This is a genomic window from Bradyrhizobium sp. PUT101, assembly GCF_052043945.1.
Lineage (GTDB): Bacteria > Pseudomonadota > Alphaproteobacteria > Rhizobiales > Xanthobacteraceae > Bradyrhizobium.
This window is the reverse complement of sequence record NZ_CP197207.1, coordinates 225,755-281,231: the sequence shown is the minus strand read 5'-3', so window position 1 is coordinate 281,231 and position 55,477 is coordinate 225,755. Positions and strand designations below refer to the sequence as shown.

The 55,477-nt window shown below is 64.6% G+C and carries 56 protein-coding genes (1 of these 56 only partly in view); 29 read left to right on the top strand and 27 right to left on the bottom strand.

The genetic code is table 11. The features are described 5' to 3' along the window. Positions 1-392: 392 nt before the first annotated feature. A complete protein-coding gene (locus ACSHT2_RS01300) occupies positions 393-1,124 on the top strand; it encodes a DUF3750 domain-containing protein (RefSeq protein WP_440640040.1) in 732 nt (243 codons plus the stop codon). 182 nt (positions 1,125-1,306) lie between these two features. Here the strand turns inward: ACSHT2_RS01300 and ACSHT2_RS01295 are convergent, their stop codons facing one another. Then, positions 1,307-2,620: an ATP-binding protein gene (locus ACSHT2_RS01295; RefSeq protein WP_440640039.1), complete on the bottom strand. Its 1,314-nt coding sequence runs from the start codon at positions 2,618-2,620 to the stop codon at positions 1,307-1,309. Then, complete coding sequence (locus ACSHT2_RS01290) at positions 2,617-3,279, bottom strand: response regulator (RefSeq protein ID WP_319329466.1); 663 nt, start codon at positions 3,277-3,279, stop codon at positions 2,617-2,619. The genes ACSHT2_RS01295 and ACSHT2_RS01290 overlap by 4 nt, the downstream gene beginning before the upstream one ends. Positions 3,280-3,382: 103 nt before the next feature. Between ACSHT2_RS01290 and dsbD the strand changes: the two genes are divergently transcribed. The 3 genes from dsbD to ACSHT2_RS01275 all read left to right on the top strand — a co-directional run bounded on the left by dsbD (position 3,383) and on the right by ACSHT2_RS01275 (position 6,836). After that, on the top strand, positions 3,383-5,212 hold the full coding sequence (gene dsbD / locus ACSHT2_RS01285; protein WP_440640038.1) for a protein-disulfide reductase DsbD: 1,830 nt from the start codon (positions 3,383-3,385) through the stop codon (positions 5,210-5,212). Between the two features lie 41 nt (positions 5,213-5,253). Next, positions 5,254-5,889 carry a DsbA family protein gene (locus tag ACSHT2_RS01280; protein WP_440643019.1) on the top strand — a complete coding sequence of 212 codons (636 nt, stop codon included), beginning with the start codon at positions 5,254-5,256 and terminating at the stop codon, positions 5,887-5,889. Positions 5,890-6,143: 254 nt separating this feature from the next. Further along, positions 6,144-6,836 (top strand): L,D-transpeptidase, encoded by a 693-nt coding sequence (locus tag ACSHT2_RS01275; protein WP_440640037.1) that lies wholly within the window; start codon positions 6,144-6,146, stop codon positions 6,834-6,836. A gap of 74 nt (positions 6,837-6,910) precedes the next feature. On the opposite strand, the gene ACSHT2_RS01270 is transcribed toward ACSHT2_RS01275, so the two are convergent. From ACSHT2_RS01270 to ACSHT2_RS01235, 8 genes are all read right to left on the bottom strand, one after another. Further along, a complete protein-coding gene (locus ACSHT2_RS01270; protein WP_440640036.1) occupies positions 6,911-7,294 on the bottom strand; it encodes a DUF302 domain-containing protein in 384 nt (127 codons plus the stop codon). A 31-nt stretch (positions 7,295-7,325) separates the two neighbouring features. Then, positions 7,326-7,784, bottom strand: a complete 459-nt coding sequence (locus tag ACSHT2_RS01265; RefSeq protein WP_440640035.1) for a hypothetical protein — start codon at positions 7,782-7,784, stop codon at positions 7,326-7,328. Between the two features lie 246 nt (positions 7,785-8,030). Beyond that, positions 8,031-8,735, bottom strand: a complete 705-nt coding sequence (locus ACSHT2_RS01260) for a GrlR family regulatory protein (protein WP_440640034.1) — start codon at positions 8,733-8,735, stop codon at positions 8,031-8,033. 256 nt (positions 8,736-8,991) lie between these two features. Next, a complete protein-coding gene (locus ACSHT2_RS01255; protein ID WP_007609497.1) occupies positions 8,992-9,141 on the bottom strand; it encodes a hypothetical protein in 150 nt (49 codons plus the stop codon). 71 nt (positions 9,142-9,212) lie between these two features. Beyond that, the gene (locus tag ACSHT2_RS01250) at positions 9,213-10,034 is read right to left on the bottom strand and encodes a tetratricopeptide repeat protein (protein ID WP_440640033.1); all 822 of its coding nucleotides are present in this window, start codon (positions 10,032-10,034) and stop codon (positions 9,213-9,215) included. Between the two features lie 32 nt (positions 10,035-10,066). Continuing rightward, positions 10,067-10,750, bottom strand: a complete 684-nt coding sequence (locus ACSHT2_RS01245) for a substrate-binding domain-containing protein (protein ID WP_440640032.1) — start codon at positions 10,748-10,750, stop codon at positions 10,067-10,069. Positions 10,751-10,768: 18 nt separating this feature from the next. Next, positions 10,769-11,470 carry a GrlR family regulatory protein gene (locus ACSHT2_RS01240; protein ID WP_319329616.1) on the bottom strand — a complete coding sequence of 234 codons (702 nt, stop codon included), beginning with the start codon at positions 11,468-11,470 and terminating at the stop codon, positions 10,769-10,771. A 195-nt stretch (positions 11,471-11,665) separates the two neighbouring features. After that, positions 11,666-12,700, bottom strand: a complete 1,035-nt coding sequence (locus ACSHT2_RS01235) for a glutamine synthetase beta-grasp domain-containing protein (protein ID WP_124158961.1) — start codon at positions 12,698-12,700, stop codon at positions 11,666-11,668. A 539-nt stretch (positions 12,701-13,239) separates the two neighbouring features. Between ACSHT2_RS01235 and ACSHT2_RS01230 the strand changes: the two genes are divergently transcribed. Continuing rightward, entirely contained in the window at positions 13,240-13,443 is a 204-nt protein-coding gene (locus tag ACSHT2_RS01230; RefSeq protein WP_440640031.1) for a DUF2735 domain-containing protein, read from the top strand. A 113-nt stretch (positions 13,444-13,556) separates the two neighbouring features. Here the strand turns inward: ACSHT2_RS01230 and ACSHT2_RS01225 are convergent, their stop codons facing one another. Further along, positions 13,557-13,868: an MliC family protein gene (locus ACSHT2_RS01225; protein WP_440640030.1), complete on the bottom strand. Its 312-nt coding sequence runs from the start codon at positions 13,866-13,868 to the stop codon at positions 13,557-13,559. A 70-nt stretch (positions 13,869-13,938) separates the two neighbouring features. Here ACSHT2_RS01225 and ACSHT2_RS01220 point away from each other — a divergent pair, with 70 nt between their 5' ends. From ACSHT2_RS01220 to ACSHT2_RS01205, 4 genes are all read left to right on the top strand, one after another. Beyond that, on the top strand, positions 13,939-14,682 hold the full coding sequence (locus ACSHT2_RS01220; protein WP_440640029.1) for a tyrosine-protein phosphatase: 744 nt from the start codon (positions 13,939-13,941) through the stop codon (positions 14,680-14,682). 23 nt (positions 14,683-14,705) lie between these two features. Further along, entirely contained in the window at positions 14,706-15,386 is a 681-nt protein-coding gene (locus ACSHT2_RS01215) for an SDR family oxidoreductase (RefSeq protein ID WP_440640028.1), read from the top strand. A 99-nt stretch (positions 15,387-15,485) separates the two neighbouring features. After that, positions 15,486-16,172, top strand: coding sequence for a DUF2161 domain-containing phosphodiesterase (locus tag ACSHT2_RS01210; RefSeq protein ID WP_440640027.1), 687 nt, complete (start codon positions 15,486-15,488; stop codon positions 16,170-16,172). Positions 16,173-16,265: 93 nt separating this feature from the next. Then, positions 16,266-16,571 (top strand): hypothetical protein, encoded by a 306-nt coding sequence (locus ACSHT2_RS01205; RefSeq protein WP_028182079.1) that lies wholly within the window; start codon positions 16,266-16,268, stop codon positions 16,569-16,571. Positions 16,572-16,651: 80 nt separating this feature from the next. Here ACSHT2_RS01205 and ACSHT2_RS01200 read toward each other — a convergent pair whose 3' ends face one another. Beyond that, entirely contained in the window at positions 16,652-17,257 is a 606-nt protein-coding gene (locus ACSHT2_RS01200) for an N-acetyltransferase family protein (protein ID WP_440640026.1), read from the bottom strand. Between the two features lie 152 nt (positions 17,258-17,409). After that, positions 17,410-17,808 carry a PaaI family thioesterase gene (locus ACSHT2_RS01195; RefSeq protein ID WP_319329453.1) on the bottom strand — a complete coding sequence of 133 codons (399 nt, stop codon included), beginning with the start codon at positions 17,806-17,808 and terminating at the stop codon, positions 17,410-17,412. 119 nt (positions 17,809-17,927) lie between these two features. Between ACSHT2_RS01195 and ACSHT2_RS01190 the strand changes: the two genes are divergently transcribed. From ACSHT2_RS01190 to ACSHT2_RS01180, 3 genes are all read left to right on the top strand, one after another. Further along, positions 17,928-18,737 carry a cobalamin-binding protein gene (locus ACSHT2_RS01190; protein ID WP_440640025.1) on the top strand — a complete coding sequence of 270 codons (810 nt, stop codon included), beginning with the start codon at positions 17,928-17,930 and terminating at the stop codon, positions 18,735-18,737. A gap of 304 nt (positions 18,738-19,041) precedes the next feature. Continuing rightward, a complete protein-coding gene (locus tag ACSHT2_RS01185) occupies positions 19,042-20,460 on the top strand; it encodes an LLM class flavin-dependent oxidoreductase (protein WP_440640024.1) in 1,419 nt (472 codons plus the stop codon). Further along, positions 20,457-20,993 carry a flavin reductase family protein gene (locus tag ACSHT2_RS01180; RefSeq protein WP_440640023.1) on the top strand — a complete coding sequence of 179 codons (537 nt, stop codon included), beginning with the start codon at positions 20,457-20,459 and terminating at the stop codon, positions 20,991-20,993. The genes ACSHT2_RS01185 and ACSHT2_RS01180 overlap by 4 nt, the downstream gene beginning before the upstream one ends. A gap of 16 nt (positions 20,994-21,009) precedes the next feature. On the opposite strand, the gene ACSHT2_RS01175 is transcribed toward ACSHT2_RS01180, so the two are convergent. Continuing rightward, positions 21,010-21,960 carry a helix-turn-helix domain-containing protein gene (locus tag ACSHT2_RS01175; RefSeq protein WP_028180725.1) on the bottom strand — a complete coding sequence of 317 codons (951 nt, stop codon included), beginning with the start codon at positions 21,958-21,960 and terminating at the stop codon, positions 21,010-21,012. A gap of 255 nt (positions 21,961-22,215) precedes the next feature. Here ACSHT2_RS01175 and ACSHT2_RS01170 point away from each other — a divergent pair, with 255 nt between their 5' ends. Then, a complete protein-coding gene (locus ACSHT2_RS01170) occupies positions 22,216-23,469 on the top strand; it encodes an acyl-CoA dehydrogenase family protein (protein WP_440640022.1) in 1,254 nt (417 codons plus the stop codon). Positions 23,470-23,508: 39 nt separating this feature from the next. On the opposite strand, the gene kynU is transcribed toward ACSHT2_RS01170, so the two are convergent. The 5 genes from kynU to ACSHT2_RS01145 all read right to left on the bottom strand — a co-directional run bounded on the left by kynU (position 23,509) and on the right by ACSHT2_RS01145 (position 28,734). Continuing rightward, on the bottom strand, positions 23,509-24,711 hold the full coding sequence (gene kynU, locus ACSHT2_RS01165; RefSeq protein WP_440640021.1) for a kynureninase: 1,203 nt from the start codon (positions 24,709-24,711) through the stop codon (positions 23,509-23,511). An 8-nt stretch (positions 24,712-24,719) separates the two neighbouring features. Continuing rightward, positions 24,720-25,559, bottom strand: a complete 840-nt coding sequence (gene kynA / locus ACSHT2_RS01160; protein ID WP_440640020.1) for a tryptophan 2,3-dioxygenase — start codon at positions 25,557-25,559, stop codon at positions 24,720-24,722. A gap of 33 nt (positions 25,560-25,592) precedes the next feature. Further along, a complete protein-coding gene (locus tag ACSHT2_RS01155) occupies positions 25,593-26,402 on the bottom strand; it encodes an alpha/beta hydrolase (RefSeq protein ID WP_440640019.1) in 810 nt (269 codons plus the stop codon). Between the two features lie 273 nt (positions 26,403-26,675). Next, a complete protein-coding gene (locus tag ACSHT2_RS01150; RefSeq protein ID WP_440640018.1) occupies positions 26,676-27,953 on the bottom strand; it encodes an ArgE/DapE family deacylase in 1,278 nt (425 codons plus the stop codon). Between the two features lie 55 nt (positions 27,954-28,008). Then, positions 28,009-28,734, bottom strand: a complete 726-nt coding sequence (locus tag ACSHT2_RS01145; RefSeq protein ID WP_440640017.1) for a pyridoxamine 5'-phosphate oxidase family protein — start codon at positions 28,732-28,734, stop codon at positions 28,009-28,011. Between the two features lie 75 nt (positions 28,735-28,809). On the opposite strand from ACSHT2_RS01145, the gene pdxR reads away from it, so the two are divergent. Further along, positions 28,810-30,279 (top strand): MocR-like pyridoxine biosynthesis transcription factor PdxR, encoded by a 1,470-nt coding sequence (pdxR, locus tag ACSHT2_RS01140; protein ID WP_440640016.1) that lies wholly within the window; start codon positions 28,810-28,812, stop codon positions 30,277-30,279. 67 nt (positions 30,280-30,346) lie between these two features. Continuing rightward, on the top strand, positions 30,347-30,592 hold the full coding sequence (locus tag ACSHT2_RS01135; protein ID WP_440640015.1) for a DUF6719 family protein: 246 nt from the start codon (positions 30,347-30,349) through the stop codon (positions 30,590-30,592). A 12-nt stretch (positions 30,593-30,604) separates the two neighbouring features. On the opposite strand, the gene ACSHT2_RS01130 is transcribed toward ACSHT2_RS01135, so the two are convergent. Both ACSHT2_RS01130 and ACSHT2_RS01125 read right to left on the bottom strand, forming a co-directional pair. After that, positions 30,605-30,967, bottom strand: a complete 363-nt coding sequence (locus tag ACSHT2_RS01130) for a hypothetical protein (RefSeq protein WP_440640014.1) — start codon at positions 30,965-30,967, stop codon at positions 30,605-30,607. Positions 30,968-30,999: 32 nt separating this feature from the next. Continuing rightward, positions 31,000-31,164: a hypothetical protein gene (locus ACSHT2_RS01125; protein ID WP_440640013.1), complete on the bottom strand. Its 165-nt coding sequence runs from the start codon at positions 31,162-31,164 to the stop codon at positions 31,000-31,002. Between the two features lie 413 nt (positions 31,165-31,577). Between ACSHT2_RS01125 and ACSHT2_RS01120 the strand changes: the two genes are divergently transcribed. Beyond that, positions 31,578-31,763 carry a hypothetical protein gene (locus tag ACSHT2_RS01120; RefSeq protein WP_440640012.1) on the top strand — a complete coding sequence of 62 codons (186 nt, stop codon included), beginning with the start codon at positions 31,578-31,580 and terminating at the stop codon, positions 31,761-31,763. 15 nt (positions 31,764-31,778) lie between these two features. On the opposite strand, the gene ACSHT2_RS01115 is transcribed toward ACSHT2_RS01120, so the two are convergent. Further along, positions 31,779-32,327, bottom strand: coding sequence for a CreA family protein (locus ACSHT2_RS01115; protein WP_440640011.1), 549 nt, complete (start codon positions 32,325-32,327; stop codon positions 31,779-31,781). A 209-nt stretch (positions 32,328-32,536) separates the two neighbouring features. On the opposite strand from ACSHT2_RS01115, the gene ACSHT2_RS01110 reads away from it, so the two are divergent. From ACSHT2_RS01110 to ACSHT2_RS01090, 5 genes are all read left to right on the top strand, one after another. Beyond that, on the top strand, positions 32,537-34,084 hold the full coding sequence (locus ACSHT2_RS01110) for a L,D-transpeptidase family protein (RefSeq protein WP_440640010.1): 1,548 nt from the start codon (positions 32,537-32,539) through the stop codon (positions 34,082-34,084). An 86-nt stretch (positions 34,085-34,170) separates the two neighbouring features. Continuing rightward, the gene (locus ACSHT2_RS01105) at positions 34,171-34,740 is read left to right on the top strand and encodes a glutathione peroxidase (RefSeq protein ID WP_440640009.1); all 570 of its coding nucleotides are present in this window, start codon (positions 34,171-34,173) and stop codon (positions 34,738-34,740) included. 163 nt (positions 34,741-34,903) lie between these two features. Beyond that, entirely contained in the window at positions 34,904-35,929 is a 1,026-nt protein-coding gene (locus ACSHT2_RS01100; protein WP_440640008.1) for a polysaccharide deacetylase family protein, read from the top strand. Positions 35,930-35,936: 7 nt separating this feature from the next. After that, a complete protein-coding gene (locus ACSHT2_RS01095; RefSeq protein WP_440640007.1) occupies positions 35,937-36,488 on the top strand; it encodes a dihydrofolate reductase in 552 nt (183 codons plus the stop codon). Between the two features lie 515 nt (positions 36,489-37,003). After that, positions 37,004-38,119, top strand: coding sequence for a helix-turn-helix domain-containing protein (locus ACSHT2_RS01090; protein ID WP_440640006.1), 1,116 nt, complete (start codon positions 37,004-37,006; stop codon positions 38,117-38,119). A gap of 3 nt (positions 38,120-38,122) precedes the next feature. Here the strand turns inward: ACSHT2_RS01090 and ACSHT2_RS01085 are convergent, their stop codons facing one another. Both ACSHT2_RS01085 and ACSHT2_RS01080 read right to left on the bottom strand, forming a co-directional pair. Continuing rightward, complete coding sequence (locus ACSHT2_RS01085; RefSeq protein ID WP_440640005.1) at positions 38,123-38,575, bottom strand: DoxX family membrane protein; 453 nt, start codon at positions 38,573-38,575, stop codon at positions 38,123-38,125. A 310-nt stretch (positions 38,576-38,885) separates the two neighbouring features. Continuing rightward, complete coding sequence (locus ACSHT2_RS01080) at positions 38,886-41,195, bottom strand: NADP-dependent malic enzyme (RefSeq protein WP_440640004.1); 2,310 nt, start codon at positions 41,193-41,195, stop codon at positions 38,886-38,888. A gap of 247 nt (positions 41,196-41,442) precedes the next feature. On the opposite strand from ACSHT2_RS01080, the gene ACSHT2_RS01075 reads away from it, so the two are divergent. Further along, a complete protein-coding gene (locus tag ACSHT2_RS01075; protein ID WP_440640003.1) occupies positions 41,443-43,410 on the top strand; it encodes a hypothetical protein in 1,968 nt (655 codons plus the stop codon). Between the two features lie 165 nt (positions 43,411-43,575). Here ACSHT2_RS01075 and aspS read toward each other — a convergent pair whose 3' ends face one another. After that, positions 43,576-45,348, bottom strand: coding sequence for an aspartate--tRNA ligase (aspS, locus tag ACSHT2_RS01070; RefSeq protein WP_440640002.1), 1,773 nt, complete (start codon positions 45,346-45,348; stop codon positions 43,576-43,578). Positions 45,349-45,536: 188 nt separating this feature from the next. Between aspS and ACSHT2_RS01065 the strand changes: the two genes are divergently transcribed. The 5 genes from ACSHT2_RS01065 (at position 45,537) to ACSHT2_RS01045 (ending at position 51,225) form a co-directional block, all read left to right on the top strand. Continuing rightward, the gene (locus ACSHT2_RS01065; protein WP_440640001.1) at positions 45,537-47,009 is read left to right on the top strand and encodes a protein adenylyltransferase SelO; all 1,473 of its coding nucleotides are present in this window, start codon (positions 45,537-45,539) and stop codon (positions 47,007-47,009) included. 206 nt (positions 47,010-47,215) lie between these two features. After that, positions 47,216-48,064, top strand: coding sequence for a phosphodiesterase (locus ACSHT2_RS01060; RefSeq protein WP_440640000.1), 849 nt, complete (start codon positions 47,216-47,218; stop codon positions 48,062-48,064). Position 48,065: 1 nt separating this feature from the next. Next, the gene (locus ACSHT2_RS01055; RefSeq protein WP_440639999.1) at positions 48,066-49,016 is read left to right on the top strand and encodes a carbohydrate ABC transporter permease; all 951 of its coding nucleotides are present in this window, start codon (positions 48,066-48,068) and stop codon (positions 49,014-49,016) included. After that, positions 49,013-49,882, top strand: a complete 870-nt coding sequence (locus ACSHT2_RS01050; RefSeq protein WP_440639998.1) for a carbohydrate ABC transporter permease — start codon at positions 49,013-49,015, stop codon at positions 49,880-49,882. The genes ACSHT2_RS01055 and ACSHT2_RS01050 overlap by 4 nt, the downstream gene beginning before the upstream one ends. Positions 49,883-49,893: 11 nt before the next feature. Further along, positions 49,894-51,225, top strand: coding sequence for an ABC transporter substrate-binding protein (locus ACSHT2_RS01045; RefSeq protein WP_440639997.1), 1,332 nt, complete (start codon positions 49,894-49,896; stop codon positions 51,223-51,225). A 77-nt stretch (positions 51,226-51,302) separates the two neighbouring features. Here ACSHT2_RS01045 and ACSHT2_RS01040 read toward each other — a convergent pair whose 3' ends face one another. After that, a complete protein-coding gene (locus tag ACSHT2_RS01040; RefSeq protein WP_440639996.1) occupies positions 51,303-52,292 on the bottom strand; it encodes a zinc-dependent alcohol dehydrogenase family protein in 990 nt (329 codons plus the stop codon). A 103-nt stretch (positions 52,293-52,395) separates the two neighbouring features. On the opposite strand from ACSHT2_RS01040, the gene ACSHT2_RS01035 reads away from it, so the two are divergent. Together ACSHT2_RS01035 and rnd are read left to right on the top strand one after the other, a co-directional pair. Continuing rightward, complete coding sequence (locus ACSHT2_RS01035; protein ID WP_440639995.1) at positions 52,396-53,295, top strand: LysR family transcriptional regulator; 900 nt, start codon at positions 52,396-52,398, stop codon at positions 53,293-53,295. A gap of 353 nt (positions 53,296-53,648) precedes the next feature. Further along, positions 53,649-54,797, top strand: a complete 1,149-nt coding sequence (rnd, locus tag ACSHT2_RS01030; RefSeq protein WP_440639994.1) for a ribonuclease D — start codon at positions 53,649-53,651, stop codon at positions 54,795-54,797. A 232-nt stretch (positions 54,798-55,029) separates the two neighbouring features. Here rnd and ACSHT2_RS01025 read toward each other — a convergent pair whose 3' ends face one another. After that, a protein-coding gene (locus tag ACSHT2_RS01025; RefSeq protein ID WP_440639993.1) for an aspartate aminotransferase family protein crosses the window boundary here: on the bottom strand, positions 55,030-55,477 show its 3' portion. It continues 935 nt past the right edge of the window; the window shows 448 of its 1,383 coding nt (coding positions 936-1,383); the start codon falls outside the window, past its right edge; it ends in the stop codon at positions 55,030-55,032.

Below are 55,477 nucleotides of genomic sequence, written 5' to 3'. Positions count from 1 at the left end.
AAAGCAACAAGCAACGACCTCAAAGGCGCCTTCATTGTCACCTCGCGCAACCGGTCGGCCCACCGCTTCGCGGTGTCCGACGAGGGCGAACGGAGTTGCGGGCTGAAAGCCCCTCTTTGCTCTCCGGGACCCGACCGCGAGCTCGAAGTCTGCTGCATGCCGCCCTGATCGTCCGTCAGCCCGGAGGCTTCCGTCATTGCCGCGGCGTCCTTCATGTCCATGTGCGCGCTCCAGTCCTGGTGCGGGTTGCGGAACAACGACTTGATCTCAGGTGCCCGTCCGGCTCTGGTGACAAGCGCGTTGGGAACCACGGGAGCAGCTATGGCGGCGGCATTCATGCGAACTATATGGTTTGTCGAACGCCTCGCCGTACCACTCCATTGAAGAAGCCCTTGCTCATCTTTCTGTTCCTCGTCTTCGCACCGCTTGCCGCATCGGCGGCGAGATATTTCTGGCTGGGCGATGACCGCCAGAATTGGCAAACGGCCGATCGGTCGAGTGCGGGTCTTCTGGTCGCCGCTGCCGATCATCGCGAAGCCGTAATACGGGTGTTCGGGGCGAGAACGGTGAGATGGCGCAGCATCTTCGCAATTCACACCTGGATCGTCGTAAAAGAGAAAGATGCGGCGACCTACACCCGGTACGACTACACGGCGTGGGGCCAGCCGATCCGCACCAACGGCTTCGCGCCGGACGGGCGGTGGTTCGGCGCTGCGCCGGAAACCATTGTCGCCGTAGATGGAGAGCGCGCGGAGGCGCTGATACCGAAAATCCGGTATGTGATCGAAAACTACAAGTTTCGATCCCATGGAGACTACAGCGTCTGGCCTGGTCCCAATTCGAACACCTTCGTGCAGGCCGCACTCGACTCCATCCCTGAGCTCGGAGCCATCCTGCCGCCGACCGCGATCGGCAAGGACTTCCCGTACACCGGCAGATGGTTCGGCCTAACGGCGTCCGGCACAGGCATCTATGCTTCGCTTGCCGGATACGTTGGCTTCTCGATCGGCTGGATCGAAGGCCTGGAGATCAACTTCTTCGGTGCCGTGCTCGGCTTCGACATCCGACGCCCCGCGCTCAAACTCCCTGGCCTCGGCCGTTTTGGGGTACCACCGGGCCTGTGAGGGGCACTCCTGTTGTTGCGGCTGTCAACGAAGCTGACCCCGGCTGCTGCCCTGGAACCGCACCAACTCGTCGGCGGGAATGCCGATTTGCCGAGCCGCACGAATAGACGCGACGAGCAGATCGATAAGACCGGGCATCACGATCTTGCCTGGGCGCGGTATGCTGCGACACTGATCGTTGCTCAAATATCGAACGTCAGCTCCGATCTGGTGCCGCTGCGACCTTCGCGATTCGATATGCTGAGTTTCGCTCCGACCTTCGCAAGCGCGAGCTTCACGATCGCAAGGCCCAGCCCGCTTCCGATCGGGCTCCTTAGTCTTCCCCGGAAGAAGCGCTTGCCGATTTGGTCGAGCTCGTCGGGGGGGATTCCCGGCCCCTCGTCCTCGATCGCGATGGCGTTTTTCCCAGCGGTCCAGACCACACGTCCCTCTCGAGTATGCTGTACGGCGTTCTCATGCAAGTTCCGAAGCGCGAGTTGGAGGCATTCGGCGTTCGTGTTGAGCACCATCGCTCGGACGCCGGCATCGATCGTCACGATCGTCCGTTCGTGCCTTGGCGTAGCGGCGACGATTTCCTCCAGAATCGGCCCGACCGCGACGGGCGCCAGCGGCGCGTCGACAGTGTCGGAGTCCAGCCTTGCGATCGTCAGCAGTTGGCGCACCAGGCGCGTGCTGCGATCAACGGCGGTTACGATTTGCTCGAGCGCACCACGGACGACCTGCGGATCGTCGGCAGCCAGAGCCACCTGAGCCTGCGTCTTCAGGCCCGCGAGCGGCGTGCGCAGTTCGTGCGCGGCGAAGGCGGTTACCTCGCGTTCGTGCCGGCGCGCGGCCTCAACCCTGCTGAGAAGGCCGTTCAGGGCCACCGCCAGCGGCCTAACCTCGGCCGGGGCCCGCTCGGTTTCCACGTGCCGCATATCGTCCGGCTCCCGCGCGCCGAGATCCTGAGCCATTTGTCGCAGCGGGCGCAGGCCCTGTCCGACACTCGCCCAGATCGCGGCGCCGAGCAGCGGCGCGATCAGCAGCGCGGGCAGCATGAGTCCCTTGATCAGATCGGTCACCAGGCGCTCCCGCAGCCCGACACGGTCCCCGACCATCACTCGCAGATTGTGGTCGGCATCCTCGACGGAGAACACGCGCCAGGGTTCGCCGTCGATGATCCGGTCCGAGAAGCCGGATGCGGCGGGCGAGAGCTGCTGGTCGGGCGCGCCGCTCGACTTGGCGACCATGCGACCGTCGAGCGACCAGATCTGGCACGACAGTTGGCGTTCGTAGCTGCCGAGCGGCTGCGCGGCCGCAGGCGCGGAGTGTCCGGGAAGGTTGTCGAGTCCCGAGGCCAGCGAGGCCACCATGCGCGCGGCCTCCTGCAGGCGCGTGTCGAGAACATGCTCTACTTCGTCGCGGCTTCCGACGTAGATCCAGACGACCGCCGCCACCCAGACGATCCCGGTCGCGGCAAGCAGTATCGCGAACAGTCTCAGTCTCAAGGACCTCATCGGACGGTCCCCATCCGGTAGCCTACGCCGCGCAGCGTCTGGATCGCATCCTTCCCGATCTTGTTGCGGAGATTGTGGATATGAACCTCGACTGCGTTGCTTTCCACGTCCTCCTGCCAACCGTAGAGGCGTTCCTCCAGTTCGGCACGCGAGCGGACCTGCTCCGGACGCTCCATCAACGCTGCCAGGATGGCAAACTCGCGGCGCGACAGGTTGATCGGTTCGCCTGAGACGGTCGCCGAGAGATCAGCCGGTGAAAGCACGATGGCGCCGTAGGTCATGGTCGGACCCGCACGCCCGCCTTCCCGGCGGACGATGGCGCGCAGGCGCGCGGCCAGTTCATCGAGATCGAACGGTTTCGCCAGGTAGTCGTCGGCTCCGGAATCCAATCCGGAGACCTTGTCGCCGACGCTGTCGCGCGCCGTCAGGAGAAGAACGGGCGTCGCGTCCCGGCGTCCCCGGAGCCTGCGCAGCAAATCCAGGCCGCTGCCATCCGGCAGCATGATGTCGAGCACGACTGCCGAGTAGCGGGACGTCGAGAGCGCGTTATCGGCGTCCTCGCAGGTGGCGACCGCGTCGACGGTCGCACCCGTCAAAGACAGGCCCGCTCGCAGACCGTCGGACAGGATCGGATCATCTTCGACAACGAGTATGCGCATCATTTTCTCCGAGGCTCCTCTCGGTCGCCCGCCTTAAGGCTGGCTTAAGGTAGACTATCCAAGTCGCGGCATCCGCTCACAAGACGCAGGGCCGCCACAGAACATGCCGGGCTTTCATCGACTATCGGTCATATTACTCGTTCTCCTGTCGTCCTCCTTCGCGCTGGCCCGGGCAGGAACGCCGCCTTCCGCCGACCAGGCGTTCCAATTGAAGGTTTCGCGCGACGATGCCGGGCTCTCCCTCGTCTGGGCGATCGGACCGGGCAGCTATCTCTACCGCGCCATGATCGCCGCCAAGAACGCAGTAGTTCCCGGGACGCCCGTCACGGTCCGGACGCCGCAGGGCGAACCAAAGGATGATCCGGACTTCGGGCCGCAGGAAATCTACCGGAACTCAGCAAAGGCTGAGATCGCATCCACCGATCTGCGAGGGCTGCACCAAATCGTAGTGACCTATCAGGGCTGTGCGGAACAGTACCAGATCTGCTACCCGCCGGTCGCCAAGACGATCGATCTGCAGACGCTGGCCATCAAGGACCGCGACGACACCAGCGCGATGTCGCCCGGATCCTCATCACGTTTCGTGGATGCTCCGGACGCAGCCAGCGAACCAGAAGATGGTGGCTTGACGAAGGCTGCCCCCACACCTGACGCGGACATCTCCGACTGGGTGAGGCTCGGCGGCACGCTGGCATCGTTCTTCGGTTTCGGCGTCCTGCTATCATTCTCACCCTGCACCTTCCCGCTGGTGCCGATCTTCTTCGGCCTGATGGCCCGTTCGCAGCAGCGACTTTCGTTCGGTCGCGGTCTCGCCCTCGCGGCGACTTTCGTCGGCGCGTCGGCATCTGCCTACGCGACGCTGGGCGCGTTCGCGGCCTGGTCGGGATCCGGAGAGAACCTGCAGATCCTGCTGCAGACACCGCTCGCGCTTGGCGTGATCAGCGCGGTCCTCGTCATCCTCTCGCTGTCGATGTTCGGCTTCTTCGAAATCCAGCTGCCGGCTGCCTTTGTCGCGCGGATATCGGGCGCGGCCTCCGGAGGCGGTCGCGGGCCGCTGGCCGCCGCCGCTGTTCTCGGGTTCGGATCGGCGCTGATCGCCGGCCCCTGCGTGACACCTCCGCTTGCCACCGCCCTGCTGTACGTCGCCCGGACCGGCGACGTCGTGCGCGGCATGGCCGCCCTTTTCCTGTTCGGCATCGGCATGGGCGTGCCGCTTCTCGTCTTCGGAGCGCTAGGGCCGCGCTTCCTGCCCAAGCCCGGCCGCTGGCTCGTCCGCGTCAGGCATGCCTTCGGGTTCATCCTGCTCGCCGTCGCGATCTCCATCTTCTCTCGCGTTCTGTCGCAGCAGACCACGCTGCAGCTGTGGGGCGCGCTCGCGACGGGCATCTCCGTCTATTTCGGTACGCAGTTCCTGATGGCGCACAGTCGATGGAGGTTCGTCTCGATGGGCATGGCGAGCTTCGCGCTTCTGGTCGGCTCGGTCCTGATGATCGGTTCGGCGGACGACGACAATCTCGACGCGACACGCATCCTCGACCATTTCGTGACCCGCGAGACCGGACTCGAAGCCCCCGTCCGAACGATCCGGTCGGTCGTCGCACTGGACCACGAACTCGCCGCGGCGCGCGCCGACGAAAAGCCGGTCATGCTCGACTTCTCCGCCGACTGGTGCGTCGAATGCAGGGCCATGGATGCCGTCCTGCGCAAACCTGAAGTACGCGAGCGGCTGCAAGACTTCAGGATAGTGCGTGCCGACGTGACCGCCGTCGACGACGCGAGCCGCGCCCTGATGAAGCGCTTCGGCATCGTCGGGCCGCCGACGATCCTGCTGTTCGGCGCGCACGGAAGCGTCGAACCCACCACCAAAATCATCGGGGCCGTCGATGCCGACGCCCTGCTCGGAAAATTGTCGGCCGTCGCCTCGGCCGACTGACCCCAAACTCACGGAAAAGGGAAGGCAACATGCTTCAGCACATCTCCCGACGCACGCTCGCCCAGATGATCGCCGTCGCGGGCGTTGGCTACCTGGTCGGTCCCGCGCGCGCCGACGACGGCCCCTCCGAAGCAGACGTATCGCGCGAAGCGATCCTGTACGATCCCGCGGCACCGACCGCGGGAAACCCGAAGGGCGATCTGACGATCGTGGTTTTCTTCGACTACAATTGCCCCTTCTGCAAGCAAGCGGAGCCCGAGCTCGAGCGGCTGGTGAAGACCGACGGCAAGATCCGCCTCGTCTACAAGGACTGGCCGATCCTTACGCCGGACTCGATCAAGGGCGCGCAGTGGGCTCTGGCCGCGAAGTATCAGAACCGCTACGACGCCGCGCACTTCGCAATGATGGGAATTCCCGGGCCGAAAATTCCCGCCGAGCGGATGCGGGAAGCGATCGCGAAGTCCGGCGTCGACATGGCTCGTCTCGATGCCGATCTCCAGGCCCACGGCGACGACATCACCAAGCTCCTGCGACGCAACCTCGCCCAGGCCGACTCGCTGGGGCTGAGGGGCACGCCCGCCTACATCGTCGGCCAGTACCGTGTGACGCAGGCCCTGAACTACGAAGGCTTCAAGCGCGTCGCTGCGGACGCGCGCGCCCGCGGGGCAAAGAAGTGAGCAACGCGAAGCCGCTCTCAGGCCTGGCACAAGCTGGAGATCGAGGCTTGCCGCCATCGGCGGTGGCACGCCGGGATCGTCGAATCTCGGAGGCACGCCTTCTCTCAAGGACGGACGCATGGAGCGTAGGATCTTTCCCGGGCTGGTACGCCGGCGTACCTGATCAGCGATCTTTTCTACAACAAACTCGACTACGTCGGCTTCCGGCGGGCGGTCGCGAACGCGCGCCGGCAGGCCGCGCCGAAGGAGCCAAAATGATGTCTCACAAGCGATGGGCGGCGGTTCTTGCGGCGCTACTTCTGCCGATGGCGCTCGCAGGCTGTGTCTCCGATTCCGACATCATGCCCAAGGCCGCGGCCGCAACCTACGCGGCGACATCCGATTCTCGATATGATGCGGTCTCGGACGGAGACTACACCATTGCTGCTGTTCCTGTCCGCGACTTGAAGACTCGCTACATGCGTCAACTCGTCGACGATCCGACCGGACAGCCTGTCGGGACCGTTGTCGTAGATCCGAAGAACCGATTTCTCTACCTTGTGCAGGAAGGTGGCAAGGCAGTGCGCTACGGCGTGGGCGTCGGCAAGGCCGGCATGGCGTGGTCAGGTACGGCTGACGTAGCCATGAAACGTAAATGGCCGAGCTGGACACCGACCAAGCACATGATCGCACGCGAGCCGGACAAATACGTCAAGTGGGCCCGAGGCATGGACGGCGGCACGCAGAACCCGCTCGGTGCGCGCGCGCTCTACCTGTTCAAAAACGGCAAGGACACGCTGTACAGGATTCACGGCACCAACGAGCCGTGGACGATCGGCCAGGCGGTGTCGTCCGGCTGCATTCGTATGATGAACCAGGACGTGATCGATCTTTATCGTCGCGTTCCATCGGGAGCCAAGGTCGTGGTGCTTCCGGCTTCCGTGGAAACCGCAGCCTCCCGCGAATGATTCTGCCGTCGCGATACCTGATCGAGGTCCGACATGTCGTCGAACCGACGCGACGCAAGTAACGGCAGAACGATCTAGATCGCTTCGATCGCCGCCTTCAACTCACCGCGAACTTCTTCCGCGATGGCTCTCAAGGTGTCGTTCTGTATGGCCTGCATTGACGCGACCGGATCAACCGCCGCGACCTCCGTCTTTCCGGCGACTTCCTGAACAATCACATTGCACGGAAGCATGGTGCCGATCTTGTCCTCGGCCATCAGCGCCTCATGAGCCATCTTTGGATTGCAGGCGCCGAGTATAACGTAGGGTCGAAAGTCGGCCCCGATCTTCTCCTTCAGAGTCGACTGCACGTCGATCCTGGTCAACACCCCGAATCCACGGCCCTTGAGCGCCGATATCGCTCGGTCGACGGCTTCCGCAAAAGGAAGGTCAAGCTTCTTCGCGAAGTAGTAGGACATTCCAAATTCCTCTACTGAGTGAGCGGCAGAGCTACGCCGGTACGGTCGCGTTCGTCTCACCGGTAGAAGCCCGAAGGGCCGCGTCGGCGCTTTCAGCCACGTGTCCAAAATCGCCTCTCAGCGCCATGAGGGCTCGGCGTTCCTCCTCGATTTCGTAGGACGTGCGAAAGCCCAGTCTTCTCAAAACCGGGACCGGAGGGCACCAGCCTTGGATCGCGTGCTGAAACAGAAAGCTCGTGACCAACGCCGGAAGGGCGAGCCAGCGCCGGCTGTTGGTGGCCGCCAACGCGATGCCGGCGAAGGCGATCACCGCAGCATTGGCTTCGATCGCCCTTTCGATATCCCACTCCTCGTCGATTTCACGCAGGCGGCCGGCGATCTGATCGCGGTGTTCGGCGAAATAGGCCACGTTGGCCCGCATCGCGCGCCTGACGCGCCGGTTGTCGCTGTCGGAAGAATGGAGAGGCACCCGGTTTCGCGTCGTCGTCATGAAATCCTCCACGCGCTGGCCCGACTACGCTTGGGGTTCTGGTTTGTTCCTAAGTTGCATGGCCATTGGTTTGGTCCGCAATCGCCTGGATCGGATGCCGGAGACTTGCTCCTTGCCAAAGTCTATCCCAGCTCAAGCTGCGACTTCGTGCCCGAAATCTGCTTCGGCCCAAGGACGCCGTTCATCCTGAACAGCATTCATGTCCGCCATTTCGAGTGGCTGACACAACTTGTGTGAGTACGCGTCCTAAGCCCGCCGCATCAGCTTCAGTGACGCCACCAGCCGCAGGCTGCGCTTGCCGGCGAGCGCGATGCCTTCGAGCTCGCCGCTGTCTTCCGTGCAGGTCCCGGAGAAGCCGATACCGACCTCGTAGCCGCCGAACACGGGGTTCTGCCCTTTCGCCGGCGTGTGCTCCTGGTTCAGCATCTCGCCCTTCCAGCGACCGTCCGCCGAGGAATAGGAACCGAGATAGTAGAAGAACGCATCGCCGCCGAGGATGCGGCCATCGATCAGGAGCATCACGCCGGACAGTCCGGCGTCGATCCCGTCGAGCGCGCGCAGGCTCATGCCATAGAGCCCGTTGGCGATGCCGCCCTGCCCAATCGTGCCGCGCGACGGCAGCGCCCCATCGTCGAGCCGCGTGAGATTGGCCCAGAATTTGGCGCCCGGCATGGTGTCCGCGCCGCCCTCGAGACGGATCTGGTTGCCGTGGAGCCGGCCGCGCGCCCCGATCGAGGCGACGTCGGCACCCATCAGCGGCTTGTAGTTGGGATCGTGGTTGTGTCGCTCGGTGATGACCTCGGCGATGATCTCGCCATCGCGCTCGACATAGGTGCCAAGATGGGCAAAACCCGAATTGCCGCCCAGCATCTTGCCGTCATGCAGGCACATGATGCTGCGGCCGAACCCGTCGTTGACGCCGTATTCAACCTTGTAGAGCCCGTCCAGCAATGCCCTGAATCCACAAATCGGAAAACAAATGCGGGCTACCTAGCATCGTCGCCGCACTGAAGCCACCGGCTTTTCCGCGCAGCACCGGCCACGGGACGTTCACCGCCATGGTCCCATTATGCCCCTGTTTTGCCCGGCGGGTCAAATCGACTTCGAAAAATCAGCAAGCGTGTGATTTCAGTGGCTTGGCTACTGTGCATAGGGTTGTTTTGCGACTTTTTGCGGCCGACTGGCGGAAAAGGCGCTTCACGACGTGTCAGTGACGCTTGAAGTACTGCACCTCGCGCTCGTGCTTCTCGGCGGCTGCACGGCTCTTGAAAGTACCGAGGTTACGACGCTTGCCGGTCTTCGGATTCACCTTGCGGGAATAGAGGCGGTATTCGCCCGATGCCAGTTTGCGGATCATGATCGCGCTCCGTTTTGTCCGGACGTCAACGACGTATGCGCGAGCCGGGTTCCGTCAGGTCCTTGCTCTGCTCAAAAGCACAACGTGGTGACGAGCTTGCCCTGCTTGTCCTTGATCGCATAGGGACAGCGAATGCGCTCCAGCGCCTTCTTGGCGTCCTCGTCGCCGAGCGCTGCGGCGCGCTCGTAATAGGCCTTTGCGGCGTCCTTGTCCTTCGGACCGCCGCGGCCTTCCTGCGCGAAGGCGCCCATCCGCTCCAATGCGCCGGGATGGTTCTGTGCCGCCGCCTTCTCAAACAGTGCACGCGCCGCGGCGTCGTCCTTGGCACCGCCCGTGCCTTCGGAGAGCATCAGGCCGAGCTGGTACTGCGCTTCCGCGTTGGTCTCGGCAGCCTTGCCGAGCAGCGCGCGTGCCTGCGCGGGATCGGCCGGCGCGGCCCCACCTGCGCCGCCGAGCGCGGCGAGATTGCTGACGCCGCGGGGATTGCCGGCCTGCGCCGCCTTCTCGAACAGCTTTCGCGCTTGCGCTTCGTCCTTGGCGACGCCCGAGCCGGTGGCGTAGACGACACCGAGCTCGACCATGGCCGCGCTCGATCCCTTGTCGGCGGCCTTGCGCCAGGCCGCGATCGCGTCGGCCGTCTGCCTGTTGGCCGCATAGGCGCGGCCGAGCGCGAACATCGCGCGCCGCGAGGCTGGCGCGGCCTGCTTGCAGAACCTGATCGCGGTCGCGACGTCGGAGGCCGCAATCTCCGCCACGCCCCTCACGTCCGCCGGCTTGTCGGGATCGCTGGGATCGGCAGCGACCCGGTCGCACAGAACGAGATCGGCCGACTGCGCCTGCGCCGTCAGGGGCACGGCGAGCGCGAAGAGCATGGCAAGGAGGTAAGTCCGCATGATCATCACGTTGCGTCTCCGCCTCGGCAAATTCAAGGCTCAAGTCCCGACTGGCGCAGGACGGGGGCGACCTCCAGCGACGCCAGATGGCGCAGCAACCGATCCGCCGCGTCGGCATGCTTCGCGTTCGCCATGCGGCCGGCGGAGAACACGGCCGGCGTCTGCAAATCGTGCGGGATCGGGCCGACGACCTCGATGCCGCCAACCTGCTTCAGCTCGCTGATCTGCTGCACGGCGAGGTCCGCCTCGCCGGCCGCGAGCCGCTCGGCCGTGAATCCCTGCTCGACGATGGTGGCCTTGGCGTTGATCTCGGCCGCAATCCCCATCCGGACGATCAGCCCGGCGAAGTACACGCCGCTCGCCCCCAGCCGCGAATAGGCGACGGACCGCGCTGCGAGCAGGGTTGTGCACAGCGCCGCTTCGCTGCCAATATCGGGGTGCGCCTGCCCGGCCCGCACGGCGATGCCGACGAAGGACCGCGCCAGATCGGCCGCGCTCTCGGCAATCACGCGCCCCTCGCCGATCATCTCGTCGAGCCCTTCGCGGGTGAGGATGACGAGGTCTGCGGCCTCGCCCTCGCGCAGCCGCTTCAGCAGCGCCAAGGTCGGCGCGAAATCGGCATCGACATGGATGCCCGTCGCAGCCTCGCAGGCAGACGACAGGCTGCGCATCGCGCCCATGAGGCCGAGCGTCGAGAGCATACGAACGTTTTCCATGAGCAGTTCCTGGCGCGATCAGGCGCGATGCATCAGCTTGAGCGCGGCGGTGAGGCGCAGGCTGCGCTTGCCGGCCAGCGCTGTCGCCTCCAGCACCACCTGTTCGCTGTCATAGCTGCCGGAGAAGCCGATGCCGACCTCGTGGCCGCCGAAGATCGGATCGTCCTTGGCCGGCGTGTGCTCCTGATTGAGAATCTGGCCCTTCCAGCGGCCGTTCGCGGCGGTGTAGCTGCCGAGATAATAGAACGACGCGTCGCCGCCGAGGATGCGGCCCTCGTTGAGCAGCATCACACCGGTGAGACCGCCGCCGAGGCCGTCGAGCATCCGCAGATGGAGCGAGTAGAGACCATCGGCGATGCCCGCTTCGCCGACGCCGCCTGCGATCGGCACTTCGTCTTCGGTGATTGGCGTCATCAGCGACTGAAAGGGCACGCCGGGCAGCTCCTTGAGCTCGCCCTTGAAGCGATAGAGATCGCCGTCGGCCCAGCCCTTCGCGATCAAGGTGGCATCGTCGGTCCCGGCCATGGCGCGGTAGTTCGGATCGTGGTTGTGACGGACGGTGCTGATCACGACGTCCACGCCCTCGCCGGTCTTCTCGTAGGTGCCGATATGGGCGAAGGCCGAATTGCCGCCGAGCATCTTGCCATTGCCGGCATGCATCACGCTCCGGCCGACGGCATCGCCGAGCTGAAATCTCACCTTGTAGAAGCCTTCAAACACCAGCCGTGTCCCCGGCCCTGCGCGCATCCTGGGCCACTCTATCCCGCTTTCGGCGGCAATGGACAAGTTTCGCGAAGCCGAGGTCGGCAGACACGGGAACGGCCGTCATTCAAATGCAAAAATCCGCCGGAGCCTTGCAGCTCCGGCGGATTGAGACCAACCCGGGCCAGCCCCCCAGCCCGGGCCGGGAGGATCTTAGGCCGCGGCCTTCTTGTCGGTGGGCACGGAGGCGATCGTCTTCAGGATCTGCGAAGCGATCTGGTAGGGGTCGCCCTGCGAGTTCGGACGACGGTCTTCCAGATAGCCCTTGTAGCCGTTGTTGACGAAGGAGTGCGGAACGCGGATCGAGGCGCCGCGGTCGGCAACGCCGTAGCTGAACTTGTTCCACGGCGCAGTCTCGTGCTTGCCGGTCAGACGCTTGTCGTTGTCCGGGCCGTAGACGGCGATGTGGTCCATCAGGTTCTTGTCGAAGGCGGCCATCAGCGCCTCGAAATACTCCTTGCCGCCGACCGTCCGCATGTACTCGGTCGAGAAGTTCGCATGCATGCCCGAGCCGTTCCAGTCGGTATCGCCGAGCGGCTTGCAGTGGAATTCGATGTCGATGCCGTACTTCTCGGTCAGGCGCAGCATCAGGTAGCGGGCCATCCACATTTCGTCAGCGGCCTTCTTGGAGCCCTTGCCGAAGATCTGGAATTCCCACTGGCCCTTTGCGACTTCCGCGTTGATGCCTTCATGGTTGATGCCGGCAGCGAGGCAGAGGTCGAGATGCTCTTCGACGATCTTGCGGGCGACGTCGCCGACGAACTTGTAGCCGACACCGGTGTAGTACGGGCCCTGCGGCGCCGGATAGCCGTATTCCGGGAAGCCGAGCGGACGGCCGTCCTTGTAGAAGAAGTATTCCTGCTCGAAGCCGAACCAGGCGCCGGCGTCGTCCAGGATGGTGGCGCGCTTGTTGGACGGATGCGGGGTCTTGCCGTCGGGCATCATGACTTCGCACATCACCAGCACGCCGTTGGTGCGCGCACCGTCCGGGAACACCGCGACCGGCTTCAGCACGCAATCGGAGCTGTGGCCTTCGGCCTGCTGGGTGGAGGAGCCATCGAAGCCCCAGAGCGGAAGCTGCTCGAGCGTCGGGAACGACGCGAATTCCTTGATCTGAGTTTTGCCGCGCAAATTCGGAGTCGGCGTATATCCGTCGAGCCAGATGTACTCGAGCTTGTACTTGGTCATTGAGCCTCTCTGTAGATGATGCGAAAGGTTGGGGGCCTGGAGGCCCCCGCACGTTTTGTACCCGGCCATCATCGGCCGGCCCTTCCTAAGCATTTTACGTGCCAAAAAGCCGCAGTACGGGCGGTTTTCCACCGCGGCCGGCCTCACCGCGTCGCCGCCGAACCACTCACGGCACTGTGCGTCATAGCCGCGCACCTTCACGTGAAGCTGCACCGCAAAATCCCTCGGAAAACGCCCGATTCTGGAGCAGCGACCATCGTCCCGGAAGTTGCCGACTAAACGCGCATCAACGTCCGGCAATTTTCGCAAACTCTTCGGTCCCTCCCCAGCAACCTTCGGAATGGCCCACGCGTTGGTCAGCTGCATCCTGCCTTCGAGGATGCAAAAGGCCACCTGCCTACAAAATGGGCGAAAACTGATTTCCTTTTCAGCACTTTCCAATCCGGGAAGCGCGGCCGATATGGGGATTCCAGTAACCACAATCGAACGAGTCGGGCGCACCATGGAGGCCAAGGCGCTTCGACCAAGGAGAAATCGTAATGATGAACAATGGTCTTAGTCACGGATCTGCGAAGATCTACCAATTCCCCGTCGGCGGCCGTGCGGCGCTCGGGGGACGCCGTTTTGGCGAGACCCGCCTTCCTGCCGATCACGCCTCGCTGCCCTCGAACGTCTCGATCTGCAGCGACAGCTGGTATCACCAGGATGCGGTCGACGAAGCCAAGCCGAAATGGGATCGCTGATGCCTATCGTTGGTTTGAGACCGCCGCGCTCTCGCAGTCGCCCGGCGGCAGTTTGAAAAGGGCCGAAACAACGGCGTTTCGGCCCTTTTTGATTCCTGCCTGAACCACGCCGTTCAGATTACCGCGCAGGCCGTGACCGGCCGCTTCAGATGCTTGACCGTTGTGGTCCCGGCCTTCCCGATGATCAGCATGATACCCGCCCCCGAATAGCGCGCGCCAGAGACTGCCAGCCGCTTGGCGAGCGTGACGGGCTCACCATCGATCTGCAGAAAGGCGCGCTTGTCGCCTTCATAAAAACCAACGATGAACTGGGTACCGTCGGCACAGCGATAGGTCTGGAACGTCTGCGCATCAGCCTGCCGCACGTAGCAAATTCCGCCCGCAAGCATGGTGACCGCCAAAAGAATGGCCTTGTGGCAGCCCATGATCGCCCCCTCTACTAGCCCTGAAGGACGCCCGTCGTGCGTCCAATGGAACATAACCCAAGCTGGTCTCATGTCAGACTCCCCTACCCGCCATCTCGCCCTGCAAGGCGCCAGCAATTTTCGCGACCTCGGCGGCTATCCGACCACCGATGGCCGCATCACGCGCTGGCGGCACATCTTCCGCTCCAATCATCTCGGCCAGCTCACCGCTGCCGATGTCGAGATCGTCCGTGCACTCGGCGTCAGAAGCGCATTCGATTTCCGTGGGCTGGAGGAGCGCGCAGCCGGCATCTGCGTCGTGAACGAGATCACTGTGCATTCGCTGCCGATCGAGCCGACCGTCGTCGCCGCGCTGCGCGCCGAACTCGCCCGGGGCACGCTCACCGCGCCGGTGGCGCTCGAGCTCATGCGCGAGTCCTATCGCAACTATGTTCGCCACAACACGCACTGCTTTCGCGCGCTGTTCGGCCACCTGCTGGAAGACCGCGCGCCGCTCGTCATCCACTGCACCGCCGGCAAGGACCGCACGGGCTTCGCCAGCGCGCTGATCCTGCATGCGCTGGGCGTGCCCGACGACGTCATTGCCGAGGACTATCTCTTGACCAACCGGCACTACAAGCGCGACGCTGCAAACGCCTCCGACCTTCCGGCCGATGTTCTCGACGCGATCGGCAGCGTCGAAGCCTCGTACCTGGCAGCAGCTTTCGAAGCGGTCGGCAGCGAATATGGCGATCTCGAAAGCTATTTGCGCGACGGGCTCAAGCTCGGCACAGCAGAGCGAACCGCGCTGAAGGATCGCTATCTGCAATCATAGGCCACCGCGCCGGGAGAACGATGATGCAAGACAAGGTCCTGATCGTGACCGGCGCGCTCGGCGCGCTCGGCAAGGTGGTCGCCGAGACCGCGCTGGGACGCGGCGCGCGCGTTGCCGGCATCGATCACGCGCCCTCGCAAGGTCCCGCAAGCGCTGACCGCATCGAGATCGGCAGCGTCGACCTATCCGACGCGGCGCAGGCGAAGACGGCCGTTGAGACGGCGGCAAAGCATTTCGGCCGGCTCGATGCGCTGATCAACATTGCCGGCGGCTTCACCTTCGAGACCGTCGGCGACGGCGACATGAAAACGTGGCAGCGCATGCATGCGCTCAACGTGCTCACTGCGCTCAACACCTCGCGCGCTGCGCTGCCGCACCTCGTCGGGTCCAAGGCTGGCCGCATCGTCAATATCGGCGCGATGGGCGCGCTCCAGGCCGGCAGCGGCATGGGCCCCTATGCCGCGGCGAAAGCCGGCGTTCATCGCCTCACCGAAGCGCTCGCCAACGAATGGAAGGGTAAGGTCACGGTCAATGCCGTGCTGCCCTCGGTCATCGACACCAAGGCCAACCGGTCCGACATGCCGAAAGCGGACTTTTCCAAATGGGTCACGCCACAGGAACTCGCCGAGGTGATCCTGTTCCTCGCCAGCGACGCCGCAAGCGGTGTCACCGGTGCGCTGGTCCCGGTGGGCGGGCGGATGTAAGTCGAAGCTTGTCGGCAGCATCCGAGCGGCGGCTCTGATTCAATCTGGACCGAGAAGGCCCTAGACTGCTCCCGACTGATTCTCCGATCGGACGCTCCCTTGGAAACCGCACTCTATCTTCCCGTCAAACGCTTCCTCGAAGAGCTTGGCTTCACGGTCAAGGGCGAGATCGGCGGCTGCGATCTCGTCGGTCTCAGCGCCGGCGATCCGCCGGTCGTGGTCATCGGCGAGCTCAAGCTTAGCTTCAATCTCGAGCTGATCCTGCAGGCGGTCGACCGTGCGCCGGCCGGCGACGAGGTCTGGATCGCGGCGAAGATGTCGGCGCGTGGCAAGGGACGCGAGAGCGATGCGCGCTACCGCAATCTCTGCCGCCGACTCGGCTTCGGCATGCTTGGCGTGACCGATCGCGGCCAGGTCGAAGTGCTGGTGAAGCCGCCGACTGCGGCGCCACGCCGCGAGCCGAAGGTGCGCTCGCGCCTCGTTGTCGAGCATCAGCGGCGCCAGGGCGATCCCGTGCTCGGCGGCAGCACCCGCGCACCGATCATGACGGCCTATCGGCAGCAGGCACTGGCCTGCGCGTCGGCGCTTGCCGAGGGCCCGAAGCGCGTGCGCGAGCTGCGCGAACGCTGTCCCGATGCCGGCAAGATCTTGCTTAACAATGTGTATGGCTGGTTCGAACGCACTGAGCGGGGGATTTACCGGCTCACCGAAGCCGGCGACGCAGCCCTGAAGCGCTGGCCTCAGCAACGGGTAGAGGTCGGCGCAGGTGCTGCGTCACCGCCATGACACCCGAACGGTGCATAGCTGAGCTGCCACAACGATTTCATATTGCAATGCAACATTCAGGGCACTAGGTATTCCGGCATCAACGAGGCCGTTATGAGCGCAGACTGGAACACCAAATATGGCACGCGGCGCGTGCGCCACGATCCGCCCACCCTGGACGAGGCGATCTTCGCCGCCGTCGGTATTACCGACGATCAGGCGCAGCAGGCCGAGATCGCCGCAGCCTTGATGGGAATGCCGCTCGACGTCGTCCAGGCCGAGGTGAAGAAGCAGGCCCGCACCAACAGCCGCATCACTGCCACGCGCGTCATCGCCGGCGAACAGGGCGCGCAGCGCTCCGTGGTGGTCGAGCGCCGCGTCGTCCGCCGTTTCGGCAACGACAAGCGCACCGGCACCTGAGCGTTCATTTCCCGCCCCAGAATACGAAAGCGGACCGGCCGTGCCGGTCCGCTTTTTGATTCCTGTCCGTGACTTTCAGGCTATGCGGCGCGATTGCCGTACATGCTCGAGATCAGCTTCCAGCAAGTGCTGTTGAAGCTGAGAAGAGCGCGCCCGGCCATGAACGGAGAGGCCGCAAGATCGGCGAGCTCGGCCTCAGGCGTCTTGGCGAGGTCGATCGTACCGGTCGATTCGCCCTGGCGGAAAGCCAGATGCGCCCCGAACTTCCTGGCGAGCGCCCGCATCGCGTGATTCTCGGCGCCCGTGGTGATGCGCAGCTGCCTGTAGCCTTTCCAGCGCGCCTCCGCGATCAGGCGACGGAACAGCACCGTGCCGACACCATGGCGGCGCGCGGAAGCTTCCACGCTGAAGGCGACCTCGGGCAAGCAGCCATCTTCCGGGGGATGCAGCTCGGCCGCGCCGCGGACCACGCCATCGACGATATAGGCAACGATCACGGTGCCGTCCTCGGCGCAGCGGGCGGCGTAACGCTCGATGAAGCTGTCGTCGAGAAAACCGTTGAAACGGTCGTGTCGGCTGCCGGCATCAAGCCTCAGCAGATGGTCGCGCAGGAGCGGCAATTCTTCCTGCTGGATCAAGGTCCGTACATAGCCGGGAGCGGTGCGGACGGTCTCTTCAAGTACCACGTCAGAACTCCTCTTGGTGTCCCTCGAGGAGGCGTTCGAATCCCTAGGCCCCCAATATTGTGCATCGCACCATAATTTTCAAGATGGGGACCTGCCCAAGTTAGAGGCAGCGGGAGCGACTAATTCGTTAATAGAATCAAGCCCCCGTAGTCCTACAGGACCAGTTGCGTCTGGGTCACAACGGCAACCAGCTTGCCGTCCTCGGTTTCCAGCCGGGTGGTCCAGATCTGGGTCCGCCGGCCACGATGAACCGGAGTGGCGGTGGCGATGACCATGGTTCCCTCCTTGGCCCCGCCGATGAAATTGGTCTTGCTCTCCAGCGTGGTCGTGCCCTTGGCGTCCTCGGGCAGATTGATCACGGTCGCCGCCGCGCCGACGGAATCGGCCAGCGCCATCACTGCCCCGCCATGGATGGTGTGGTGAAGCGTGCAGAGATCGGGCCGGACCGTCATCCGCGCCACCACGCGGTCCTTCTCGGCCTCGACAAACTCGACGCCCTTGAGCTCGGCGAACGGCATCTTCATCGCTTTAAGTTTCTCGAGCGGCGTCATCGGATCTCCTCCCAATTGCTTGTTGTCTCAGCGTGAATTGCTTCAGTCGGCAAAGCAATGACGTCCGAGGTAATGGCCATGCTGACATCGGCGCCCGCATTTGCGCATATGCTCCTCCCATGCGCCACTTCCCGCCTCGCCGCGTCGTCTGCCTGACCGAAGAGACGGTCGAAACGCTCTATCTGCTCGGCGAGCAGAAGCGCATCGTCGGCGTCTCCGGTTACGCCGTCCGCCCACCGCAGGTGCGGCGCGAGAAGCCTCGGGTGTCGGCCTTCGTGTCAGCGGACATCCCGAAGATTCTGGCATTGGAACCGGACCTCGTACTGGCCTTCTCCGATCTCCAGGCCGGGATCGTCGCCGACCTCGTCCGCGCCGGCATCGATGTGCACGTCTTCAACCAGCGCGACGTCGCCGGAATCTTGGCGATGATCCGCACGCTGGGTGCACTGGTTGGCGCCGCCGGGCGCGCGGAAGACCTCGCGCAAGGCTTGGGGCGGCGCGTCGCGGCGATCGCAGCTACGCCCCGCCCATCGCCTCGACCAAGGGTCTATTTCGAGGAATGGGACGATCCGTTGATCTCTGGCATCGGCTGGGTGTCCGAGTTGATCGAGATCGCTGGGGGCGCGGATGTCTTCCCGGAACTGCGGCATCGGCAGGCGGCAAAGGATCGCATCATTTCACCGGAGGCCGTGCGTGAGGCTGCGCCTGACGTGATCCTCGCATCATGGTGCGGCAAGAAGGTCGTGCCCGCCCGTATCCGTGCGCGCAATGGCTGGAGCGACATCCCCGCCGTGCGCAACGGCCGCATCGTCGAGATCAAGTCGCCGATCATATTGCAGCCGGGACCAGCGGCACTGACGGACGGCCTCGAGGCAATCGTGACGGCGTTGTGGGGGACACACTTGAGCCTGTCTACCCCCTCGTCCTGAGGTGTGAACTGCGCGGTGCGAAGCACCGTGCTGGGAGCCTCGAAGGATGAGCAGCCCCGATGCAGCAGCGCCGTCGCCTTCGAGGCTCGCTCGCGCTTCAGAATGACGGTCAGAGGTTTAAAGCGTTCTGCTGCTTCAAGCTCGACATCGCGAGCACATCGAATTCAGTTCTCGAACGCCTCACACTCGGCTGCCCCCGCTATTCCTTCCCAGCACAAACGCCGGGCGCGCATAGGCAAGACGCTCCTTCGGCCCCTCGATAGCGTCTGATCCGACGAACCCTTCGCACCCCAGAGGCTTCTCCATGCGCAATCGTCTGATCCTCAACTGCTTCTCAATGAACGTCGTCTCCCACATCTATCACGGACTCTGGCGCCACCCCGACAGCACACAGATGCATTTCGACAAGCTCAGCACCTGGATCGAGCTGACCAAGCTCCTGGAGCAAGGCTGCTTCGATGCGCTGTTCCTCGCTGACGTCGTCGGCATCGACCCGGCCTACAAGGGATCGTGGGACACCTACATCAGGGAAGGCTTGCAGATCCCCTGCAACGATTCCGCTGCGCTCTCCGCGGTACTGATCGGCGTCACCGAAAATCTCGGTCTTACCTTCACCAGCTCCATCATGTCGGAGCACCCGTTCAGCTTTGCGCGCCGACTGTCGACGCTGGATCATCTCAGCAACGGGCGCATCGGCTGGAACATCGTCACCAGCGTAAGCCACAACGCCGCACAGAACTTCGGCTTCGACGAGATCATCCCGCATGACGAGCGCTACCGCCGCGCCGACGAGTACATGGAAGTCGTCTACAAGCTCTGGGAAGGCTCGTGGGACGAAGGCGCGGTGCTCGGCGACAGGGAGAACGGCGTCTATGCCGATGCCAGCAAGATCCATCGCATCTATCATTCTGGCGAGCGCTACAGGGTGCTGGGGCCGCATCTCTGCTCCCCCTCACCGCAGCGTACGCCCGTGCTGTACCAGGCCGGCGCCTCGCCGGTCGGCCAGTCCTTCGCTGCCCGCAATGCGGAAGGCACCTTCGTGCTCTATCCAACCATCGAAGGCGCGCGCAAGGGCATCGCGGCGACCCGCGCCGTCGCGGAGGCGAACGGACGGCGGCCGGAGGACCTGAAATTCATCCAGGGCTTCTCCTTCGTCGTGGGTAGCACCGAGGAAGAGGCCTGGCGCAAGTCCGATGAGATCGACAAGGGCGTGAGCTATGACGGGCTCGCCGCACATATCAGCCGGGACATGGGCATCGACCTCGGCATGCTCGACCGCGACATGCCGATCGATCAGGCCAACATCGAGGGCCTGCGCGGATTCATCAGCATGTTCGAGGCCAGCAACCCCGGCAAGAAGGCGCGCGTCCAGGACCTCGCCTACGCGCTGTCCTACAACAGCCGCATCGTCGGCACGCCCGAGAGCATCGCCGACCAGCTCGAAGCCTGGCAGGATGCGGGCGTCGACGGCATCAACATGATCTGCCAGTATTTTCCGGGCTCCTATCGCCACTTCATCGAACACGTCATCCCGGTGCTTCAGGAGCGCGGCCTTGCCCAGCGCGAATACGCACCGGGCACGTTGCGCGAGAAGATGTTCCCCGGCAGCGGCGGCCGGCTGAACGAACGCCACCCCGCCGCGCGCTATCGCGGGGCCTTCAAGGGCGGCGGCGAGAAGAGCGCAGGCAGCACCGGCGTCAAGTGGCAGACGGAACGCGCATGATGAACGAGACTGTCATGGAGCGTTCCGAGCCTGCCTTCGACGCGATGTCGAGGGCCAACGCCTTCAAGTCGGGTATGCGAAGATTTGCCTCCGGCGTCGCGCTCATCACGAGCGCCGCCGCCGGACACCGCGCCGGGCTGGTTGCAACCGCGATCAGCTCGGTCAGCACAGCGCCACCGACCCTGCTGGTCTGCATCAACAGGAGCGCCTCGGCGCATGAGGTCATCGATCGGTCCGAAGTCTATGCCGTCAACCTGCTGGCCGCCGCCGACCTCGACCTTGTCGACGTCTTTTCAAAATCAGCGCGCCGCGCAGAGCGGTTCACGTCCGGCGATTGGCAGACGCAGATCACGGGCGCGCCTGTGCTGGCTTCGGCGCTCGCCGCGTTCGATTGCAAGGTGGTGCAGCGGCTGGCCTGCGAGACCCACACCATCTTCCTGGGCGAGGTCTTGCAGGTCGGAATCGCCGGGCAGGACGTCGATCCCCTGCTCTACATGGACAGCGCATTCAGGCGGCTGGAGCGGGCTGCCTGAAGGATGCCGGGGCGGTTCACGCTCGCTCACTGCGATATTCCCGCGGCGTCTTTCCGAACCGCTGGCGAAATGTCCTGCTGAAATGCGAGAGGTCGTTGAAGCCCCAGCGCAAGGCGATCTCGGTCACCGTCTCGCTATCCGCCTTCTGCTTCGCGAAATCCCTGGCGCAACGCTCGAGGCGCTGCTCCAGGACGAGGCGGCCGAACGAGCGACCGCCCTCCTCCAGGACCTTGTGCAGATAGCGCACGGAGATGCCGAAATGGTCGGCGACCTTGGCCGGCGCCAGCTCGGGATCGGCGACGTTCGTCTCGATGTGAGTGACCAGGGAGGCACATAGCGCCCGCCGCGCGGAGCCTCGCGCCATCTCCTGGGTCGCCTGCGTTGCACCGAGCGATATGGCCACGAGCTCGACCATGCTGCTGCTCAGTGTAGCGCCGGTCGGCGACAGCCCCTCCACATTGCGCACGATCGACTTGAGCAGATCGATGGCGACAGTACCAATCCCGCCATTGTCGGCGACGATCGTGGCCGTCGCCTTGTCGGGATTGCGCAGCAGCGGACGCAGCAGATGCCGCGGAATCCGGAACGAGTACTGCTCCCAATCGTCACTGCAGTAGTCGTTGAGATAGGGCTCCGTCGAGTCCACGATCGAGAACTCGCCGGGATTGAGCAGCGCGGCACGGCCGCCCTGCTGCATGCAGCATTGCCCTCGGAGCTGGAGATTGAGGAAATAGACTTCCGTCGGCATGCGGCTGATCTCGGAGCGCCCGCGATAGATCTTCTGACGGCCCGACGAGATGGTGGTGACGTTGATCGTCGAAAGCGGATGGGCGGTGACATGCCCGGCAAAGCCGCCCACCGCGGGCTCGCGCACCGGATTGAGCGCGATATAGGCCTCGCAGAGGACCTCTCTCCAATAGCTGAACTGATCCCGCTCGGGCAGATCGTTCGTGGTCCAGGTCTCCATGGCAAATCCTCGACACAGTGACACTGGCATCTGAAAAAGCACTTTCCATGCCAGAACAGCACCAGCACGCAGCACAAACATTCGGCAACGGATGAGACAGAACGGCTGCCTAATACAGTTCGTTCACTGTCAGCACAAAGCCCGGGCGCTGTCGGGCAAGACCGTCGCTGCGCACGCGCATAGCCTTCTTCCCGTCAATCAGGGCGCGCCACGGGACGGCGCGTCGACATGTCTCGAGGTCTTGAGGAGGAAGCCATGCCGATCGATTTCACGCTCAGCCCGGAGCAGGCCGCGCTTCGCGAAGGCGCGCGCAGCTTCGCCAACACGGTGCTGAAGGACGTCCGCGCGACGATCCGCCAGTATAGCAAGCCGGACGAGCGCTTCTATGCAACGCGGCCGTTTCACAAGAAGGCGGTCGAAGCCGGCTTCGTCAAGGGACTGTTTCCGAAGGAGGTTGGCGGCACCGACGTTCCCGCACTCGACTTCGCCATCGCCGCCGAAGAGCTGGCCGCGGTCGATGTCAACGTGCCCAGCACGCTGCTCGGGACCGGCCTCTGCGTCAAACCCATCGTGTTCTTCGGGACGGAGGCGCAGAAGAAGCGCTTCCTGCCTGATTTCATCGAGGATGGAACCCGGCTCGGCGCGCTCGCCTTCACCGAGGTGACGGGCGGCGCGAACTTCGATGCCGTCGATCCGCGCTACGGCGTGAAAACTTTCGCCAGGCGCGAGGGTGACGAATGGGTGATCAACGGCGAAAAGCACTACACGACGAACGGGACCGGCTGGGACGGCAAGAACTGCCATCTGTATGCAGTCGTGTGCCGAACCGATCCCAACAAGGGCGCGCAGGAATCGCTAGCCGTCATCATGGTGCCGGGCAACCTGCCCGGCGTGCAGGTGACGGGAATACTGGATACGGCGGGACACCGGGCGACGATCTCGCCGCGAATGAAGTTCGAGAACGTCCGCGTCCCCGCCGACAACATCATCGGCAAGCCCGGCGACGGGATCAAGATCGTCTCCACCAACTTCGCCTGGACCGCCGCGCTGATCGGCGCCGCCTGCGTCGGCGTCATGCGAGCTGCCTTCGATCATGCCCTCGACTTCGCCAGGAATGATGCCCGCTCCGGGCCGCACCCCATCATCGACTATCCGACCGTTGGCTACATGCTGGCCGACATCAAAATGAAGATCGAGGCCTGCCGCTACCTGACCTGGAAGTCCTGCCATCAATACGATCTGTCGGGCGGAGAGGAGCACGAGCTCGCCGTGATGACGAAAGTGTTCTGCTCGGAGACCTGCGTGGACGTCGTCTACGACTGCATGCGCGTGGTCGGGGTCGACAGCTACACCGACATGCACCCGCTGGCAGAACTCATGAACGATGCGATGTGCTTCCCGCTCTATGACGGCGGCAACATGGGGGCTCGCCGTCGGCAGCTCCACAGCATCATCAAGGGCCCGTCCTACGACGCGCATTTCGCGCCTTACGGCACGTTCGGCGCATGAATGCGGGGAGGATCCGCCCGCGGCGCCGGTCCTCCCTGCTCACGTCACCGCGTTGACGACCTGGTACTCCGGCCGGCGCCACACCTCGCCTGCGATCACATCCTCGATGATCTCGGCCGCCCTCACTATCTCGCTCTCGCCGATATACAGCGGCGTGAGGCCGAACCGCATGATGTCGGGCGCGCGGAAATCGCCGATGACGCCGCGCGCGATCAGGGCCTGCATGGCGGCGTAGCCGCCCTCGAATGCGAAGGAGACCTGCGAGCCGCGGCGCTCATGAGCGCGCGGGGTGACCAGGTTCAAAGACGGGCAGCGGCGCTCGACCTCGGCAATCAGGAGATCGCCGAGCGCCAGGGAGCGGGCGCGGACCTCGGCGAGGTCGACGCGGTCCCAGATGTCGAGCGAGGCTTCCAGCGCCGCCATTGCCAGCACCGGCGGAGTGCCGACGCGCATGCGCTCGACGCCGCCGGCGGCGGCATAGGCAAGCTCAAAGGCAAACGGCTTCGCATGGCCCATCCACCCAGACAGCGCGGCGCGAGCGCTGTCGGCATGGCGCGGTGCGACGTAGAGGAAGGCCGGCGCGCCGGGACCGGCATTGAGATATTTGTAGGTGCACCCCGCGGCGAAATCGGCGCCGCAGCCCGCGAGATCGACCGGCAGCGCACCGGCCGAATGCGCGAGATCCCAGACCGTGACGATGCCGAGAGCGTGCGCCTTCGCGGTCAGCTTCGCCATGTCGTGGCGGCGGCCGGTGCGGTAGTCGACCTCGGTGACGTAGAGCACCGCGATCTCCTCCGACAACGCGATCTCGATCTCCTCGGGCGCCACCAGGCGCAATTGATGGCCGCGCCCGAGCGTCTCGATCAGGCCCTCGGCCATGTAGAGGTCAGTCGGGAAGTTACCGGTATCCGACAGGATCACCTTGCGCGAGGCGTTCATGTCGAGCGCGGCGGCGAGTGCCTGATAGACCTTGAGCGACAGCGTGTCTCCGACCATCACCGAGCCGGCAGCAGCACCGATCAGGCGCGCGATGCGATCGCCGACGCGACGCGGCTGGACGTACCAGCCGGCGGTGTTCCAGGCGCGGATCAGCTCGTTGCCCCATTCGGTCGTGATGACGCGATTGACGCGGTCGGCGACGCCCAGCGGCAGCGCGCCGAGCGAGTTGCCGTCGAGATAAATCACGCCGTCAGGCAGATGAAACAGAGCCTTGGTGTCGTCATAGACGCGATATTTGGTCATGGGCATTTCTATAGAATCGTACGCACGCGCCAGAGCTCGGGAAACAGCTCGACCTCCAGCATGCGCTTGAGATAGCTGACGCCGCCAGTGCCCCCGGTGCCGCGCTTGAATCCGATGACGCGCTCGACCGTCGTCACGTGGTTGAAGCGCCAGCGGCGGAAATAGTCCTCGAAATCGACCAGCTTCTCGGCCAGTTCGTAGAGCATCCAGTGCGTCTCCGGCGCCTCGTAGACGATACGCCAGGCCTGCAGCACGCCTTCGTTGAAGCTGTGCGTCTCGCGAACATCGCGCGCCAGCACCGCCGCAGGCATCTTGAGCCCGTTGCGGTCGGCAAGCCGCAATACCTCGTCATAGAGGCTTGGCATCGCAAGTTCGGCTTCGAGCAGCTTCGTCGTCTCCGCATCGTGCGCGTGCGGCTTCAGCATGGCGTGGTTGCGGTTGCCGAGCAGAAATTCGATGAGTCGGTATTGCCGCGACTGGAAGCCCGAGGATTGCCCGAGCTGCGAGCGGAAGCGGGTATATTCGCTGGGCGTCATCGTGCGCAGCACGTCCCAGGCGCCGTTGAGCTGCTCGAAGATGCGCGACATCCGCGCCAGCATCTTCATCGCAGGTTGCACCTCATCCCGTGAGATCGCGCGGCGCGCCGCACTGAGCTCGTGGATGGCCAGCCGCATCCATAGCTCCGTGGTCTGATGCTGGATGATGAACAGCATCTCGTCATGCGCCTCCGACAGCGGATGCTGCGCTCCCAGGATCGAATCCAGCGCAAGGTAGTCGCCGTAGGACATCCGCCGGGTGAAATCGGTCTCGGCGCCTTCGCTCGTGGGATCGTAATCGCTGGACGTCATGACAGGTCCTTTCGATCGATCTTCCATGCTTCGTCAGTCGAGGCCGATCAGGCGGGCGGTGATCGACGACGACGGATCCTTCAGTCCGTCGATCACGGTAAAATGGTTGAGGCCGGGCTCGACGACGAGGCGGGTCGGCACGTCGAAGCCGGTCCAGACATTGGCCATCAGATCGGACTGGCGGATGAATTCGGGCCGCTCGCTGCCGCCGACCCAGGCGGTCACAGGCGAATGCCCGCGCGGCAGATGCAGCACCGCGCTTTCCAGCGTCGCCTCCTCGATCGTCATGCGCAGCGTCTCGTTCATCTTGGTCTTCAGCAGCGGACGCAGATCGTGCAGGCCGCTGATCGAGAGCGTGCCGGCGATCCGGTCGTAGACGGCGGATTCGAGGCGGCCGTCGTCGCACAGCATGCGGGTGACGAGATGGCCGCCGGCGGAATGGCCGGCGAGCCGGATCGGACCGGCGACGAGCGAGGCCGCCTTGGCGATCGCGGCCGTAATTTCTGCGGTGATATCTGAGATGCGCGCGGCCGGCGCCAGCGTGTAGCTCGGCAGCGCAACCGTCCAGCCATGACGCCGCGCGCCTTCGGCGAGATCGGTCCACGTCGATTTGTCGAAGCGCATCCAGTAGCCGCCATGGACGAATACGACGAGACCCTTGCTGTCGCCGTCGGGCAGGATCAGGTCGAGCTTCTGGCGCTCGCCGGCGCCATAGGCGATGTCCGGGCGAAATTCCTTCAGCCCGGCGCGGTAGGTCGCCGCCCGCTCCGCCCACAGCGCCGGCATCTTGTCCGAGCCCGGGATATGGGCCGAATTGGCATAAGCGTCATCCCAATCGCGCATCGTGTTTTCCTCGGCGGACTAAAGGCCAGCGAGCCGAACGTCAGTCTGCCACCGGCAAGGCCGCCCTCCTAGTCTTTATTTTAAGCTTAAAGGATTCGGCCGCGCCCGAGTTTCGGGCAGCGGAGCGGCAGACATTCCCGCCATTCCCGCCTGAATGGGGATCTGATGGACCGCTTCCCTCATTGCGAGCGCGGTGACGCAATCCAGAATCTTGCCGCCGCGGCAGCCTGGATTGCTTCGTCACTTCGCTCGTCGCAATGGCGGCGGAAAGAGCTAGGCCTTCTCAACTCCGCACCATTCCGCGATGAACAGCGCCATCGCCTTGGTCGTCTTCTTCAGCGACTCCAGGTCGACGAACTCGTTGAAGCCATGCATCTCGCCTCCGCTGGCCCCGAAACACAGGCTCGGAATGCCGTGATTGAGGCCGTAGAAGCGGGTGTCGGTGAGCGCGGTGAAGACGAGGTCCTCGACCGCGCCGCCATAGACGGCGTTGAAGGCCTTGCCGAACGCAGCTTCCGGCGCGGCGGCGTCGGTCAGTTCATAGCCTTCCGACAGGAAGCCCGACCATTCGATCTCCGGCGGATTGTTGGCGAGGAAGCGGTGGTTTCGCGCTGCAGCAGCAACGCAAGCCATGATCTCCTTCTGGTGATCGGCGATCGACCAGCCCGGCAATACCGCAATCCGGCAGTCGACGTCGCACCAGGCCGGCACGCTCGAGGCCCAGTCTCCGCCCTTGATGATGCCGGGGTTGAAGTTGATGGGATGGTTGAGCGTCTTGAAGTGACGATCGGCCTTGGCGCGCTCGTTCCATTCGATCTCGAGCTTTTGCAGTGCCTGGATCAGGTGATACGCCGCCATGATCGCGTTCGCGCCCGAACCTGCGAAGGCAACGTGGGTCGGATGCCCCTTCACGCGCAGGCGAAACCAGATCACGCCGACCTGCGAACGCACCATCTTGCCACCGGTCGGCTCCGGAATGAAGCAGGCGTCCGCGCGATAGCCGCGCTGCAGCGTGGAGAGTGCGCCGACGCCGGTGCTCTCCTCCTCGATCACCGATTGAAAATGGATCCGCGCCGTCGGCCTGAAGCCCGCGGCCTTGATTGCGTCCAGCGCATAGAGCGCACCGATCGTGCCCGACTTCATGTCACAGGCGCCGCGGCCGAACATCTTGCCGTCCTTGACGACCGGCGAGAATGGCGGCGTATCCCACAATTCCAGCGGGCCGGCCGGCACCACGTCACAGTGCCCCTGCAGGATCAGCGATTTGCCGCCATTGGTCTGCGGACGGTAAGTGCCCACCACGGAACGAGCCTTCGAAAAATCGTGCTCGATCGGACCGAAGCCGCGCAGATCCTTCAGATCGTCGACATTGATGTGCCAATCGTCGACCTCGTATCCACGTTGCCGCAGGAGATCGCCGATCATGTCCTGGCACGGACCCTCCGCCCCGCGGGTCGAAGGAATCGCGACGAAATCGCGGGTGGTTGCAAGCTGAGCTTCGAAGCCGCTATCGACGGCGTCAAGAATTCTCTGCTGCGTTTCGGCATTCATCAGGGCAACTCCAGGCATTTCAATGGTTCCCAAGGAGTGCGCAAACTAGCCGATTTCAGCCGTTCGGGTACTCCACAAAATAAGCATCCCGCAATGCATCTTCGAGCAGCCGGCCATCGGAATAGCCATTCAGCGTCGCAGGCCGGCTCACACCGTCAAGCAGGCGCGGGCACGGCTCCGGGGCGCCGAGTACGGTGCGGACCGGAATGCGCTCCGCATAAATCGGCAACTCATAGTCCTCATCGTCGTCAGCGACACCCTTGGCGCGGATCTTGGCCGAGGCCTCCTCGATCTCCATGGCGATGAAGGACGTTGCCTTTATCTCCTGCGTGGTGCTCTGTCGCAGGCTGGCGGTGCGATCCGGAAAGAAGCGGTCGACCATGGCGATCACCGCCCGCTCCTTCTCCTCGGGGTCGGTGACGAGATAGGCGGTGCCGAATGCCATGACCGCGCGGTAGTCGGCGGAATGGTTGAAGCCGCAGCGTGCCAGCACGAGGCTGTCGAGATGGGCGACCGTCAGACAGACGCGCTCGCCCTTGCTCTGGTTGCGCAACATACGGCTGGCGCTCGAGCCGTGCCAATAGAGCTTGGTGCCCTCGCGCCAGAAGAAGGTCGGCGTGCAATAGGGCTGGCCGTCGATCACATAGGAGACGTGGCAGAGCATCGAGGAATTGAGGATGCGGTGGACCGTGGCGTGATCGTAAAAGCCTCGGTCGTGCCGGCGCTTCACCTGGTTGCGCGCCGACGTCGGGTAGGAATTTGAGGTCTCGGTCTGGCTCACGGCCGCTCCTGATCGGATTGGAAGAATTCCAGAGCCGTTGTACCCGCGCATTTGGTCTGCGATAGTTCCAATTCCATGCAAAAAATTCCGACCAATTCGTCCTCGCCGGCCAAGACCGAGCTGCCGCTCGACCTTACGGGGCCGCACATCACAGCCGGCGCTTCCGCCGCGCACCGGCTCTATCAGGCGCTGTGCGAGACGATCGTCTCCGGCCTCGTCAAGCCCGGCGAGCTGCTGCCGCCATCGCGGGCTCTGGCCAGGCAGACCGGCTTCCGGCGCAACGCCGTCGTCACCGCCTATGAGCGCCTGATCGCCGACGGCTTTGCCGACGCAACCGTCGGCTCCGGAACGTTCGTCGCCGCACGAATCCCTGCGCGGGCGGCAGAGCCGAACAGGCCGAAGGTGGTTGTCGAAACGCCCGGGCAAGGCGCCTTCGCGCTCGGCTGCACCCATATCGACGAGCGCGCGGTGCAGCGCTTTCGCGCCTTCGTCGGCCGCCGCATGCGTGCGTTCGGGGCCGAGCACCTGCATTATGGAGATCCCCGCGGCAGCCGCGAGCTGCGCGCGGCGATTGCCGATCATCTGCTGTCGGCGCGCGGCCTGCGCTGCGATCCCGATCAGATCATGCTGACCTCGGGCACACTGCACGCGCTGCGCATCGTGCTGAGCGCGATCCTGAGGTCCAACGACCAGGTGTGGTGCGAGGACCCCGGCTATCCCGCCGCGCGAACAACCATCGCGCATTGCGGCTATCGCGCCGTGCCTGTCCCCGTCGACGAGCACGGGATGCGTGTCGCCAGCGGCCGTATCGCGGCGCCGTCCGCGCGCGCAGCCTACGTCACACCGTCGCATCAATTTCCGCTTGGCGTGCAGATGTCGATGCCGCGGCGGCTCGAGCTTCTGGATTGGGCAAGGCAGGCCGGCGCATTCGTGCTCGAGGACGATTACGACAGCGAGTTCCGCTATGACGGCGCACCGCTGATGTCGCTCGCCGGCATCGATCGGCTCCAGCGCGTGATCTACCTAGGCACGTTTGCCAAGACGCTGTTTCCGGGCCTGCGCATCGGCTATTGCGCCCTGCCCGAACGCCTGATCGCGAACGTGACGGCTGCGCGCGCGGCCCTCGACCGCTTTCCCGGCACGCTGATGGAAGGCGCGGTGGCCGACATGCTCAATTCCGGCGCCTTCGCCGCGAACCTGAAGCGCGTGAGAAAGCTCTATCGCGAGGCGCGTGATGCGCTGGCCGAGACGCTGGAGGCCAAATCCGACGGCGCGCTATCCGTGCCGGTGCCATCACAGGGCCTGCATCTTGTCGCCCGGTTCGATCCTTCGGTCGATCCCTCTGTGGCAGCGCAAGCCAAACAAGCGGCCGGCGCCGAGGGCTGGCTATTGGCCGACACTTATTCGCGCGCGCGTCCACTGCCCGGCTTCGTGCTGGGATTTTCGGGGCATGCAGTTCCACAACTCGTGGCGTCCGCCGAGCGGCTGGCGCGGGAATCGCGCTCGGCCTTGCGCGCGAAAAGCAGATCGGGCCGGCGGGCGTAGCCAGGCTTCACTATCAGAATCGCTGACCCGCCCCTACACTGCGGCATCAATTCCGGGAGCTTCCGTCATGTCACTCCGTCGCGCCGCCTGCTTTTCGCTCCTGATCGCCACCGTGCTTGCGCCGACGGCGCGTGCCGGCACCATCGGACGCGAGCAGGACATCGTCGATCTGAAGCTCGGCCAGCGCGTGCTCGTGGATGACGGAACCTGCCCCGCCGGTCAGGTCAAAGAGGTGCGCGGCGCCAAGATGACGGAGAAGGGTGTCTCGCGCACGAGCTCCTGCGTGCCGCGGCACGGGCCGAAATCGAAATGATCAGCTGAGAAGCTACTTCGCCGGATCGAACATGCACTGCAAGGTCGGCTTGGCGATCTTGGTGAAGGTCGGGCCGATCTCACCCCGCTTGGATACCGGCACCCAATCGGTCTCGATCGTCGGCACGCCGGTCTCGCTGATGCCGCGCAGCAGCGCCTCACGCAGATCCCGGTCCTCGACGGCAGCGGCGGCATGGTCATGCAGGCAGCCGCAAACCGCTTCCGGATGCTCCCAGCGCCCGAGCATACGCGGCACGCACTGGCGCACGAATTCGCTGCGTGGATCGGGTAGCCTGGACGGCGCGCGGACCTGCGCCTGAACGGAACCGATCGTCAGTACGGATACGAACGCCGCAGCGCAGAGACGAAGCAACATGATGGCCTTGCCGGCTGTTGTCTTGTGTGCGGTCAGAAGCGCGCTGCGACCATGATCGGCTGCGCTGGCGTGATCGTGACGGGCGAGCCGCTGTACTGGAAGGTGCCGATACCGGGGAGATCCCCTTCAGGCGTCCCCGCGAACGAGGAGCCGGCGAGCACGAACCCGAAAGCAAGGATGAAGCTGAGCGCGCGCATGATTTGTGTCCCAATTCCGTGGCCGGCGGTGCGCCGTCGTCGTTGTGACGCTGATAACCATAGGCGGTTTCGCGCGTGATGCGCGAAACGCTGAAAATGGTTTCGTCTCCGTGAGAATTGTTTCGTCCGGTCCGAGACGACGAAACAATTCTCAGAAAATGCCAGTCATTTCAGAGAGGTCTGGCTGCAGCTCAAAGTGGCCCGGCAAGTTCCTGCCCCAGCGCGGAAACGCACCCTGCACCGGCGCCGTCATGCTCCCGCCTCGAACGCTTCACACGCATTTTACGATTTTCTGCTGAAGAGGGCGGCAAACGAGGGCTGGTCCTCGAACCAGGGGCGGTTCGGCCGCGACCCAAGCCATCGAAACCGAGACGCCCGATTCATCGGGCGCATTCACGTGAGGGATGGCCACCATGACGGCGGGAAATCGCGCAACGCCGCGCGAGACGGATCCACCGAGGGATCGCGGAGACGAACCACCCGTTCGGGGCAGCGCCGGCGAAATGGCGTTGCAATCGAGCCGCGGCTTCGAGGCCGCACCGCAGATGTTCGTGCGGCTGACCGGTTCGCATCTCGCGAAGCCGGGTGATCATCATTGAGTGAACGCAAGGGCGTCACTGAGTGAAGAACTCGCCGCACTTCTGGACGTTTGCGTCCGCCGGTCCCCACGGCATGATCGGCACGGTCGAGGTCGAGTTCTTGGGCGATCCCTCGATCAATCTGTCCGAATAAACCATGTAGACCAGCACGTTGCGCTTGGCGTCGCAGCCGCGCACGATCTGCATCTTCTTGAAGAACAGCGAGCGCCGCTGGCGGAACATGTCGTCGCCCTGCTCCATCTTGTTCTTGAACCTGATCGGGGCGACCTGGCGGCAGGCGAGCGAGATGTCCGAGACCTCCTCGGCAAGGCCCAGCCACCCCTTGAAGCCCCCCTTCTCCGGCACCGTGAAATGACAGGCGACGCCCTCGACTTCCGGATCGTCGAGACCATAGGTCGCGAGCTTGTCGTTCGGGCTCATCCATTTGAACACGGTCGAGCGGCGGAAGATTAGATCGGGCTCGTCGGCGGCAGATGCCGACGCCATTGGCGCGGTCAGAGCCAGGAGAAATAAAGCGAGGCCTTTCAAGCGGATGCTGGAAAGACCGGGGAAACGAGATGACATGAAGCTCTCCGGTAACAAGTCCCCGCAATGTAAGAACGCGACAGCCCGACAGGAAGGCGGCAGGCAGCCGGTCGCGGCCGCCGTTTACCGCTCCGTGAGGCTTTTTTGCTACGGCTTGGACAAAAGTAACTGATCGCAGAACCACCTTGCTGGTGAACGCGTATACCCTTTGTGAGACTAACGTCTGATTTGGGATTATGGATTTGAGGATGAACAGCGTGAACGGGTCGGGTTCTTCCGCCAAGTCGGCGCGGCTTTGGCAGGTCGCCATTTTGACGGCGGCGGGCGCGATCGGCATCGGCACGACCAGCCAGGCAAACGCAGCGTTCTACTATTGGACGGATTATTCCGACGGCTCCTATTACGCCCGGCAGCGTCCCGAGCCACTGCGCCAGAAGCCGCAGAAGCGCCGCACAGTCGGCAAGAAAGAAGTTACAGCCGAGAAGGAAGCCGGCACCAAGCCGCAAGGACCGCTCGTCATCGTCGTCTCGATCGACCGGCAGAAGGTGACGGTCTACGACAGCAAAGGCGCGTTCGCGGAATCCCCGGTCTCGACCGGCATGAAGGGCCATTCGACGCCGATGGGTGTGTTCAGCGTCATCCAGAAGCACAAATTCCACCGCTCCAACATCTATAGCGGCGCACCGATGCCGTACATGCAGCGGATCACCTGGTCCGGCGTCGCCATGCATGCCGGCGTGTTGCCGGGTTATCCGGCCTCGCACGGCTGCATCCGCATGCCGATGTCGTTCGCGGTGAAGATGTGGAACTGGACCAGGATGGGCGCGCGCGTCATCGTCGCCCCCGGCGAGATGACGCCGCACAGCTTCTCCCACCCCCTGCTCGCGTCCGTGCGAGTGCCGCCGCAGCCCACGGTGAGCCTCGAGCCGCAGACCAATGTCGTCGAGAAGGGCGATAAGGGCGCCGCCGAAACCAATCCCGTGGAGACGAAGACTGCAAGCGCCGACAGCGTGCCCGAGCTGCGCGCGTCGGTCGGCCACGCCGTGATGTCGGATGTGACCACGGGCAGAGCGCCCGCACGCGAGGAAGTGATCGCACCGGCCGACAAGGCCAGGACGGCCGAGGCATCTGATACGGCCAAGCCAAGTCACGACAACAAGTCCGCCGACAAGGTCGAGGCTGTCAACGCCGAGCCGGTCAAGACGGAGGCGGTGGACTCGGCGAAGACACCTGGTGCACCGGCCACCGCGCCGACGATGACTGCTTCGCCCGACGCAAAGAAGGACGAGACCCGCGTTGCCGACCCGGCGCCAGCCGCAAAACCGGAAACGCCCAGGCGAGCCGGCCAGATTGCCGTCTTTATCAGCCGCAAGGATTCCAAGCTCTACGTGCGGCAGAATTTTGCACCGCTCTTCGAGGTGCCCGTCACGATCGCCGCGAGCGACCGGCCGCTCGGCACGCATGTCTTCACCGCCGAAGTCGACAAGGCCGATGCCAATGCGCTGCGTTGGTCGGTGGTGTCCCTGCCCGTCTCCGCCCGTTCCGCGGCACGCGACGACACCAGCCGCCTCGCGGCGCGCCGCCAGCGCGGCGCCGCCTTGATCCCCGTCGCCGCCAGGCCCGTGGTCACGCCCGACAGCCCGGCCGAGGCCCTCGACCGCATCTCGATCCCCGCGGAGACCATAGCGAAGATCAACGAGATGCTGACGTCGGGCGGCTCGATCATCGTCTCCGACCAAGGCATCAACCAGGGCGAGACCGGCGAAGGCACCGATTTCATCGTCCGCCTGTACTAGGCTTCGTTCCCGATAACGCGGTGTTGAGCAGTCCGGTCGTGCCGGCGGGGTAACATGCGGCCCGGATCATTTCGGGGGACGCCGTCATGATGAATCGCAGGACCATGCTCGTCGCAACGGTTGCAGGCGCGATTGCGCCGGCAACACGCGCTTTCGCCGATGGCGGCATGAGCCGGATCTCGGCCTACGCCTTCTCCTTCCCCGCATTGTCAGGCGACGACATCCGCCTCGCCGCGTTCACCGGCAAGCCTCTGCTGGTGGTGAACACCGCCTCGCTCTGTGGCTACACCCCGCAATATGCCGGCCTGCAAGAGCTCTGGAATGAGTTTCGCCCGCGAGGGCTCACCGTGGTCGGCGTGCCCTCCAACGACTTCGGGGGCCAGGAACCCGGTGGCGCGAGCGAGATCACGGAGACCGCGCACCACCAATATGGTGTTACCTTCCCGGTTACGGCCAAGGCCGTGGTGGTCGGAGCGAAAGCGCATCCATTCTACAGATGGGCCGCCGAGGCGCGACCGAAGGAAGTTCCGAGATGGAACTTTCACAAGTACCTGATCGGCCGCGACGGCTATATCGCCGACGTCTTTCCGTCCGCGGTCGAACCGGCCGACACGCGAATCAAAACGGCCATTGCGAGGGCGCTGGCCGACAGTTGACGCAAGCGCCGCATCCGGCTGGGCACAATTGTGGCCGGGCGTCAAACAGCCGTTGCAATGGCGATGCCGCACCATCTAGGCTAGGATTGTTTGGGGCAGGACGGTTTTTGCCACAGGCGAAAAGCCGCGGCGGGACAACGGGGCCAATCTCGAGGACAACACCATGCGTGTGGCGGCAGGACTGATTTTGGCAGGCGCGATGTCGGTTGCGATGACCGGCGCAGCATGGTCGCAGACACCGGCCGCGAAGCCGGCAGCCGCGACGCAAGTTGCACCGGCGGTGACGCCGGTCGCATCGGCGCCCGCGACGGCTCCGGCCGCCGCTCCCGCGACAGGCGCCGCGCCAGCAGGGTTCGTCAATCCGCCTCCGCCCAAACAGCCGCCGCAGCCGGCACGCGCGACCTGCAACACGCCGGGCGCGCTCGGTGTCGCCCGCACTGTTGAGATCGACACCACGGGCGGTCCCGGCTTCGGCTTCGAGCATTTCAAGGAGCTCGACTTCCTGCGCGACAAGGAGGTGGTGCTGACCTTCGACGACGGCCCCTGGCCGCGCAACACGCCCGCGGTGCTGAAGGCGCTCGCCGACGAATGCACCACCGGCATATTCTTCTCCATCGGCAAGCACGCGACCTATGAGCCGGAGATCCTGAAGCAGGTCTACGCGGCCGGCCATACCGTCGGCGCCCACACCTGGTCGCACGCCAACCTCAACAACAAGAAGCTCACGGAAGCGCAGCGCAAGGACGAGATCGAGAAAGGCTTCAGCGCCGTGAGATGGGCGCTCGGCGGCATCTCGCCCTCACCGTTCTTCCGCTTCCCCGCGCTCCAGCATCCGCCGGAGATGGTCACCTATCTCGGCAACCGCAATGTCGGGATCTTCTCCTGCGACATCGACTCGTTCGACTTCAAGGCTTCCAAGCCCGAGAAGGTGGTCGATACCGTGATGAAGAAGCTCGATACCAAGGGCAAGGGCATCATCCTGATGCACGACTTCCAGAAGCACACCGCTGAGGCCCTGCCCGAGCTGCTCAAGCGGCTGAAGGCCGGCGGCTACAAGGTGGTGGCGATGCGCGCCAAGTTCCCGGCATCGACGCTGCCGGAATACGACCAGGAGCTGCTCAAGGACATCAAGCTGCCGACCGTGAGCCAGCGCCCGGTCAACTCCGTGGTGACGACCGTTTCCGAATAGAAGGCCCTTGTCTTTCCGGATCGAAGGCTACGTCATCGTCTCGGCGGACGGCATGCTTGCCGACGCCGATCGCCTTATGCCCGACAGCCTGAAGTTCGAAGGCGACAAGCTCTTCTTCGAGCAGGCGCTCGATCGCGCCGCGCTGATCGTGCATGGCCGGCACTCGCACGAGCAGCAGCCGAATTCGCCGAAGCGCAAGCGGCTGATCCTGACCCGCAGGATCGGGGACCTCACCGTCGATCCGGAGATGCCGAATGCGACGCTGTGGAATCCGCAGCACGCAAGTTTCGAGGCGGCCTGCGCCTTCGCGGGCGTCGCCTCCGGCATGATCGCGATCATCGGCGGTCCGGACGTGTTCGACATGTTCATGGACCGCTACGACACGTTCTGGCTGTCCGAAGCCCCGCATGTGCGGCTGCCCGGCGGCGAAGGCTGTTTTGTCGGCGTGCCGGCGCGGACGCCTCACGAGGTGCTGGCTTCGCACGGGATGAGGCCGGGCGCGCCGTACGTGCTCGACGCGGCACATGACGTGACCGTGACGCCGTGGCGGCCGGAGTAGCCTTCGGCATTGCCCGCTGGCTTTCGCTCACACCGGCGGGATGAGGCTCCGCCAAAATCGGAGGAACAACCCCATGCACAGTACCGGCATCTCGATACCCTTGCGTATCCTGGTAGTGCAGCAAGCTGAAATTGGTGCCGCCGCCGGCCAGCGCAAAGCCGGCTAGCGTATTTGCCGAGAACCGTTAATCGGCCCCGACGGCGGTCATGGCGCTATAGCCAACTTCCGCGGCGCTGCGTCAATACGAACTGACGACTGAGAAACACCGCATCAATAGACTGAGACAAACGCGCAAGACTGGACGGCTTTGGATCGTGACGGAAGACGCCAATCGCGCGCTGCCTGCCCCGGCGCGGCAGCATTGGTGCACAAACGAGCTGCTTTCGCTCTGCGGAATAATCACCATATACGCCGGGGCCCGGGTCTCCCGCCGAAGCCGTCCGGGTCTCCGGACATCTTGCCATGATTGGCCGGCGGCCAGCTCCGGCCTTAACGATGATCGATACCCAAGCACCATGAGCAACGACTGCACGACGAAAGGTCCGACAGACGCCTCCGGACTGACGGGCGATGCGGCCCCCATTTCGTCCTTGCTACCGACATTCGGCTTCACGGCCGATCGGATGGAGACAGATGCGAACGTCGCCGCCTGGCGAGAGTCCGTCGCCACGCTGTTCGACGTCGACGAGCTCGCCGCCGACGAACCGGGCCCGTTCCGCGCCGACATCAGTTCCTACGCCATGGGGCCGGTGCTGATCGGGCGGAGCCGTGCCAGCGGCCAGCGTTTCCGTCGCACCCCCGAAACGATTGCGCGCAGCGGCGTCGACCATATCATTCTCCAGCTCTACCTGAAGGGTGGCTATGACGGCGTCGCAGGCACCCGGCCGATCCATGTGCGTGCCGGCGACATCTGCCTTTTCGATCTCGCCCAGACTCTGGAGACCAAGGCGACGGCTTTCGAGAATATCACGCTGGTCGTGCCGCGCCCGATGTTCGGCACCCATCTCTTGCGAGTCGACGACCTGCACGGCCTCGTCCTGCCCGGCAGCAGCGTGATCGCAAGGCTGCTGGCGGGACATCTCACCGCTCTGATCGAATTTGCTTCCCGCATGACGCTCGACGAATGCCAATCGGTGGTCGAGGGCACGGTCTCGCTGCTGGCAGCGTGCCTGCGCCACGAGCTCGAACGTGGCGACGCTGACGCCGACCATACCGTCGCTGCGCGCCCGTCCTTGATGCGGATCAGGCAATATATCGAGGCTGGCCTTGCCAGCGAGGATCTGTCGGCCAATTCGATCGCGGCCCATTTCGGCCTGTCTCGGGCCTCACTGTACCGGTTGTTCGCGCCCGTCGGCGGCATCGCGGACTACATTCGCAGCCGTCGGCTGCACCGCGCGTTCTTCGATCTCGCCAATTCGGGCTCGCGTGGTCCGCGGATCAGCGAGGTCGCGCGGCGCTGGCAGCTCGGCACCGACGCGCATTTCACGCGCTCGTTCAAGGCAGCCTATGGCATTACGCCCCGCGCAGCGCGCGAGGCCGCATTGCTCGGCCTGCAGCACGGCACCGATGCAACGAGCAGCGCAACGATTTCCCGCTGGATGCGCGAGATCGCGCCCCCAAGAGCGGATTGATCGCTACACGTCGCCGTAGGCCGCCTCTGCCGGACGCGTGGTGCGGCCATAGCCGATGATCATGCAGAGCGCTCCGATGATCGACAGGTTCTTGAGCGCGTCCACCAGCATCTTGGCGTTGTCCGGCGGGCTCTGGTTCCAGAAATCGTAGAACAGGACCGTCGCGACGCCGACGTAGATGATCAGCAGCATCGCGAAGAAGCGCGCGCCGAAATTCAGCGCGATCATCAACCCTGCGATGACCTCCAGTCCGCCGACTGCAATCGCCAGCAGCTGCGGCGTGGTCATGGCCGTCGCCGTTTCGACCTGCGTGGCGTAAGGCGAGATGACTTCAGGCACCACGAGCTTGGTGGCGATGAAGTCGGCAGTCTCCTGGATGGCAAAGAGCTTGGTCGCGCCCGTGTAGATGAACAGCACGGCGAACAGGATTCGCCCGAAAGTCACGAACGCTGGCATGATCGGCCTCTTGGCAAAGCGCTACAGCACGGAACGCTTGAAGGGATTATGAAGAGTCCGTTCGCGGTTTTCAAACGGGGAAATGGAGAACTGCGAGGAATTCAAAAGGGAGCGGCGCTCCGTTCGGTTGGCGCTCCCTGGCGGAATCGAACCGAGAACGATGTGATCGGCCAAAACGCTCTCGGCGTCATGGCCAGGCTTGTCCCGGCCATCCACGGCTTGCCTCGCGGGACGAAGAACGTGGAAGCCCGGGCATGACGAGTTTGCGGAGCGAGCGCTCCCTAAATTATCTTGAGGGGGTACGAAGCAACTACGTGAACAACGTCGGCTGCTGCCTTGCGGCGCGCTCCTGCGCTTCGACGACTGCAACAGCCGTCATGTTGAGGATGCCGCGCGCAGTCACCGACGGCGTCAGGATATGCGCGGGGTGCGCCGGGCCGACCAGGATCGGACCGACGGGGAGCGCGTCCGCCAGCGACTTGATCATCTGATAGGCGACGTTGGCGGTATCGAGGGTCGGCATGATCATGATGTTGGCCTCGCCCTCCAGCTTGGAGTGCGGCAGCACCATTTTTCGCGCAGCGGTGGAGAGTGCGGTGTCGCCCTGCATCTCGCCGTCGGCCTCGATCTCTGGATGCTTCTCCCTCAACAGCTGGGTCGCCCGCCGCATCTTGCGAGAGGATTCGGTGTCGTAGCTGCCGAAATCCGAGTGCGAAACGAAGGCGATCTTCGGCTTGATGTTGAAGCGCTGCACGTGAACCGCGGCGAGCGATGCGATCTCTGCGAGTTCTTCCGCGGTCGGGTTGGGCCGAACTTGCGTGTCGGCGATGAAGAAGGCGCCCTTGCTGGTGATCAGCAGGGCCAGCGCCGCGTAGTCGCTGATCCCCGGCGAGAAGCCGATGATCTCGCGGACATGGCGCAGATGGCTCATGTAGCGGCCCTCGACGCCGCAAAGCATGGCATCCGCCTCCCCGCGCGTCACCGCGAGCGCCGCGATCACGGTGTTGTTGGTGCGCACCACCGTGCGGGCTGCATCCGGCGTGACGCCGCGGCGGCCGGCGACCTCGACATAAGACTGCACATAGGAGCGGTAGCGCGGATCGTCCTCGGGATTGACGAGGTCGAAGTCCTTGCCGGCGCGGATGGAGAGGCCGAAGCGCTTGATGCGCGCCTCCACGACCGAAGGACGGCCCACCAGGATCGGCCGCGCCAGGTTCTCCTCCAGCACCACTTGCGTGGCGCGCAGCACGCGCTCGTCCTCGCCTTCGGCATAGATCACCCGCACCGGCTGGGTCTTGGCCTTGGCGAACATCGGCTTCATGACGAGACCGGAGCGGAAGGCGAAGCGCTCGAGCAGCGCGGTGTACTCGTCGAAATTGGTGATGGGTCGCGTCGCGACACCCGACTCCATCGCCGCCTTGGCAATAGCCGGCGCAATGCGCAGAATCAGGCGCGGGTCGAACGGGCTCGGGATCAGCGAGCCCGGGCCGAACCCTTGGGTCTCGCCCGTGTCAAAACCCTGCGCAACAGCATCGGACGGCGCCTCGCGGGCGAGCTGCGCGATGGCCTCGACGGCGGCGTGCTTCATCTCCTCGTTGATCGCGGTGGCGCCGACGTCGAGCGCGCCGCGGAAGATGAAGGGAAAGCAGAGGACGTTGTTGACCTGGTTCGGGTAGTCGGAGCGGCCGGTGCAGATCATGGCGTCGGGGCGCGCCTTTCGCGCCTCTTCCGGCATGATCTCCGGCACGGGGTTGGCGAGCGCCATGATCAGGGGCTTGTCGCCCATCGCCTTGGCCATCTCGGGCTTGAGCACGCCGGGTGCCGAGAGTCCGATGAAGATGTCGGCGCCGCCGATGACGTCGGCGAGCGTGCGCTTGTCGGTCTTCTGTGCATAGACCGCCTTCCAGCGATCCATCGAGGTGTTGCGCCCCTCATGCACGAGACCGTCGATGTCGCAGACCCAGATGTTCTTGCGCTGCGCGCCCATCGAAACGAGCAAGTTCAGCGTAGCGAGCGCGGCGGCCCCCGCCCCCGAGGCCACGATCTTGACATCGGACAGCTTCTTGCCGTTGAGCCTGAGGCCATTGGTGATGGCGGCGGCGACGATGATGGCGGTGCCGTGCTGGTCGTCATGGAAGACCGGGATCTTCATGCGCTCCTTCAAGCGCGTCTCGATCTCGAAGCATTCCGGTCCGCGGATGTCTTCCAGATTGATGCCGCCGAAGGTCGGCTCTAGCGCCGCCACCGTCTCGACCACGCGGTCGATGGTGTCGGCGGCGATCTCGATGTCGAACACGTCGATGCCGGCGAATTTCTTGAACAGGACCGCCTTGCCTTCCATGACCGGCTTGGAGGCCAACGGGCCGATGTTGCCGAGGCCAAGCACCGCGGTGCCGTTGGAGACCACAGCGACCAGATTGGCGCGGGTGGTGAGCGTGGCCGCCTCGGCCGGGTTCTTGGCGATCTCGGTGCAGGCCGCGGCAACGCCCGGAGAATAGGCCAGCGCGAGGTCGCGCTGGTTGGCAAGCGGCTTGGTTGCCTGGATCTCGAGCTTTCCGGGGCGCGGCAAACGATGGTAGGCCAGCGCCGCCTGGTGGAGATCATCAGAATAGGACGACATGCGGAGTCTTGCCTCGCGTTACCGGCATCAAAATGCATGATCCCGAGCTGCCGCCCAAGCGGAACGGTATTTCCGGGTCATGGAAACGGGATGAAGCACGCCGGGTGCCCCGGTGGCAACATCCGATTGCTCCCCCATCAACAGGGCACGCATTCAACTGTCTGAAAACCATAGCTTTCCCTGGACCGCGCGGCGTTTGCCGAATATGGCAGGTTGCGCGGAGCAGAACGAGCAACTGGAGCTGGGAATGAAGCGAATCCTGATCGGCCTGATCGCGCTCGCCGTGCTGGGCGCCGGCGGATGGCTTGGCTTCAATCTCTATGTCCAGCATCGCGCCACCGCCGAGGTCGAGGCGACCTTCGAGCAGATCCGCAAGCACGGCGGCAAGGCGAGCTACGGCAAGGTCGGGTTCGAGTTGGCGACGCGCACCGTCACGATCGAGGATATCGCGATCGAATCCGGCCAGCCGAACCTGGCTCTCCTCAGGATCGCAAAGGTAACGGCGGTCGGCGCGCGTCAGGCAGACGAGGCCCGTTTCTCGGCCGACAGCATCGAGATGCGAGGTGTCGAGGCCGCCATCACCACCAGCGACCGGACCAAGCTGAAGGCGAACTACAAGATCCCTGAGATCACAGCCCGCGATTTTTCCGGCCCGATCCGTGCCGCCAGCCCTCCGCTGTCCGGCTCCATGCTCGACATGTACCGCTTCATGCTCGCGCAATACGCAAGTGTCTCGGCGTCCTCGATCGTAGCGCCGACCATCGCCGTCAACGTCGATGCGGGAACGGGCAACGCCGGAAGCGGAGACTTCGTCTATTCGGCTCTGGCGATCCTGAACGCCAATCGCGGCAAGATCGAAACAGCGAAGACGGATCGCATCACCTACTCGCTCGACGTGGCCCAGCCGGGCAAGCCTGCAAAAATGACCGGCGAGCTGTCCGGCTTGACTGTCCATGATTTCGACGCAACCGCAATCACGGCCGCACTCGATCCGCAGGGGTCCAGTGATGACAACTTCCACAGTATCTATCGGCGCGTCTCGGCCAATTCCTACGCGCTGACAATGGCGCCGGGCGTACGCGTGCAAATCGGCAACTTCGCCATCGACGACATTGCGATCCAGCCGTCGAAGTTCCGCCCGGCCGAGATCATGACGTTGATGCCGGCAGACGGCTCGATCCCAACGGCGGCGCAGTCGCGCGACATGACCGCGAAGGTGGCCGACCTCTTCGAGGGCTTTCGGATTGGCAAGGCGGAAATCGGCACACAAACGGTCGAGACGCCGCAAGGAACGGCAAGGCTCAATGCCGTCAAATATGACGAAGAGAAGTTTGCGCTGGAGGGCCTCGACATGCCGATGCCCCAGGGGCAGTTCAAGATGGAGCGCTTCGCGCTGAAATCCTTCAGTGCCGCTGGTTTGTTCCGCTGGGCGGCCGGCCTCAACAATCCCGGTCAGCCGCCCTCGCCCGATCAGATGCTCGGCCTGTTCCGCGTGCTCGAAGGCGCCGAGATCAAGGGCGTTGTGGCGCCCTACAAGAACACGCGCCAGTTCGTCACGATCGACACGCTCAGCCTGAACTGGGGCCAGCTTGTCGGATCGATTCCGAGCAAGGCCAATCTGGTCCTGAAGATGGTCACGCCCACAGACCCCGCCAATCCGGCGGAGCGGCCGCTGATCATGGCGGGCGTCGACAAGCTCGCGATCAACCTCGATTTCGGCGCCGCCTGGACGGAATCATCGGGCGCGTTCGCGCTCGCGCCCGCCACGATCGATCTCGGCAATCTTGCCAGGGCCCAGGCCCGCTTCGCACTCGCCAACGTGCCGCGCGGCGTGTTCACGACCGATCCGGTGCAGGCCATGAACGATGCCGGCCAGATCGAGACCGGCGCGATCGAGCTCTCCTTGCGCGACAGCGGCGCCGTCGATCTCGTCGTGGCGCAGTTTTCACGCATCCAGAATGTCAGCCGCGCCGCCGCGCGCAGCACCATCGTCGAGATGATCCGGGCGCAGGGCGAGAAGCTCGCGTCATCCAACCTCGACGCCAGGGCGACCGCGGACGCGCTCGCCGACTTCGTCTCGACGTCGGGGCAGACCCTCTCCCTCAAGCTGACGCCGCTCGGCAAGCTGCCGGTGCTTCAGCTCATGGACGTCCTGAACAGCGAGCCGGTTATCGCACTGGCGCAGTTCAGAATCGAGGCGTCGACGGGGCTGTAGGAGAGAGACGGTCTCGTGTCCCGGACGCGCTGCAGCGTGTAACGCTGCTGCGCAGAGCCGGGATCCAGAAAGGCCGCAGTTCGCCGAGACATGGGCCCCGGCTCAGCAGCGCAGCATTCGCGTGCTGCGCTGCGTCCAGGGCACGAGACCGAAACCGCCGCACGCTCACTTCTGCGGCAGGTTCACCCGCACATGCAGCTCGCGGAGCTGCTTGGTGGTGGCTTCCGACGGCGCACCCATCAGGAGGTCCATGGCCTGCTGGTTCATCGGGAATAGCGAGATCTCGCGCAAATTCGTAGTGCCGCAGAGCAGCATCACGATGCGGTCGACACCCGCGGCCATGCCGCCATGCGGCGGAGCGCCATACTGGAAGGCACGGTACATGCCGCCGAAACGCTCGACCACTTCCTGCTCGCCATAGCCGGCAATCTCGAACGCCTTCACCATCGCTTCCGGCACGTGGTTGCGGATGCCGCCGGAGGCGATCTCGTAGCCGTTGCAGGTGATGTCGTACTGAAACGCCTTGATGGTCAGCGGGTCCTGGCCCTTCAGCGCCTCCAGGCCGCCCTGCGGCATCGAGAACGGGTTGTGCGAGAAGTCGACCTTCTTGTCGTCCTCGTTGTACTCGTACATCGGGAAGTCGACGATCCAGGCAAGCTCGAACCGCTCCTTGTCGGTGAGGTTCAATTCCTCGCCGACCTTGTTGCGGGCAAGGCCCGAAAACTTCCAGAACTTGTCGGGATCGCCGGCGACGAAGAAGGCGGCATCGCCTTCCTTGAGGCCGAGTTGCGCGCGGATCGCGGCGGTGCGCTCGGGCCCGATATTGTTCGCGAGCGGGCCTGCGCCCTCGCCGCCCTCGCGCCACATGATGTAGCCGAGGCCGGGCTGGCCCTCGCCCTGCGCCCACGAATTCATGCGGTCGCAGAACGCGCGGCTGCCGCCACCCGGTGCAGGAATTGCCCACACCTGGTTCTTGGGATCTTCGAGCATGCGCGCAAAGACCTTGAAGCCGGAGCCGCGGAAGTGCTCGGAGACGTCCTGCATCTCGATGGGGTTGCGGAGGTCCGGCTTGTCGCTACCGTATTTGCGCAGCGCCTCGGCGAATGGAATCCGTCGCCAGCCCTTTGTCACCGGCTTGCCCTTCGCAAACTCCTCGAACACGCCGGTGATGACGGGCTCCATCGCGGCGAAGACGTCTTCCTGCGTCACGAAGCTCATCTCGACGTCGAGCTGGTAGAACTCGCCCGGCAGTCGGTCGGCGCGCGGGTCCTCGTCGCGGAAGCAGGGCGCGATCTGGAAATAGCGGTCGAAGCCCGACATCATCAGCAGTTGCTTGTACTGCTGCGGCGCCTGCGGCAGCGCGTAGAACTTGCCGGGATGGATGCGCGACGGCACCAGGAAGTCGCGCGCGCCTTCCGGCGAGGACGCGGTCAGGATCGGCGTGTTGAACTCGAAGAAGCCCTGCCCCTCCATGCGCCTGCGCATCGACTTGATGATCTCGACGCGCGTCATGATGTTCTGGTGCAGTTTTTCGCGACGCAGGTCCAGGAAGCGATATTTGAGCCTGATGTCTTCGGGATATTCCTGGTCGCCGAACACCGGCAGCGGCAGGTCGCCGGCCGGACCCAGCACCTCGATCTCGCTGACATAGACCTCGACCTTGCCGGTCGGCAGATCGTCATTGTCGGTGCCCTCGGGGCGGCGGCGCGCCTTGCCGTCCATCCGCACCACGAATTCCGAGCGCAGCTTTTCGGCCAGCGAGAATGCCGGCGAGTCCGGGTCGACCACGCACTGGGTCAGGCCGTAATGGTCGCGCAGGTCGATGAACAGCACGCCGCCATGGTCGCGAACGCGATGGACCCAGCCTGACAGGCGGACCGTCTCGCCGATGTTGCTCTCGCGGAGCGCGCCGCATGTATGTGACCGGTAGCGATGCATGGTCGTCCCAAAATCAATGTCGGAGGATGCGAATCGAACGGCCTGTCACGGCCGGTCCGAAGTTGCGGCAGGGTTTACCTCGGGAGGACCAAGGCGGCAACCAAGGGAACGCCCTGTTTTGGGCTGGAAGTGCCCATTTTCAGGGGCCGAGCCTTTGCCATCGGGCGTTCCAGCCCTATCTTGAGACCATGACGGCGCATTTCCCCTTCCAGAACTCCTATTCGGCGCTGCCGGACAGCTTCTTCGCCCGCGTCGCGCCGACCCCGGTCGCCGCCCCCCGGCTGATCAAGCTGAACCGGCCGCTGGCGATCCAGCTCGGGCTCGATCCCGACCTCCTGGAGACCCCGGAGGGTGCCGAGATCCTGGCCGGCAAGACGGTTCCCGCCGGCGCCGACCCTATCGCGATGGCCTATGCCGGCCACCAGTTCGGGCAGTTCGTGCCCCAGCTCGGCGACGGCCGCGCCATCCTGCTCGGCGAGGTCATCGACAGAGACGGTGTCCGTCGCGACATCCAGCTCAAGGGCTCAGGCCCCACCCCGTTCTCCCGCCGCGGCGACGGCCGCGCCGCGCTGGGCCCGGTGCTACGCGAGTACATCGTCAGTGAGGCAATGCACGCGCTGGGAATCCCGACCACGCGCTCGCTTGCCGCGGTCGTCACGGGCGAGCACGTCATCCGCGAGACGGCACTGCCCGGCGCGGTGCTGACGCGTGTCGCCTCCAGCCACATCCGCGTCGGCACCTTCCAGTTCTTCGCCGTCCGCCGCGACACCGAGGCTATCCGCAGGCTCGCCGACCATGTGATCGCGCGCCACTATCCGGACCTGCTGCAAGCAGAGCGCCCTTACCACGCCCTGCTCGCCGCCGTCGTTGAGCGTCAGGCCAATCTCATCGCGCGCTGGCTCCTCGTAGGCTTCATCCACGGCGTGATGAACACCGACAACACGTCCATCTCCGGCGAGACCATCGATTACGGTCCCTGCGCTTTCATGGACGCCTACAATCCCGCGCAGGTCTTCTCCTCGATCGACGAGATGGGCCGCTACGCCTATGCCAACCAGCCGCGCATCGCGCTGTGGAATCTGACGCGCCTCGCCGAATGCCTGCTGCCGCTGTTCTCCGACGAGCAGGAGAAGGCGATCGCCGAAGCCCAGGACATTCTCGGCGCCTTCTCGGATCAATTCAGCGACGCCTATCAGGCCGGCCTGCGCAGGAAGGTCGGCCTCTTCACGGAGCGCGACGGCGACGAGGCGCTGATCCAGGACCTGCTGGACGCCATGGCGAAGAACCAGGCGGACTTCACCCTCACCTTCCGCAAGCTCGGCGAGGCCGCAGGCGACGACGCCGCCGACGTTCGGGCGCAGTTCATGGAGCCCGCAGCCTTCGACGAATGGGCCGGCCGCTGGCGCGCGCGCATCGCGCTGGAGCCGCAGAGCGCCGCCGAGCGGCAAGCCGCCATGCACGCCGTCAACCCGATGTTCATCCCGCGCAACCACCGCGTCGAGGCCGTGATTCAGGCCGCGGTGAACGACGACAATTACGCGCCGTTCGAGGAGCTGGTGCAGGTGCTGGCTAAGCCGTTCGATGACCAGCCCGACTACGCCGCCTACGCCGATCCGCCGCTGCCGGACCAGCGGGTGTTGCAGACGTTCTGCGGGACGTGAGGCAAGCTCGACCGCGCACCACCATCTTGAATTGATCCGCGGCAGGGATTGCGCCTTGCGCTGGTCCATTTCTGTCCGCGGGCGTTGTGGACACGTCGCGTCCCGCGGAACCGCTGTCATCAAACTGAAACACACGCGCTCTAACCGCCTGTCAGGGTCGTCTTGCCGGAGACGTCCATCCTCCAACCGTCCCGACACAGCGCGCCATGTCCTTCAAATTCATCCACATCACCGACACGCATCTCGCGAACCCCGGTTCGACGCTCTATGGCCTCGACCCGCGCGCCCGGCTGGACGCCGCCATCGCCGACATCAATAGACATCAGTCCGATGCCGCCTTCGCGGTCGTGACCGGCGACCTCACGCATTGGGGCGAGCCGGAATCCTACGTCAATTTCGCCGAGGCAATGGCCGCGCTGAAGATTCCCTACATCGCCATGGTCGGCAATCACGACCGCCGCGTCACCTGCCTCGATGCGCTGAAGGCCGCGCCGCGCGATTCCAACGGCTTCGTGCAGGGCACGCGCACCACCGAGCACGGCCTGTTCGTCTTCCTCGACACGCTGGACGAGACCAGCCATGCCGGCGAGATGTGCGAAAGGCGCCTCGGCTGGCTGGCGAGCACGCTCGCCGCCGCGCCCGCGGACATGCCGCTCGTCGTGTTCATGCACCATCCGCCCTTCCCGGTCGGCGTGCACGCGATGGACGAGATCGGGCTGAAGCAGAGCGCGGAGTTCGCCGAGGTGATCGCGCCCTATCGCGCGCGCATCCGCCATCTCTTCTTCGGCCATGTGCACCGGCCAATCTTCGGCAGCTGGGGCAAGATCCCGTTCTCGACCCTGCGCGGCACCAACCATCAGGTCTGGTTCGAGCTCGACCAGAGCGCGCCGCACCTGGCCAGCCACGAGCCGCCGGCCTACGGCGTCGTGCTGATCGACGACGAGAACCTCGTCGTGCACAGCCATGACTTCCTCGACGAGAATCTGCGCTTCCCGTTCGCCCCGCCCGCGGGAATGGACGGCCGCGACTATGCGCTCAATTTCCCGGCGCGGTGAGATGAGCCTCGCCGAACCCGCGGCTCTCCCGGTCGCGACCTCGGCGGCGCCGCGCCTCGACGTGCTGAAGCGCCTCACTGCCCGCGTCAAAGCCTCGCTGCCGGCCTATCTGCTGCTGCTGCCCTCGCTGGTCTTCCTCGCGCTGTTCACCTATGGCGCGATGGGCCGCGTGCTCGTCGACGCGCTCTATCAGCGCGCCACACCGAAGGCGCCGCTGCGCTTCGTCGGTCTCGACAATATCGCGGCGGTGCTGGCCGATCCTGCCTTTACCGGCGCCGTCGTCAACAACCTGATCTACGCCGTGGGCACGGCGGTGCCGAGCATCGCCCTCGCGCTGTTGTTCGCGCTGGCTCTTGCGCGCACCCATGCCGTGAACAGCGCGCTGCGCGCCGCGCTGTTCCTGCCGGTGTTGATCCCGATGGTCGCGGCGTCCGCGCTGTTCCTGTTCATCTTCCTGCCCAATGTCGGCCTGCTCGACTACTACATCGGCCGGCTGCTTCCGGTGCTGCCGAACTGGCTCGGCGACCCCGACATCGCGCTCTATGCGATCATGATCATCACGATCTGGAAGAACGCCGGCTATTACATGCTGTTCTTCCTCGCCGGCCTCCAGGCCGTACCCGAGGACGTGATGGAAGCCGCGCATCTCGACGGCGCCGGCCCATATCAGCGCCTGCGCCACATCATCCTGCCGGAGCTCAAGCCCACCTTCCTGTTCGTCACCGTCATCGCAATCCTCAATGCGGTGACGCAGGTCGACCACGTCTTCGTCATGACCCAGGGCGGGCCGTCCAATTCGACCAATCTCGTGCTGTTCTACATCTACCAGCAGGCGGTGGAGCACTACGACATCGGCAAGGCCTCGGCGGCGACGCTGCTGACGCTCGCCGCGCTGATGGGCCTCACCGTGCTCTCCTTCCGTACCATGGCGAACCGCGAGGGCGGGTCATGAAGCTGTTCGACCGCCTGTTCAGGGACGCCCCGCTCGCCACCCGCAACGAGATCACGCCGAAGCTCGGCTTCGCGCTGACCGTGCTGCTTGCGATCGTCTGGCTGATCCCGTTCCTGTGGATGGGCGTGGCGACGCTGCGCCCGGCCTCGGACGGCATCAACGCCATGGCCGAGCTGATGCCGAGTCTGAAGCCGACGCTCGACAATGTCAGGGACGCCTGGGAGATCGGCGATTTCCCGCGCTACACGCTCAACACCACGATCATCTGCGCCGGCATCCTGCTGGTGCAGTTCGTCACCATCACGCTGGCGGGCTTTGCCTTTGCGCGCCTGAACTTCGCCGGCAAGACGCTGATCTTCTACCTGTTCCTGATGCAGCTGATGCTGGTGCCGGTGCTGCTGATCGTGCCGAACCTGAAGCTCGTGGCGCAGCTCGGCCTCTATGACACGCTCGCCGGCGTGATGATGCCGTTCTTCGCCTCGGCCTTCGGCACCTTCCTGATGCGCCAGGCGTTCGAGGCGATCCCGACCGAGCTGGAAGACGCAGCCCTGATCGACGGTGCCAGCCTGTTCCAGCGCATCCGCCACATCTACGTGCCGCTGTCGATGCCGAGCTTCTCGGCGTTCGCCATCATCTCCGTGACCAGCCACTGGAACGACTTCCTGTGGCCGCTGATGGTGATCAATTCGCCCGACAAGCGACCACTCACGGTCGGTCTCTCGGTGTTCACCAAGACCGCCGAAGGCACGCAAGCCTGGGGCACCATCGCTGCGGGCACGCTGATGGTGATCGCGCCGCTGCTCGTCACCTTCCTGATCTTTCAGAAACGCTTCATCAGCTCTTTCGTCACCTCAGGCATCAAATAGGAGATTTTCCGATGCTATTCTCCCGCAGGCTCATGCTCGGCCTTGCCATGGCCGGCACTATGGCTGGCGCCCTCGCCTTTCCGGCGCTGGCCGAAGGTCCCACCGAGATCGACCTGTTCTTCCCGGTTCCGGTCGACGGCAAGCTCGCACGCGACATGGGTACCCTGATCAAGGAGTTCAACGAGACCCATCCCGACGTCAAGGCGACCGCGGTCTACACCGGCTCCTATGACGATACGCTGATCAAGACGCGCGCCGCGATCAAGGCCGGCAAGCCGCCGGCCGCCGTGATCATGTCGGCCAACTTCCTGCTCGACATGCAGATCGAGAACGAGCTCACCAATCTCGACAGCCTGATCGCCGCCGACGGCACCACCAAGGAGAAGTTTCTGGGCCAGTTCTTCCCGGCGCTGCAGGGCAATGCGGTGATCAACCGCTCGGTCTACGGCGTGCCCTTCCACAATTCGACGCCGCTGCTCTACATCAACGCCGACAAGGCCAAGGAAGCCGGCCTCGATCCGAACAAGCCGCCGCAGACCTGGGTCGAGCTCACCGACTGGGCCAAGAAGCTGACCAAGCGCGACGGCGACAAGGTGACCCAATGGGGCATCGCGATCCCCTGCGCCTATGACTACTGCGGCTGGATGATGGAAACGCTCACCATGAGCAATGGCGGGCGCTACTACAACGAGGAGTTCGGCGGCGAGGTCTATTACGACACGCCCTCGATGCTCGGCGCGCTCACCTGGTGGAATGACCTCATCCATAAGCACAAGGTGCATGCGCCCGGCGCCACGCCCGGTCCGGCCGTGAGCACCTCCTTCATCTCCGGCAATGCCGCGATGATGATGCTGTCGACGGGCTCGCTTACTTACGTGCGCGACAACGCCAAGTTCGCCTACAAGGTCGCCTTCATCCCGCGCAACGTCCGCAACGCCGTGCCGATCGGCGGCGCCTCGCTGATCATGCCGGCAGGGCTCGAGGCCGGCAGGCAGAAGGCCGCCTGGACGCTGATCAAGTGGATGACCTCGCCCGAGAAGAGCGCCTGGTGGAGCCGCGCCACCGGCTATTTCGCGCCCAACATGGCCGCGTACAAGACGCCCGACATGGTCGAATTCCTCAACAAGAACCCGGACGCCAAGACCGCCGTCGAGCAGCTCGACGTCGCCAAGCCGTGGTTTGCGACCTACAAGACCGTCCCGGTCCGCAAGAACCTCGAGGACGAGGTCATGCTGGTCCTGAACGGCAAGAAGCAGCCGAAGGAAGCCCTCGCCGCCGCCCAGAAGGCCGCCGACGAGACGCTGAAGCCGTACAACGCAGAGACCTCGCTGAAGCTGCCGTAAAGCCGCCGACAGCACGCGCATACGACCTCGGCGCTCCACAGTGTGGAGCGCCGAAGCCGTCGCTGGGCGAGGCGATCTCAGATCGTCACCACGATCTTGCCGAACTGCGTATTGGACTCCAGAAAGCGGTGCGCCTCGACGATCTCCTCGAACCGGAACGTCCTGGCAATGATCGGCATCAACGTTCGGTCCGACAGCCCGTCGAGAATGAACGCCTTTGCCTTCGCAAGACGCACGGGATCGCGGGTGATCTCGTGCACGAGATAGCCGCGCAGTGTCAGGCTCTTGCCGAGCACGTTGAAGAGCGGGAACGGCGTCGGTTCGGAGCTCAAGCCGCCATATTCGATCAGGATTCCGCCCGGCGACATCGCCGCGGTCAACGGCTCGAATGCGGGACCACCGACGGCGTCAAATATCACACGGACGCCCTTTGAACCGGCGATCTCCAGCAGTCGCACTGCGATGGGCTCCTCCTCCGAGGCGACAACGTGAGCGGCGCCGGCATCGAGCAAGGGACGCCGCTTGATCGAGGTCCGCGTCAGGGCGACCGGGACAGCGCCGATCCGGTTCGCAATCTGGATCGCCGCGAGCCCGACGCTGCTCGATGCCGCCGTGATGACAACGACGTCCCCTGGCCCAAGTCCGGCAATGTCGACCAGCGCGCCATAGACCGTCAGATACTGCATCCAGACCGCAGCTGCTGCCTCGAAGCCAAGCTCCGGCGGATGCTTCACGACGAGTTCGACCGGAAACGTCGCTAGCTCGGCATAGGCCGGCCATCGCACCATCGACAGCGGCGGGACGATGCTCACGGCATCGCCTGGCACGAAGCTGGTCACATCATCCCCGACCGCTTCGACGACGCCTGCCGCCTCCAGACCCAGCCCCGACGGAAATGTCGCGGTCTCGATATAGGTCCCCTTCCGCAACAAGGCCTCGGCACGGTTGAGACCGAGTGCCCTGACCCGGATCTGCACCTCGCCCACTGCCGGCGGCGGAACATCGACGGTCTCGATGCGCAGCACTTCGGGACCACCATGTTGATGAAAGCGAACGGCGCGGGCCATGGATACACTCCAAAACAGTTGAACTGAATGGAGCTATGCCGATCCGGCGGAAGCGGATAAATCGCCTGACCAAGCGAACAGCCGAAACCAGGAGTTTTCAATCATGGACCGCTTGACCAGCATGGCCGTCTTCGTCAGGGCTGTCGATCTCGGCTCGTTCGCAGCCGCGGCGGACGCGCTGGAGATGTCTGGGCCGATGGTCGGCAAGCATGTGCGCTTCCTCGAAGAGCGCCTCGGCGTCCGCCTGCTCAACCGCACCACGCGGCGCCAGAGCCTGACCGAGGCCGGCCAGGCCTATTACGAGCGCTGCCGCGCGGTACTCGCCGAGGCGCAAGCCGCCGACGCCGTCGTCACCGACGAGTTCTCCGAGCCGCGCGGCAGGCTGCGCGTGACCATGCCGGCCCTGCTGGGGCGGCACTGCATCGCTCCCTTGCTGATGAAGCTCGCGCGGAAGTATCCGCATCTCGAGCTCGACCTCTCCTTCGGCGATCCGATCGCTGACATCATCGAGGCCGGCTATGATCTTGCGATCCGGACCGGCGATCTCGACGACCAGTCCGGTCTGATCGCGCGACGCATCGCAAGCCAGCGCATGGTGGTGTGCGGCGCGCGCTCGTATTTGCGGACCAACACCAAGCCAAAATCGCTCGACGATCTCGCTGCACATCAGGCGATCATCTATCGCCGCTCAGGGCGCGTCAGGCCGTGGCTGTTCCCGCAGCAAGGCGAGTCTCCGCGCGAGATCATGCCCGCAGGCAGGCTGAGGCTCGACGATCTGGAGGCGATCGCTGATGCCGCCGCGCAAGGCATGGGACTCGCCTGGCTGCCCTACTGGCTGGTTCGCGAACGCCTCGACACCGGTGCGCTGGTCCGCCTTTTCGGCGGACAGCCCGAATTCCTCTACGACTGCCACGCGCTGTGGCCCCGTTCGCCCCGGCTGCCACCCAAGGTCCGCAGCGCCGTGGACAGCCTGGCCGCCACCCTGCCGAAGCTGATGACGTAACGGTGGCCTTGCCGCCATTAACTCCCCGTCCACCATCCGGCTGCCCACGCGGCCGGTAACCACGAGAATTAACAGACCCTCAACGCACCCCAGACAAGTCTAGCAATGTTTCTGAGGGGTTTTGCCGTGGATCTGTTGGTTATCGAGTTCCTGGGGCTGGCGCTGGTCGCCATGTGCGTGATCGTGGTGGCGTTGCCCTGCGCACGAAAACCCTCGCAGCGGGTTCGCTACGAATAGGATTTTGGTCGGAAAGTCCCGATTCCGGCCCGATGCAAGGCTCGAATTCGCTTAGAGCCCCTTGACATCACAGCGCTTTCGGCAGAACGGCTGATACCAAGTGTCATGGGCCGTTCATGGATTTGATTACCACCACCGCTGACCTCGCGGCTGCCTGCAGCCGGCTGGCCAAGCACCCCGTCATCACCGTCGATACCGAGTTTCTGCGCGAAACCACCTATTACCCGCTGCTGTGCGTGGTGCAGATGGCCAGCGCCGAGGAAGCCATTGTCATCGACACCCTGGCCGAGGGCATCGACCTCAAGCCGTTCTTCGAGCTGATGGCCAACGAGGGCGTGCTGAAGGTGTTTCACGCCGCCCGCCAGGACATCGAGATCATCTGGCACCAGGCCAATATCATCCCGCATCCGGTGTTCGACACCCAGGTTGCCGCGATGGTACTCGGCTACGGCGACAGCATCGCCTATGACGCGCTGGTCGAGAAGGTCGCCGGCCACCGCCCGGACAAGACCCACCGCTTCACCGACTGGTCGCGCCGGCCGCTGACCAAGGAGCAGATGCATTACGCGGTGTCCGACGTCACCCATCTGCGCGACGTGTTCGCAGCGCTCGACGCCGACCTGAAGAAGCGCCGCCGCAGCGAATGGGTCTCCATCGAGATGGAAGTTCTGACCTCGCCGAGGACCTACGACTTCCACCCGGAGCGCGCCTGGGAGCGGCTGAAGACGCGGGTGCGCAAGCCCAAGGACCTCGCGGTGCTGATGGAGGTCGCGGCCTGGCGCGAGCAGGAGGCGCAGAGCCGCGACGTACCGCGCGGCCGCGTGCTGCGCGACGAGGCGATCACCGACATCGCGACCCACGCGCCAACCACGCTCGAAAAGCTCGCGCATCTGCGCTCGGTGCCGAAGGGGTTCGAGAAATCCAAATGGGGCGCGGACATCATCGCCGCTGTCGAGCGCGGACTGGCGCGGGATTTCTCGCAGCTGCCCAAGCTGGAGAAACCGCGCAACAACTCCAACGGCGCGGCCATCGTCGAGCTGCTGAAGGTGCTGCTGCGGATGACCGCCGAGCGTCACGCCGTCGCAAGCAAGGTCATCGCGACCGTCGACGATCTCGAAGAGATCGCGGCGGACGACGAGGCGGATGTACCGGCCTTGCGCGGCTGGCGCCGCGAGCTGTTCGGCGATGCCGCGCTGAAACTGAAGCGCGGCGAGCTCGCACTGGCCATCGAGAAGGGCCGCGTGATCGGGGTGCAGCGGGCGTAGGGCTTAGCCGCCAACTGCCAACGCGGAATAAGGGTCATCCCGTCATCCCCGCGCAACGGCGAAGCCGTTGTCGCTGGAGGTGCGAGGCGTGCGGTGCAAAGCACCGCGCGCGGAGCCTCGAAGGATGAGCGGCCCCGCTGCCGCCGCTCCGAGAGAGCCGGGCCGTCGCCCTTCGAGGGCCGCTGAAGAAGCGGCCACCTCAGGGTGACGGCGATAGAGATAAGCCGCGCAACTACGCCGGCGTCAGCTTCGCCACTTCGCCCTTCATGTCGTTCAACACGCCCGAGATCGCGGCGACGAGATCGTCGATCTGCGCCTTGTTGACGATCAGCGGCGGGCAGATGGCGATGGCATCCAGCATGTTGCGCGAGATCACGCCGCGCTCCTGGAGCATGCGGCTGGCGATGCCACCGACCGCGCCCGGCGTCGCCGCGGCGGTCTTGCGGCCCTTGTCGAGCACGAGCTCGAGGGCTGCGATCATGCCGACGCCGCGGACCTCCCCGACCAGCGGATGGCTGGCGAGCTCGCGCAGCCTGCCCTGCATGTAGCCGCCCAGCTCGGCGGCATGCGCGACCAGGCCGCGCTCCTCGATGATCTTGAGGTTCTCCAGCGCAATCGCCGAGCCGACGGGATGGCCGCCCGCGGTGAAACCGTGGCCGAGCACGCCGATCTTGTTGCTC

Coding starts and splice junctions, on each gene's coding strand:
- ACSHT2_RS01295 (WP_440640039.1), bottom strand. CDS start 2,620: ATGAGGTCCTTGAGACTGAGACTGTTCGCGATACTGCTTGCCGCGACC.
- ACSHT2_RS01290 (WP_319329466.1), bottom strand. CDS start 3,279: ATGCGCATACTCGTTGTCGAAGATGATCCGATCCTGTCCGACGGTCTG.
- dsbD (WP_440640038.1), top strand. CDS start 3,383: ATGCCGGGCTTTCATCGACTATCGGTCATATTACTCGTTCTCCTGTCG.
- ACSHT2_RS01275 (WP_440640037.1), top strand. CDS start 6,144: ATGATGTCTCACAAGCGATGGGCGGCGGTTCTTGCGGCGCTACTTCTG.
- ACSHT2_RS01270 (WP_440640036.1), bottom strand. CDS start 7,294: ATGTCCTACTACTTCGCGAAGAAGCTTGACCTTCCTTTTGCGGAAGCC.
- ACSHT2_RS01265 (WP_440640035.1), bottom strand. CDS start 7,784: ATGACGACGACGCGAAACCGGGTGCCTCTCCATTCTTCCGACAGCGAC.
- ACSHT2_RS01255 (WP_007609497.1), bottom strand. CDS start 9,141: ATGATCCGCAAACTGGCATCGGGCGAATACCGCCTCTATTCCCGCAAG.
- ACSHT2_RS01250 (WP_440640033.1), bottom strand. CDS start 10,034: ATGCGGACTTACCTCCTTGCCATGCTCTTCGCGCTCGCCGTGCCCCTG.
- ACSHT2_RS01245 (WP_440640032.1), bottom strand. CDS start 10,750: ATGGAAAACGTTCGTATGCTCTCGACGCTCGGCCTCATGGGCGCGATG.
- ACSHT2_RS01235 (WP_124158961.1), bottom strand. CDS start 12,700: ATGACCAAGTACAAGCTCGAGTACATCTGGCTCGACGGATATACGCCG.
- ACSHT2_RS01230 (WP_440640031.1), top strand. CDS start 13,240: ATGATGAACAATGGTCTTAGTCACGGATCTGCGAAGATCTACCAATTC.
- ACSHT2_RS01225 (WP_440640030.1), bottom strand. CDS start 13,868: ATGGGCTGCCACAAGGCCATTCTTTTGGCGGTCACCATGCTTGCGGGC.
- ACSHT2_RS01220 (WP_440640029.1), top strand. CDS start 13,939: ATGTCAGACTCCCCTACCCGCCATCTCGCCCTGCAAGGCGCCAGCAAT.
- ACSHT2_RS01215 (WP_440640028.1), top strand. CDS start 14,706: ATGCAAGACAAGGTCCTGATCGTGACCGGCGCGCTCGGCGCGCTCGGC.
- ACSHT2_RS01205 (WP_028182079.1), top strand. CDS start 16,266: ATGAGCGCAGACTGGAACACCAAATATGGCACGCGGCGCGTGCGCCAC.
- ACSHT2_RS01195 (WP_319329453.1), bottom strand. CDS start 17,808: ATGACGCCGCTCGAGAAACTTAAAGCGATGAAGATGCCGTTCGCCGAG.
- ACSHT2_RS01190 (WP_440640025.1), top strand. CDS start 17,928: ATGCGCCACTTCCCGCCTCGCCGCGTCGTCTGCCTGACCGAAGAGACG.
- ACSHT2_RS01185 (WP_440640024.1), top strand. CDS start 19,042: ATGCGCAATCGTCTGATCCTCAACTGCTTCTCAATGAACGTCGTCTCC.
- ACSHT2_RS01180 (WP_440640023.1), top strand. CDS start 20,457: ATGATGAACGAGACTGTCATGGAGCGTTCCGAGCCTGCCTTCGACGCG.
- ACSHT2_RS01175 (WP_028180725.1), bottom strand. CDS start 21,960: ATGGAGACCTGGACCACGAACGATCTGCCCGAGCGGGATCAGTTCAGC.
- ACSHT2_RS01170 (WP_440640022.1), top strand. CDS start 22,216: ATGCCGATCGATTTCACGCTCAGCCCGGAGCAGGCCGCGCTTCGCGAA.
- kynU (WP_440640021.1), bottom strand. CDS start 24,711: ATGACCAAATATCGCGTCTATGACGACACCAAGGCTCTGTTTCATCTG.
- kynA (WP_440640020.1), bottom strand. CDS start 25,559: ATGACGTCCAGCGATTACGATCCCACGAGCGAAGGCGCCGAGACCGAT.
- ACSHT2_RS01155 (WP_440640019.1), bottom strand. CDS start 26,402: ATGCGCGATTGGGATGACGCTTATGCCAATTCGGCCCATATCCCGGGC.
- ACSHT2_RS01150 (WP_440640018.1), bottom strand. CDS start 27,953: ATGAATGCCGAAACGCAGCAGAGAATTCTTGACGCCGTCGATAGCGGC.
- pdxR (WP_440640016.1), top strand. CDS start 28,810: ATGCAAAAAATTCCGACCAATTCGTCCTCGCCGGCCAAGACCGAGCTG.
- ACSHT2_RS01135 (WP_440640015.1), top strand. CDS start 30,347: ATGTCACTCCGTCGCGCCGCCTGCTTTTCGCTCCTGATCGCCACCGTG.
- ACSHT2_RS01130 (WP_440640014.1), bottom strand. CDS start 30,967: ATGTTGCTTCGTCTCTGCGCTGCGGCGTTCGTATCCGTACTGACGATC.
- ACSHT2_RS01125 (WP_440640013.1), bottom strand. CDS start 31,164: ATGCGCGCGCTCAGCTTCATCCTTGCTTTCGGGTTCGTGCTCGCCGGC.
- ACSHT2_RS01120 (WP_440640012.1), top strand. CDS start 31,578: ATGACGGCGGGAAATCGCGCAACGCCGCGCGAGACGGATCCACCGAGG.
- ACSHT2_RS01115 (WP_440640011.1), bottom strand. CDS start 32,327: ATGTCATCTCGTTTCCCCGGTCTTTCCAGCATCCGCTTGAAAGGCCTC.
- ACSHT2_RS01110 (WP_440640010.1), top strand. CDS start 32,537: ATGAACAGCGTGAACGGGTCGGGTTCTTCCGCCAAGTCGGCGCGGCTT.
- ACSHT2_RS01105 (WP_440640009.1), top strand. CDS start 34,171: ATGATGAATCGCAGGACCATGCTCGTCGCAACGGTTGCAGGCGCGATT.
- ACSHT2_RS01100 (WP_440640008.1), top strand. CDS start 34,904: ATGCGTGTGGCGGCAGGACTGATTTTGGCAGGCGCGATGTCGGTTGCG.
- ACSHT2_RS01090 (WP_440640006.1), top strand. CDS start 37,004: ATGAGCAACGACTGCACGACGAAAGGTCCGACAGACGCCTCCGGACTG.
- ACSHT2_RS01085 (WP_440640005.1), bottom strand. CDS start 38,575: ATGCCAGCGTTCGTGACTTTCGGGCGAATCCTGTTCGCCGTGCTGTTC.
- ACSHT2_RS01080 (WP_440640004.1), bottom strand. CDS start 41,195: ATGTCGTCCTATTCTGATGATCTCCACCAGGCGGCGCTGGCCTACCAT.
- ACSHT2_RS01075 (WP_440640003.1), top strand. CDS start 41,443: ATGAAGCGAATCCTGATCGGCCTGATCGCGCTCGCCGTGCTGGGCGCC.
- aspS (WP_440640002.1), bottom strand. CDS start 45,348: ATGCATCGCTACCGGTCACATACATGCGGCGCGCTCCGCGAGAGCAAC.
- ACSHT2_RS01065 (WP_440640001.1), top strand. CDS start 45,537: ATGACGGCGCATTTCCCCTTCCAGAACTCCTATTCGGCGCTGCCGGAC.
- ACSHT2_RS01060 (WP_440640000.1), top strand. CDS start 47,216: ATGTCCTTCAAATTCATCCACATCACCGACACGCATCTCGCGAACCCC.
- ACSHT2_RS01055 (WP_440639999.1), top strand. CDS start 48,066: ATGAGCCTCGCCGAACCCGCGGCTCTCCCGGTCGCGACCTCGGCGGCG.
- ACSHT2_RS01050 (WP_440639998.1), top strand. CDS start 49,013: ATGAAGCTGTTCGACCGCCTGTTCAGGGACGCCCCGCTCGCCACCCGC.
- ACSHT2_RS01045 (WP_440639997.1), top strand. CDS start 49,894: ATGCTATTCTCCCGCAGGCTCATGCTCGGCCTTGCCATGGCCGGCACT.
- ACSHT2_RS01040 (WP_440639996.1), bottom strand. CDS start 52,292: ATGGCCCGCGCCGTTCGCTTTCATCAACATGGTGGTCCCGAAGTGCTG.
- ACSHT2_RS01035 (WP_440639995.1), top strand. CDS start 52,396: ATGGACCGCTTGACCAGCATGGCCGTCTTCGTCAGGGCTGTCGATCTC.
- rnd (WP_440639994.1), top strand. CDS start 53,649: ATGGATTTGATTACCACCACCGCTGACCTCGCGGCTGCCTGCAGCCGG.